Here is a 50,340-nt window from a genome sequence, read left to right as displayed (position 1 = left end):
GCCCTCAGCCACACGGCTTTCAATCAGACGATCCGAGCCGCCCTCAGCGACAACCGGGTGAGCAGAAGAAGCGGCAAAAGCGTTAACTGCAAAAACCGAGAAAGCGATGCTGAGGAAGAGTTGGCGTTTCATGAGTGTGTGCTCCGGGGTGTAGTTGTTTGGTATGGAGGCGATGTTACGCCGCGGAATTTTTAAGAGAACTTCATTGAATTAATGGTGACCATTGACGAAAGCAATACATGGATGAAGGTCCATGTTGTCCGAGTGATGGCATCTGGCTACGCGTTGCTTGATTGGATCCACGGTGGCACCCTCAGCGCCCGTTGCACCAAGGAGCAGGTGATCAAGGAATGAGTGGATACGTCCCCAACCCCCCGAAAAACGTCCGCTACGACGAAGCCAAACCCGTCGACATCCACGCCAAGCGCTGGGCCGAGTATGAGAAATACGGCAAGGCACCGGCGGCTGCGAAGGAGAAAGTCCGAGTCGCGTTGCGCATTGGCGTGTTCTTCGATGGGACGCTGAACAATGCGGGCAACTCTGCGTCAGGATTACTGTGTGGCGCCCATCACCCGATTCGCCCGGAAGACGTCGATGCGAGCTGCAAGCCGTATATGGCGGATCCGGAGGGGAGTTATGGGAATGATGTGAGTAATGTTTCCAAGCTGTTTGATCTCTATCCATCAGCTAAAGATGTCGAGGGCGAAGGCTCCGTAAGACTCTCTCTTCGCAGCCTCTACATTGATGGAATTGGTACGGCCGGAGGCGCAGAAGACAAATTGCTTAATGCCGCCACCGGCCGTGGTGATACCGGTGTCGCGGCCAAAGTTCAGCAGGCGTTTTCCGACCTGAACGATTCGATAAAAGAGCTGATTGATAGGAGTCCCGGTTGTGAAATCACTTCACTGACCTTCGATACGTTTGGCTTCAGTCGGGGTGCCGCAGCGGCCCGGCATTTTGCGAACGAGATAGTGCGTTGCAAGCAGGGTCCTCTAGGGGAAGTGCTCCGCCGCAACCCTAAGGGATTTAGTTCCAGCTTCGGCAACCAGTTCAACAGCGATGTCATCATGGGCTTTGTCGGCTTGTTCGATACCGTACCTTCCGTGGCCGGCGTGACAAATCTCGGAAATATCCAAAGTGCGGTCGCTCCTGGGATCAAACTCTATTTAGATCGTCGATTCGTTTCCGATGTTGTCCAGCTTGTCGCACGTGACGAGCGCCGTGCGAATTTCGCATTGAGTACAGTTGTGCCGGCTCACCGGGAAATATCATTGCCCGGTGTGCACTCCGATCTTGGAGGTGGCTACCGCGAAGTCGTCGAGGAGTGTGTGCTGGTTAACCCAATGCAGGCACTAACAGTTCCGCAGGGTACGAATATCCAGACCACTTCCATCTACTTGGATACCCAGAAGCAAAAAGCAAACATGGTGGCTGATGGATGGCCTGAATCAATGTTGGACATTGTGACGCCGACGCCAAGTATGGCGCCTGATTGGGAACAGGATAAAACAGGGCCGAAAAAACTTCGGGTGTATGCAGGTTTACAACTAAAACGATCAGTCAGTGGGAAATTGGCTGTGGTTTACCTGCGCTTGATGCATAAATTGGCCAAGGAGAAAGGCGTGCAGTTTGAGGTTATTGACGAGAGTGATCCGGCTTACAGTGTGCCCTCTGAACTTCAGCCATTTTGTGACAGAGTGCTCGCTGGTGAGTACAAACCAGAACCTGCCGAAGAACAGTTGTTGAGGTTGAAATACGTGCACATGTCCGCCAACTGGAACAACCCGATCGGTGCAAGTCGTGAACAGGGCATAACCCTCCGATATACCAATGCACCGACTGACGACGGTATGCGAGTGCGTCATCCTCACGTGGCAGATTCCGTGTGGAGAACATTTTGATGCGTGCATACTATTTTTTGCTGGTCGCGTTGGTGGTCTCAGGTTGCCAGGCAGCAGAACCACGATCAGGCAAAAATGACCCGAAAAATCCATGGTGGAGCCTCAGTTTTGTTGAACCCACCTACATGAAAGTCTGGGTGGAAGATACTGCCGTTGAGGACATAAACGGGAAGCTGTTTCGCCGTACCGGCGGCGGTACAGCAGCAAGTGATGAGCCCGCAGGTGACGCTGAGTTTGCTCGCGGCTGGAGTGAAAAAATTAGCAGTAGCTCCCGTGGCGTGGTCGGTGCGGATTTACCCAAGCGGATTTATGTTCGCTGGCAGTCAGTAGTCGAGCCGCAAACATATCGTGCGTGGGTCGAAATTCCTGAAGAAGCCCGGCAGATTTTGCACGCCTCAGTGAATGAGCGCTGCCCCAACCGACCTGCGGAAACTGCCAATTACAGAGCCAAGGTTTATCTCGGACTTGCGCCTGGCGGCATCGTGCAGGTGTGGGTATTGGACAACTGCATGAAATCGATCAAAGTTGCCCGGGCTCAAGCGGAGATCGAACCTTTGGGGCCGCACCTTGGAAAATCTAACGGTAACTACTATCCGCAACCCGAGAAGTCCAAAAGCTACGTCGCCAAGTACGGCATTCCTTACGGTAGTTGGTGATGGCCTGAACTGGTATCGGGATAGTTTCATGCGTATGTCAGTTATTTTGTTGATCGCATTTTTTATCTACGATTGTCAGGCAGCCGACCCACTTTCCGGCAAAAGCGACCCTAAAGACCAATGGTGGAGCCTCAGCTTCGTTGAGCCGGCTTACATGAAGGTATGGGTGGAAGACTCTGCTGTTGAAGATATTAACGACAAGCTATTTCGTCGTACCGGTGGAGGTACGGCGGGTAGTCACGACTCCGAAGACACCACCGAAGCTGCTCGTGGATGGAGTAAAAATATCAGCAGTGGCATTCGTGGCGTAGTCGGTGCAGATCTACCGAAACGTATCTTTGTTCGATGGCAGTCGGTTGTCGAGTCGAAGACCTATCGTGCGTGGATCGATATACCCGAAGAAGCACGGCAGATCATGCACTCCTCGGTAAATGAGCGCTGTCCGGCAACGCCCAACGAGCCTGCCAACTTCATAACCATGGTTTACCTCGGACTTGCCCCTGGCGGCATCGTACAGGTTTGGGTGACTGATAAATGCTTGAAGTCAGTCAAGGTTGCTCGTGCCCAGGCAGAGATAGAACCCTTGGGGCCGCACCTTGGAAAATCAGGCGGTCACTATTACCCGTTGTCCGAAGCGTCCAAACGCTACATCGAGAAATACGGCATCCCCTACGGTAGCTGGTAAACATCACCGCACAAAAAAAACGGGCGCCTATCAAGGCGCCCGTTTTCATTCCGGCATGATGCAATCAAGCCTCACTGATCTGACTGACACTCGTCACCTGCCCATTCCAGATCATCTCGTAATGCGCCGCCTGAATGACCGATAAAACCGGTTTCGGCGTCATCAGCGCCCAGCAATGACTGCCGTGCATTCGCACCGAGTTATAACGAAGCCCGGGACAACCTGCGTCTTTGACCAACTTTCCCAAACGCCGGGAATGGGAGTAATCGTGCGGATCATAAACAGGATCGGTCATCGCAATGGACGTCGCATCTTTCATGCCTGCATCCACAAAAGAGCAGGACAACCCCCGGAAAACAAACCGCTCATAGTTCAGGCTCGGCACGTTCGACCAATACAGACTCTGGTGATGTTTCACTTCGGCCAACGCCGTTTCCATGGTGTCCGCCAGATACAGCACGCCAAAACGGCCATCGCTGAACCGCGAACCCGCCGGGTTGACGTGGGTGAACGGCGCTGTCGCGTAAGAGCAGCCCGGAATACCGAACGGGATTTCACTGCGGCGAATCAGCTCAAGGCGACCCACTTCATTTTTCAACCTGGGGTTGGTGAGTTCCTGTATCTGATACAGCACCTCGAACTCGTCCGCGTCGGCGACGTCATCAAACAAAGCCACCGGTGGGAACTTGGAGTTGACCAGTCGATAGGCTTGCAATGGCTCACCGGCAAGTTCTGCCAGTTCGTCCAGCCTCACCATTGCGCACCACGCAGCACGTCGATGCGGCGGAAGGTTTCATACAACGAAATCATGTCGCCCTGAGCCATGATCTCGAGCGGCGAGCGGCCGTTGAAGAATTCGTTATCGTTGGCCATCGACGGGAAGCCGTAGACGTTCTCCGGATTATCGAACACCAGGCGCAAGGCGGCGTGGATGTTGAGCACAAAGCTGATGCGCTGCATCTGATCCGCATCCAGCGCCACGGCCCAGTCGGGATCGCGTTGGCGGGCGCGGGTGTAGGTGCTGCGGGAAATGCGCAGGATACGGCAGGCCTGATCGCTGGACGCCTTCCACTTCTCGAGGATGCCGACAGCAGCACGCAGGCCCATTACACACTGGCTCTTGCTAAAGGCTTGTTGCTGGAGGGCAACGGCCATGTTCATTACCTCTTTTTTAATCCATGGATTCAAAGTTAGGTAAAAAGCGTCTAGAGAGCAAGTTCGTGGCGACCAGTGGGGGCTGCTATCGTTATTAACCTTCCGACCGCATAAATGAAAGGAGGCGCAGCATGGACCGATTTACCGGTGGCTGCCTGTGCGGCAACGTCCGAATCGAAGCGTCGGGACGTCCTTATCGGGTCGGCCTGTGCCACTGTCTCGACTGCCGCAAGCATCATGGCGCGCTGTTTCACGCTTGCGCGATATTCCCCGAGGAGGCGGTAACGATTACTGGCGAAACGCGTGACTACGCCGGGCGGTTTTTCTGTCCGCGCTGCGGCTCTTCGGTTTTTGCCCGCACTGACGACGAAATCGAAGTGAGCCTGGGATCACTGGATGCTCCTGATCAACTGACGCCAACCTACGAAAGCTGGATCATCCGTCGCGAGTCCTGGTTGCCGCCGTTTCCGCTCACGAGGCGGTACGAGCGCGACCGTGAAGGTGCGGGGCGATTGGAGGAGTAGGGCGCACGAAAGGCGTGAGGGCATCACGCCAATGTCAGGATCGCTACGCCAGCAAATCGGCGTCCGATCGGCGTCACGATGTCAGCGATTGAAGTTTCTTCAGAATCTCGACGCTCGGATCTGCGTTCCTGGCTGCGCTGGATTGTTCGCTGTCGGAGCCGTCCGTCACGACACCCGCGAGGATTTCAGCCAGGTTGTGAAAGTGGCCGGTCTTTTTCTCGGCGGGGTCCGTGCCACCGCTCTGATTCAATGCCGCTTCCAGTGACAAGTGCTGGGACAGCCATTCAGGCGTGGCTTTTTCTTCAGGGCTCATGTTGTCCATAAAAGCCAGCGCCGCCGTGGCTCGACCGAAAGGGTCATTGATAAACGGGTCTTTCCAGTTTTTTTGCTGGTCAGCCGGGCCGCTGTAATAACCGGTGGCGAGCCGGGCTTGCTGGCGCATCAAGGCTTGCGCCGAGGCTTGTTCCTGAGTGGTGAACTTCCCGCCCTGATTGGTGGCGACGGCGTTCAGCGAACGTCGGTCCAGATCGCCCATCAACGCATTACGGTCTTCATCGCTGCCGGTGTACGGTTTGCCGCTGGCGGTCATCAGTGCGTATTTTTCGTCCATGCGCTTGCGGGCATCGGAGGCCACTTCGGCAAAGGTCTTGTCCTTGGAACTCGAGACCGCGCCAGGCTTGGAAGCGCCCAGAACGAGTGCGTCGGCGTTCATCCCCGAACGTACCGGGAAGAATGGCGCATTACCCGCGATCGAGTTGCTGTAATCGGTAGAGGTGCTGGACAGGCTCACCGAATCATCATTCTGCGGCTTGGCCTGATCATCTTGCGTGACGCGTTTTTGCGCATCGGCGGCAGCCTTTGCATCGACGGCAGACGTGTAGGCAGACATCGCCGCATTCGTTGAAGTTGAAGCAATGATCATTGTTCTTCCTTGACGAGGGCAGCCAGTTGGCCGCGTTGAAACGTTCAATGTCGGACAAGGTACGCCAAAATTGTGAACCTGGCATTTACATGTACATCGCACTGTCGATTTCGCAGTGTCTCGTTCGATTATGGGGCAGGGAGTGAGTCGGATGATCGCGGTGATCTTCGGCGTTCCCTGCACAAGAACGTTCTCGAAGACGAACCGGGAGAAGACCATGCGCACACTCACCGTTGCCGCTTTCATCAGCCTGGATGGCGTCATGCAAGCGCCCGGCGGGCCCGAAGAGGATCGCAGCGGCGAATTCCGCTTCGGTGGCTGGATCGTTCCCTACGCCGACGAAGCCACCGGCCAGGCTATAACGGATCTGTTCTCGCCGCCGTTCGAATTGCTGCTGGGGCGTCGCACCTACGACATCTTCGCGGCGTATTGGCCGCGCATCCATAACCACCCGATTGCAGACCCGTTCAACCAAGTGCCCAAGCACGTGGCCACGCATCGAGCCGATACGCTTGAGTGGCACAACAGTCATGCGCTGAAGGGAAACATTGTCGACGCGATACGCGCGCTCAAGCAGCAGGACGGCGCCCGGCTGCTGACGCAGGGCAGCGGTGATCTGGTCCGCCAACTGCTGGCAGCAGGGGTGGTGGACGAACTTCGGCTGATGATTTTCCCCGTCGTGCTGGGGCGCGGCAAGCGCCTGTTCGACGACATCGCACTGGCGTCCGCCTTCACGTTGGCGAACTCGACCACCACGCCGGGCGGTGTGCTGATCACCCGCTATGTGCGCAGCGGCGATGTGCGAACAGGAACGTTCGAAGACGCTGAGTAGCGAGCGTCAGTATTGCGCCACTGACCTGATTGACTGCTTGGCTAGAATGAAACGTCAGCCCATTGTTGGAGAACCGAAATGACCGGCAAAAACACGATTTGTCTCTGGTACGACGGCGACGCACTGGACGCCGCGACGTTCTACGCCAAGACGTTCCCGGACAGCGCGGTGGGCAATGTCCTCCGCGCGCCCGGCGACTATCCGGCGGGCAAACAGGGCGATGTCCTGACCGTCGAATTCACGGTGATGGGCATCCCGTGTCTGGGGCTGAACGGCGGGCCAGGGGTCAAGCACAACGAGGCTTTCTCGTTCCAGGTGGCGACCGACGACCAGGCCGAAACGGACCGTTTGTGGAATGCGATTGTCGGAAACGGTGGCCAGGAAAATGTCTGCGGCTGGTGCCAGGACAAATGGGGGCTGTCGTGGCAGATCACCCCTCGTGTGCTGACGGCGGCGATCAACAATCCAGATCGAGCGGCGGCCAAGCGCGCGTTCGACGCGATGATGACGATGGGGAAGATCGATGTTGCGGCGATTGAAGCGGCGGTTGGGCATTAGCCCGCTGGGGGGCTTGGACATGTTGGGTGCCTCGTGAGTCTTGTCGAGCGCACCCAACCAATATCGTCCTTATTGCCTGTCGACCGCCGTATAACTGTGGGAGCCGGCTTGCTGGCGATGGCGGACTGCCAGCCAATAAATCAATCGCCTGACCCACCGCCATCGCCAGCAAGCCGGCTCCTACAGGGGGCGTGTTATGACAGGCGCGATTCCCGTGCCGCGCTGCTCAAGCGTTCAGTCGTGGTGCTGATGCGCGAGAACACCAACCACGCAAACAGCAGCACACTGCAGCCAACGAGAACGGATGCGACTGCAATCAAGGGCTCGACTGAAGCGAAGCCCTTGAGGCGCAGCGTCAGTGCGCCGAGCATCACCGGGACGCCCACGTTGTACATCCAGAACTGGACTGCCGCAACGCGTCCTTCGGTGATTGACGGGTGCGCAGTGCCGATGATTCCGAACAGGGCCATCGACACCCATCCCAACAGATTGACATGGGCATGTACCGCGAACAGCGAGTGGTCGCCGGAAGCGCCCATCGTCACACCCAGCGCCACGCCAATGGCGAAGTAGAGGGCAGCGAGCCGAAACCAGGTCCGCGAACGGGGGTTGTGATTCATGGCATTCACCTCATGCGCCCAGAGGCGCGCTCAGTTGCTGAAACATAATGGGCGACCCTTGTAGATTGGTTGCCGTGTGTCTATTATGAGACTAAGTCTCATGAAAAGACAGAGTCTCATATATTCCATGTCGATCCCCAAGTCAAGCCCGTCGAACCCCGACGGCGATCCCCAAGGCCGCGCCAACCAGAAACTGCGAACGCGCCAGGCGTTGATCGATGCCGCCATCGCTTTGCGCGACGAGGGTCATCACCCAACGGTTGCGCAAGTGGCCGAGCGCGCAATGGTCTCGCGCGCCACGGCGTATCGCTACTTTCCCTCGACCGAGGCGTTGATCAGTGAGATGGCGGCCGATCGCGAAATGAAGCCGCTGGACAGCTTCTGGCAGCCGGGAGACGATCCGGTAAAGGGCATTGGCCTGGCCGCGAACGCGTTGAACACACTCTTGATCGACGACGAGATCGGCCTGCACGTGATGGAACGTTCGTTCATGTCGGTGTGGCTGGACAGTGAGACTCACGAGCCTCTGCGGCCAGGTCGGCGCATGAGCTACATCGAGCCGATCGTCGACTCGCTGAAGGGCGTGCTCACCCCCAGGGCGCGCAAACGCCTGAAGCAGGCGCTGTCGATCGTTATCGGCACCGAAGCGTTGATCGCCGTGCGCGACATCAGTGGCGCGAGCGTTGAAGAGTCACTCGACACCGCGGCCTGGGCGGCGAAGGCGCTGGTTCGTCAGGCCTTGGCGGAGGAGGAACAGGCGCGGCAGAAGCGAAAGTGAGGCCGGGCGCCATCGCTTACTCTCGGCGCACAGGTTCGGCGATCAAGAGCAACGACTGCGGCACAGGACTCTGTGGGTGCTGCGGCTCTTGCAGGCCGGCCAGCTGAAAACCGGCCATGTCCAAGGCGTTGAGCCAGCTGGACAAGGTGCGGAAATACCACGGCATGGGTTGCCACTGTCCCTTGAACCCGGCAAAGGTCTCTGTGCGCCAGCCATCCTGATAATCACCCGCCGCGGCGGTCCACGGGTGCAAAGTCTGGATCACCAGCGCACCGTCAGGGACGAGCAGGGTGTTCATGGCGGCGAGCAGAGGGATGATGTCTTGGTGCAGCAAGGCGAAGTTGGCGCAGATCAGGTTGTAGTCACGACCGATAGCGACTTTCGCCTCCACCAACGCTTCGTAACTTGCCAAATGCACCGCTGAAGTTCCCGCTGCCCGGGCCGCTTCGACCAGCGTCGCATCGCCATCCACGCCGACCGCCTCGATGGAGCGTTCCGTCAACGCCCGCAACAGCCAGCCCTCACCTCAGCCCAAGTCGAGCACGCGCTCGGGCTGACGGCCCAGCACTGCCAGCAGGATCGCCTGGTCTGTGACCGTGTGGCGGCTTTCTATGGTGCCGGCGCGGATGGCTTCGATCCAGGACCGGGCGTTAAGGTGCCAGCTTTGGAGGAGGGTGGATTCAGGGGCGGACATGGCGGCGACCGGCGTTGTGGGTTGGATGAAGGATAGGACAAATGTTGAGGGGCGAATGTCCGCCCGGACACCGCAGAATAAAGATGTCGGCTCCTTTTATAGTTGAAAAAACGGGCACCTTCAGCGCCCGGTTTCATTCATGCCTTCGTCTGCGCCCGCACACGCCGGCCGATCACCTCCATCAAGTCACAGCCGTCGCGCAAGGGAGTGGCTAACAACGGTGAAAAGCCCTTCAGCACTGCCGTGTCGCAACCGAGTTCAGCACGAAAGGCAATGTTTTTCAGCACCTGCGTAACCGTGCGAATTCGGTAGTCTGGTGGCCAAACCCGAATCGCCATTTTAGGCGACGGGGCGGACCATAAGCTGCATCGGAACGGCGGACAAGGCGAGGCGTTCCGAGGTTTGTGTAGGAAATTTTATGGTGGTCCTAGGACCGTTATGCCCCTTTCGCGAGCGACGGCTATCAAAAGCAGTCGGTGGACGGACTACGGGCAAATAGATTGTGTCCTGCTACCCTCTTTATCGTAGTCGGGCTTGCCGTCATCCCTATCGCGTTATCCCTCGATAGATCCCGTGCTTACCACGACATGGCATGTCAACTAATGAGAGAGTGTCAGGATAGCGCCATGAAAGTTCGATGCCCTAGCTGCGGTTATATTGCAGACAAGCTTCCGCCAAGCCTTAGGTGTCCTAAATGCGACGATTTTTCCCACGACTGGCTGATTTATGATTGGGAAAGCTTTGCTTCAATGAAGCGTCGACATATTAGATACAACTTATTCATTATTGGCATGACTCTAATTAGTTTACTTGTGGCGATCACCTTGAAATCAACAGATGCGTTTCAATGGTTGTTCACCTTGTTGTTTATCCCAGCCATTATCAGTTTGTTTTATTGTCGAAAACAGCTTGATACTGAATCGGAGTATCAGGGGCATAGAGGCAGGGTTTTACTTTTCTGGCTTTTCGGTTTCGGGGGTATCTAAAGCGGCTAACAAATCGCATATGGACTCTCCCTACACGTGGTGAGTAATGCCTTCCAACCCTGTCGTCAGTGCGATTGCATCCTTATATCTGGTCGCTGTTGGGCTTGCTCGCCCCGGCCACTCTGGAGTTCGTGCAACTGGAGCCAGTCGCTCATGGAACGTGGCAGGTAGCTGCCAGCAGTGAACGACCGTAAAGGGGCGATTGCTACTGGTCGTGACAGGCAGAAAACGGCCAAGCGCGGTCGTTGGTGATGGGTGCTATGAGCTCCGCTGTCGGTGCCGAGCATAGAGTATTGAACCGCCCACTCCCGACGTTCCTCTAGTTTGCAGTTCAAACGTATCCGGATACCCCTTGATCAACTCGCTGAGCTTTTTATAACCATGGGTGCGAGGGTCGAACTCAGGTCTCAATTTGCTGATGTTGGTGCCCAGCGCACCCAAGTGAGCCCAGCCGTCCTCGTCGGCAATGTCATCCAAGATCTTTGCGATGAAGCTAACTGGCGCCTTAGGTAGCTTTTTTACCTCGGGCGTACTAGCGACTTTGACGGCCTCAATTTCGGCGGGTGGCTCGGATTCGGGTCGATCATGTCCATTGCTTGCTGCAACAAGCACTTCGCCGCGCAGCAATTCGGTATAGATGAACTTGTCGCAGGCCGACACAAACGGTCTCGGGGTTTTTTCTTCACCAAACCCGTAGACCGTCAAACCTTCCTCTCGCAACCGCGAAGCGAGGCGGGTGAAGTCACTGTCGCTCGAAACCAGGCAGAAACCGTCGAAGCGTCGGGTGTACAGCAGGTCCATTGCGTCGATGATCAAGGCACTGTCTGTTGCGTTCTTACCTTTGGTGTAAGCGAACTGTTGGATAGGCTGAATTGAATGGTCGAGTAGCACCTTTTTCCATCCACCCAACTGAGGGCCGGTCCAGTCGCCATAGATCCGCTTGACGTTGGCGACACCGTACTTGGCGATTTCCTCGAATAAACCTTCGACAATTGCTGCGGGTGCATTGTCGGCGTCAATTAACACTGCCAAGTGTTTTTGCGTAGGGGTGGGTGGGTGGATAGCCATGGGGTCGTCCTTGAGTTGAGGACTTCAACATACCGTTAAATCATGGATGAACAAAGGGGGCTCCGCTTCGTGCCAGAGAGCGTGTTTTGCCAACGGCTCCGGGTTTGCGGTGATGTGCAAAGCGGAACCGATTAGCCAATTCAATCGACCGATAGCAGCCGATGGCCATAGGCAGCTTTGGGGGGAGCAGCCCTTGATGTCTGTTTGTTGTCGTCATATGTTACGGGCATTCATGGAGGATTCTGACTGATGGCACGCGTGGGTTTGATACTGACACCCGGTTTTGCGGACTGGGAATATGCTTTCATTGCTGGTACGGCGTCCCCGTTTTACGGGATCGACGTCAGGTTTTTCGCTCCTACTACGGGGCAGTTTCGTTCGCAGGGTGGATTGGCTGTAACGGTCGATAGCAGCTTGCAACAATGTCTGGACTGGAAACCGGACGTTGTCGTCGTCATTGGAGGAATGGTCTGGGAAAGTGCAGAAGCACCGGATATTCGAGACTTTCTTCATGCCAGTCGTTCAAGTGGGGCAACCATTGCCGGTATCTGTGGAGGAACGCTGGCACTTGCGAGGGCCGGTCTTCTAGACACGGTTCCTCATACCTCGAACAGCGCTGACTTCTTACAGAATGCCGTCAGTTATGAAGGCTGCACGCTTTACCGAAGCAGCTCAATAGCGGTGATGGCAGACCGCATCATTACTGCTCCAGGCACCGCCCCTGTCAGCTTCACCTGCGCAGTATTTGAAGGTGCCGGGCTATCTTCAGAGAGCATTTCTCAGTTCAGGTCAATGTTGGCAGCGGAACATGGGTGATCGCGTCGTCCCGGCATGTCGGGCAGATTATCAGGAGATAATTGATGAGCGCTGGCGATGTACCTGTGGGGCAAGTGGTACAAGGCTACGTAACCTTTGTAGGGAGTGAGGGGCCGTGGATCGGAGCGCAGCTCATGAGTTTCAGTTATAGCGCCAACGGGAAGCGGTTTCACAAGTCTCTCAACGAAACCATTGACGCTTGGTCAACTGCAACTCTGCGTAAAGCCTCATACGGGCTTAAGGTAGGTGACCCGGTGTCGGTTTGGTGCTCTCTCAGCGACCCGGACGAGTGTTGCATCGGCGAAAAACCAGCCGAAAAACCAACATTGTTGCGTTTGATTGAGGCTCTGGGAGCGATAGGGTATTTAAGTTGATCCACGCTGTCCAAGCCGACATGTTTTGAGGGGTTTGCTGTGTAGGCGTGCTGGATCATCCTATGCCTGAATCCTGGCGCGCAATGGCAGCTTCTGGCCGAAAACTGCCTCTGGTGATCATGCTCGATCGGAACCCGCACCTCGTAACTTCCCGTCAGCGACAAATATCATCCGCCACTCTCCTGGCCTGCTGAGTCGCAGCCTCACGCGCACCATGATCTACGTCCTCCCCCAGAATGGTCTTCTCCACAATCACCGAATGCACATCGGTCACGCCGATGAATTTCAGCCAGGCTTCCACGTAGGGCTTCTGGAAATCGAAGCGCTCCGCCGGTGTGATCGACTGTGCCGAAAAATCCAGGCCGCGGGCGTACGTCACGACGGCGGTTTTGTTGTGCAGCATGCCTTCCAGGCCGCGTTCCGGATCAAAGCTGAACAGGATGTCTTTCTGCGATACCAGGTCGATGAAGTGCTTGAGTTTGTAGGGGATGCTGAAATTCCAGAGCGGTACGGACATCACCAGTACATCCGCACGGTGCAGGTGCGCAGCCAGGTCTTTCAAGGTGCTCCAGACCTCCTGTTGCTCCGGGGTCAAGGCGGTGCCATTGAGTCCTGCGTATTTGGCCTCCATGGCCAGATCGTCGAACTCCGGCAACGCCATGTTCCAGAGGTCGAGCGTGATGATTTCGGTGTCCGGGGTGTTTTCCCGATAACGCGCAATGAAGCTGCGAGCGACTTCAAGGGAAGCCGAACGCTGCTTGCGTGGAGAGCATTCGATATGGAGAAGAGTGGTCATGGCGCGCCTCGAGTGGTGGGGGAGGGAGGCATTGCAACATAGTTGTATTTGAAATATAAATCGTAAATTAATACTTGATTGATCACGTATAAAACTATGTTCGATACGCTGCTACTCAAAACATTTGTCGCTGTGGTCGATGAAGAAGGCTTCAGCCGTGCAGCCCAAAAGCTGCACCTTACTCAGTCTGCGGTCAGTGGCCATGTGCGGCGACTGGAAGAACAGATTGGTAAACCCCTGTTGACGCGTACCACGCGTTCCCAGCAACTGACTCCCGATGGCGAGCGCTTACTCTCCTATGCGCGCACGATCCTTGTGCTGAACCGTGACGCCTGGGCAGAACTGACGCGTACGCCGTTTCACGGGCGGCTGCGGATCGGGGTGTCCGAGGATTTCGTCGAGTCTCGACTACTGCGCACTTTTCAGGATTTTGCAGCGCAGTACCCGGGGATGGAGATCGACGTGCAAGTGAGCATTCCGGGAACGTTGCTGGCGCTGATGAAGCAAGGGCATCTGGAGTTGGTCATTGGTTCTTTGTGCGAAACCAGCGAAGCCGGGCTGCTGCTATGGCAAGAACCGCTGGTGTGGGCCTGGTCGGCGCAACCCGTCACCCCGTTACCGACGCCGTTGCCGCTGGCCCTGTTCCCCGAGCCGTGCCCTTATCGCGAGGTAGCGTTGAAGAGACTGGCACAGGCAGGGATCGCCCAACGCACGGCGATGTTGTGCAGCAGCACGGCCGGATTGCAGGCGGCGGCGCTTGCAGGTTTCGCGGTAGCGCCCATGCCACTCAGTCAGTTGAGGCAAGGACTGGCCGTGCTTGGGGCGGAACAAGGGTTGCCGGAGTTGCCTGATGCGCAGTTTCGGTTGTTTACCTCACCTGAAGCGGATCAGGCGATTGTGGCAGCGGTTACTCAGCTCATTGTGGAGTATTGCTCCGCGCGCAGGGCCTGACAGTCATTTCAAAGGCCAGGGTTGAATGATCCTTGTCGATAGAACCAGCATGATCTTTTTGATCTTTCCGTTTGCTGAGGTTAACGACGGATGACGGGTTAACTTTGTGTTGTGTTCATTCCGACACTTTCGGTGGCACTGCAAAGCGCCGAGACGAACGAAGGTTCAAGAAGCTGAAGTACTCAGGGGCGGTGACCCGGTGACGAATGTTGCAGTTCCACTCGACGTCGCCCCGGATAGGGAGAATGAGCGTGGTTACCGGGATTTAATTGCCGAGGACTGCTGGAATGAATGGAAACATTACGGCTTTCAATAAAAAGATAATTCCCGTCGCCAGTTCCGTTACTTGCTTTCAGTCGCTGTAATGAGCTGCTGTAACGGGCCGATTGCTGCCCTTCGTGAAGGGCTGCTATCGCCTAAAGCAGCCGCTCATGCGACTGCTTCCTCCCAAGATTGCTCAGTGCGGGCTAGCAGTAGGACGAACCACTATTTCGCTGACATCAACATCGTCGGGCTGTTCGATCGCATAGGCGAGTGCTCTCGCAATGGCATCTGCGCCGAGCGCCACACGGCGGAACGCTTTCATTTCCTCTCGCGCCACCTCATCGGAAATCGTATCGGCCAGTTCGGACTCGACGACTCCCGGGCACACTACGGTGACCCGAATCTTGTCTGTTTCCTGCCGCAGACCATCCGAGATAGCCCTGACTGCGAATTTGGTCGCGCAGTACACCGCGGCTGTCGGAGATACTGCAAGGCCGCCGATCGACGAAATATTGATGACCTGGCCGGATCCTTGAGCCTCCATGCTCGGCAAGACTGCGGCAATACCATGCAGCACCCCGCGGACGTTGACATCGAGCATCTGGTTCCACTCGTTGACCTTCAATGAGGCCAAGGGCGAAAGTGGCATCACGCCTGCGTTGTTGATGATCACATCCACCTTGCCATATTGCGCCTTGGCGAAGTCCACGAAAGCATGCATGGAATTCAGATCCGTAACGTCGAGTGCGCAGGCACTTGCCGAGCCACCTTCGGCACGTATCTCGTTCACAAGCTTTTCCAGACGCTCGGTACGGCGGGCACCGAGCACCACTCGGGCACCTTTGGCTGCGATCAGCCTGGCCGCTGCTTCGCCAATACCACTGCTTGCACCAGTAATCAGTACGATTTTGTTTTGGATGTTCGACATATCCGGAGCTCCTGCTTTATGCATTGAAGTTCAGCTCCGACCGCTGAAGGCGCGGGCGTTGCTAATGGGTACGTCGGAAAGGTTAAGGGCACTTGTCGGGTCGACGCGTGCCAAAACCTGCGCAACTTTTGCCTATTCGTGTCTGTGTACTTAGCGACGGCAGAGTCGCGCCAGATTGTCGCTCGAAGTTACCAGAGCCTGATGACTGATCCAGAAGCGCTGCTCTATGCTGGCCAGGTCCGGTTTCGCGTCGCAGCGACCGGTTCAAGCCTGAAAATGTATGAAGGAACGACGCTCAAGCCCCACGAAACTCGCTGGGCGTTACGCCCACCTCACGACGAAACACCTGGGAGAAATGACTGGGGCTTGAGTAGCCGACCTCCAACCCAACATCGATGATGCTACGTCTGGTCTCAAGCAACAGAAGCCGCGCACGGATCATGCGCAAACGGATGAAATACTGAGAAGGCGACAGTCCTGTCGCACGCTTGAACATGCGGCTGAAGTGGTACTCACTCAGCTCGGCAAGCCTTGCAAGGTTTGCCAGGCTGAATTCAGCGCCCAGATGCGCAGTCATCGCATCAGTGACTTTACGCAGTTTGTGCGCTTGTAACGCGTTAACCCGACGCTCAGGCTGGATGTCGGCGATGTAACTGCGCATAAGATGTACTGCCAGCGCCTGTGCCAGAGAGCGGGCAAAAAGTGGGCTGGGTGAGCGCTCTTCGACCAACTCAGTGCGCAACTGCTCCATGACGAACGCGACTCGCGCGTCCCGTGCACCTGATACATCGCGCAAACGTACAAGCCCAGCATGTTCACCCAGCAGCTCCCTCGAAGCTTGCTCTATCAGCGGTAAACCCAGATACAGATGCATGACTTCGAAGGTATCGCCCCCGTGAGTCTGCCAGCGCATTTCATACGGCTCATCGGAACTGGTGAGGAAAAAATCACCGGCGCTGACATCTGCCGCTTCCCACTCGCCACCCCGTACGCGCTCCTCCACCTTCGCTGTCCCTTCCAGAATCAGGACCAGCAGCGGTTCCACCACCGCAGGTACCAGAATGGGTTCAATGATGCTGCGATGGGTAAACAGCTGAATCACAATGTCCTTGATTTCCGGATGCGCTGGTAAAGCCTGCGGCTCGCCTGGCAGGTATTCACGCATCGACTCCCCGGTGATGCGTAAGCCAGGGGAGGGTGTCGGATCCTGTTCCAGAGACGTTAGCTTGGTACTCGCCATGAACATGTCCTTTTCGTACTCGGTTATGCACAGCCAGACAGGCTTCAACCATTCTCCAAGCGCTTACCCGTACCCCGTGCGATGAAACTGTATTGATGATATCGGGCTTTTCCCGCTCATTGAATGGAGGGTCGAGCCTTTCCAACTTCACATTCAGCGCAAAACCCCGACAGCTTCGGCAAACCCACGAAAGCCGGCTTCCCCTTGTTGCGAGACAGTAGCTCCGTCGCCGATGACAGCGCCTTGCGCGCGCAGGATCGGTACATCCCTTACTGGATCACAACGCTGGAGAACATCATGACCGATATCAACCACAACACGCCAAACGAAGTAGCAGGCAAAGTCGCACTGGTCACTGGCGCGGCCAGTGGCATCGGGAAGGCGATCGCGCTCTTGCTGCACGCACGTGGCGCCAACGTCATTGCCGAAGATGTGAACCCTGCGGTGGAGGAACTGGCTCGCCCGGGTCTGGTGCCACTGGTAGCCGACATCACTCAGGATGGCGCCGCCGAGCGCGCGGTCGCATTGGCCGTCGAGCACTTCGGTCGGCTGGATATCCTGGTCAATAACGCTGGCATCATCATCAACAAGCTGGTCATTGATATGACCCGCGAAGATTGGGAGCGAATTCAAGCGGTCAACACCACAGCGGCATTCCTGCATAGCCGGGAGGCTGTCAAAGCGATGATCCCTAACAAGTCCGGCTCGATCGTCAACATCGCGTCCTACGCATCCTACTTCGCTTTTCCCACCATTTCCGCCTACACCGCCTCTAAAGGCGCGCTGGCCCAACTGACGCGCACGCTGGCGCTCGAGGTCATTGCCCACGGCATTCGTGTCAATGCCGTCGGCGTGGGGGATGTGGTGACCAACATCCTCAACGATGTGGTCGACGATGGCCCTGCATTTCTGGCCAAACATGGCGAAGCCGCGCCTATCGGCCGTGCAGCACAGCCGGAGGAAATTGCCGAAGTGGTGGCGTTCATCGCCTCGGATCGTGCCAGCTTCCTGGTCGGCTCGGTTGTCATGGCAGACGGCGGCATGACCGTCACTGCCGGATGAGCATCCGCAGGAATGAACCGCAAGGCATCCACATCGAGCCCAAGAGGATCAGGCAAATCTGCGGCAGTTTCGACCTAACGCCGTTGCGCTTCAGCTACGTAATCTGAAAACACGCAACGGATGCAGAGACAGGCCACGGCAGGCCATTCAACCGAGCAACGTAGATGAGGATCTGAACAATGAAAAACTCAAATCGACTTTCCGTTTCGCTGGTTATCAGCGCGCTCGTTGCATGCGCTGTCAACCTTTCCCCCACAAGCCTGTACCTGGCCGCAGTCGGTGCCGAGCGGACACCCGGCATGCGGTTGAGTGAAGGCGGCAGTGATCGCACGCCTGGTTTTCGCGTTGCCGACGACGGCTCGGACCGTACTGCCCTGGGTCGTATCGGCTAAGGATAAAGTTTGAGGAGAGCACCTTATGAAAAAGGCCAAAGAAGCCATTCACGATCATCGTTACATAGGCATGTGGGTCACCGCTGATGGGTTCATTCGTCACGAGCTTCTGGAGACTGGGCGTTACGACGAGGCCCGTGGTAAAAATAAGAGTGCCTACCAAGGCCGCTACGAAATGGAGGGCAACTACATCCAGTACTGGGACGATAGCGGCTTCACCGCCGATGGCCACTTTCATGACGATGTGCTGTATCACGCGGGCATGATTCTCTATCGGCAATGAGCGGTTCGATTATGTCAGGTGTATACCGTCTGCCTGGAAAGCTCCAGGCAGGCGCTCTTGAACATTTGTGAGAGCTTTGAAATGGAACAAAGCGATGCTTTCATCCTTCAAAACACAGCCATATACCGTGACGAACTGGTCCGGTTACTGACGCAACGGTTTACGACGCCCGGCCTCTATGAGACCGCCGTGGCACCCCTGCATGTCATTCGTTTTGACAGTCCCTCGGAGCTTATCCATACCGTCCACAAGCCGGCACTTTGCCTGATTGTGCAAGGGCAAAAAGAAATCGGCTTGGGTGACGAGCGTTACTTGTACGACCCGCTCAGTTACCTGGTGGTATCGGTGACTCTTCCAGTCTCCGGTCGCGTGCTGATGGCCAGCCCGGAAGCGCCCTATCTGTGTATCCGTTTTGATTTCGAGGCCACGGAAATCGCTCAGGTTATCGCCGATGCTCCTCCTGCGGGGGTTCCGGATGAGCCGGAACTTGGCCTTTTCCTTGAAAAAGTCGATGTCCCCTTGCTGGAAACAATGCTTCGGCTGGTGCGGCTGCTGGAGACGCCGCGGGACATCGGCATGCTGGCTCCGCTCGCTCTGCGGGAGCTGTATTATCGTCTTCTGCGCGGCGTGCACGGGCGCCGTCTGTATGAGCTTGCCCTCGGTGATTCGCAAACGCGACGGGTGACGCGGGCAATCGATTGGTTGAATAACCACTACACCCAACCTTTACGCATCGAAGAGCTTGCCCGGGTCGCCAATTTGGGTAGTTCTACATTGCATCACCGATTCAAGGCGGTGACCGCGATGAGTCCGCTGCAGTATCAGAAACAACTCCGTTTGCAGGAGGCCCGCCGACTGATGCTCGGTGAAGGGCTGGATGTGGCGAGTGCATGTTATCGAGTGGGCTACGAGAGCCCATCGCAATTCAGCCGAGAGTACAGTCGCCAGTTCGGGTGTCCGCCATCCAGAGATACCAGCCGAGCTCGCCGTCCTGCGTGAAGACCCTACTTGGTTGCCTACGGCTGATGCGGTTCAACTCGTATTCTGAGGGCAGGGTAGCTATTGCCCTGCAACCTAATTCACCGAATAGCCGACATTGGCGACAAGGGGGTTTTCTCTCATGATCCCTGCCGGGACTGAGCGGATCGATTGCCGGGATGGCGAAAGTCCCTCCCTCTATTCAAGACAGATCTCAGGCGTTGTGGGCAAGCTATCGATAAAGGCGTCAATCTGCCGGGCACCGCGCAAGTGCACCACAGGAATCTGCGGGCCGATGGCCAGGCGCACCGCTTCGATTCCCGAACGGTAGCCACGATCGAAATTCCATACGAAGTTCAAAAAGGTCAGGAACGCCCGGTCGAGCTTCTCTGTACAGCCTGCTGCAAGGTCAGGGCGAGGGCGGTTCATGACGCTGCGCATGATCACCCGGATCAAACAGGTGAGCCGCGATGTATCGAGCCAGATGATCAGGTCGGTTCGGGGCAGGCGAAGGTCGAAGGTTCGCCGCGCATAGTTGCCTTCACAAATCCAGGCATCCGGTGTGATCGCTTCGCGGACCCGCGCGCGAAACTGCTCAGCGTCGGGTTCGATCCAGCCGGGCTCCCAGAACAGCGTGTCCAGGTGAACCACGGGCAGGCTCAGGCGTTTGCCGAGGGCGCGGGCGAGGGTAGATTTGCCGCTACCGGCATTGCCCAGAATGACAATCCGTTGCATGGAGGGACTTCCTGTCGCGAAAAAAGCCGGCAATTGTGCAGGTTTTGCTGGGGCAGTGAAAGGCGACCTCCACGAGCGACAGTGACTGAGCGATATCAATGCGACCGCTTTAGCCTGTCCGGTTCAGCACCAGCAAACGTGCCGCCAGCGCCGTCATGACGATAGCGAAGCCATAAGCGCCCAAGCGCCTGGAGATCATGCCTCCACGCCCGCGCCCGTGCAGCCGCCCGGCACAGACGCTGAGCAGGGAATGAAAGATCAACGCGAGCAGCGCAAGCAACACACCTAATACCATCAGTTGCAGCGTGACACTGCTGGTTCCCAGGGTGACGAATTGCGGCAGGAATACCATGAAGAACAACAGCGCCTTGGGATTCAACAGGCTGTTGAGTGTGGCCCGGATGAAGATTTCGCGCTGCGATGCCAATGCAGGTTCAGCATCAGCATCCGCTGGCGGAGTGCTCAATGCCTGCCAGGCCAGCCACATCAGATAGCAAGCCCCGGCCCACCGCAGCAGATCAAATGCCGGCGCCCAACTCATCACCACCGCACCGAGCCCTGCACTGACCATGGCCGTCATCAGCACGTCGGCCAGGGTAATGCCCAATGCGGCGGCGAAACCGGCACGCCAGCCGTGGGCAACGGCATGACTGATGACGAAGGCCATGTTCGGACCAGGCACGATCAGCAACAGCAGGGCCGCAACAGTGAACAGGTAAAGGTTGGTGGCGTCTGGCATAGCGCAAGCTTCCCTGGATGAGAATCAAGGCTAACCGTTAGTCGTCGGGTGAAGCAGATACAGTGGGGATGGATTTGATAGCAACAGTCAGGTGTGCGGCGCCCGGTTGGCTTGAGCCGCAAGCGGCCTCGACCAGCGGACGCGTCGAGCGCGCTGTGCTACCTCAGGCTCGTCAGTCGTTTTTAGCGCTCGCTAGAAAGTACGCAACCAAAGCGTTGGCATGACCATGACCCATGCCGTGTTCAGTCTTGAGCAAGGCAACCATTTCCATGTGCTTTTTGCCGCTGACTGTTTTGAGCAGGTTCAGCCAGTGGATGATCGGGTGCCCATACTTTTTTTCAATAGAGGGGAAGTACGACGCTGGCCCTTTTACTTTTGGTTCGTCGGTCATGACGCAAGCTCCTTTTTGTCTGTGTGGTTTGTGCCGACCTCAAGACTTTAGCCTGTCATCGGTCGGCCGCTAAAGCCACGTATTCACCACCCGCCGATCCAGCTCCTCCCAATCCGCCATGCCCAACACTCGCGTGGTGTTCAGCCCGCGCAAATAACCGCGCAACTGATTGGCGGTCGCCTGCGCGAGCTGCGGATCGGGCGGGTTTTCGCCCAACAGTACGGTTTCGTACTGAACCAGGTACTCGGCCACCCGGTCACGAAAATCGGGCAGAACAGCGTCGCGGATCAAGTCAAAAGTTCTCAAGTAGAGATCCTCATCCATCTTTTCCAGTGGTGATTGAGTGTGTATCGGTCTGCGCGGCGCGCAACTATTGCTAGAGGTAATAGTGACCATCAAGAAACGCAAGTTCTACTTTGATGGCAATAACCGGAAAATCACCTCCAACGACACACCACTCACGAAAATTTGCGTGATTTGATGAACAAACCTTTCAGGATGAGACCAATGCGTCTTTTACATGTGCCTGCCATGGCGATTGGCGCTTTGATGCTCGCCGGTTGTGCCTCCGCGCCGAACGACCCGACGCTGACGTTGCAGACCAGCAAGACCCCGGCCCAATACGCTGAATGCGTCGTACCGAAATTGCAGGGCGATGCATTGAACCCGACCGTCTCGCAGACCCAGCGCAGCTACCGGATCGTGGTGCCGAGCAAAGTTTCGGCGGACAACGTGCTGGAAGCCTACAAGGCCGGCAACGGCGGCAAGGTGTTCATCTACGAGCGGCACTTGCTGGCCTCGAACCTGTTGCCTTCGAGTTTTGAACGCGCCGCACAGGATTGCATCTGACCCCGGCCCGTAAACGTTTTCTACAGAGCTCCTTTGGTTGGCCGCAACCAACCAATTTTCTGCCTCGCACCCCATTTGGTTGCGGGGCTTTTTTTTGTCTGGGAATAACAACAGCTGGCTTTCCACTCGTCTAAATCGACAGGCCAAACCGATACTTCTGGTCTGTTCCTTCTTGCCCGGATGTATGTTCGATCAAGAAGCCACAGCGCTTGAGGACCTTGGCTGAGCCGATATTGGCAGCGTAAACGTTGGCAACCAGTTGGTTAAGGTTCCAGCGCAACTTCGCCTCCTGGACCAGATGCTTCACCGCCTGTGTGGCCAGTCCTTGTCCGCAAGCACTTTGTGCAATCCGATAGCCGACTTCTGCCGAGCGCCGGGACGTGTCGATGTCTTTCAGGTTCGCTCGACCCACTATTGTTCCGCCAGAGTCGACGATGACACAGGGGTGCCAGATTCCGGCGGCGTAGTCGGATAAATAAGCCGTGATGTGCTCGGTGACGCCCTGCACCGAGTAAAAAGCCGCATCGCGCGCGTCAATGTGGCGCTCGAACCACTCGCGATTATTCCATTCAAATGTCAGCAACGCCTCAGCATCAGTGCTTTCCAGAGTCCGAATCCTGACGGATTTCATAAGTACGCTCCCTCCTTGGTAAACAACCTGGATCATTGTTCAGGGGGACACCGGTCCGCTCCTGGCCGCCAGCATCCTCTCACAAATAACAGCCACCGCTAACGCAAAGACTTGAACGCCGTGCGGAGTTCTTCAGTGAACAGTTGCGGCTGTTCCCAGGCTGCAAAGTGGCCGCCTTTATCGGCTTGATGAAAGTAGATCAGATGGCTGTAGGCCCGTCGTGCCCAGGATTGCGGTGGGTAATAAACGTCATCCGGAAACACCGTGACCGCTACTGGCAGGGAAATGTCGGTGGTCTTCTGTGCGGCTGAGGAAAGAGGGCTGCGTCCCATGTTTTCCCAATACAGCCGTCCTGCCGAAGCGGCACTGTTCGTTAGCCAGTACAGCGTGAAGTTATCCAGCACCTGATCCTTTGTCGGCAGCTGTTGAGCGTCGGCGCCGTACATCCATTTTGAAAATCCCGGGTGAACGAGCAGCAGCGCAGCGAGAAAGGCCGGTGAATCCGCCACGCCGTAACCCATCATCTGTGGTCGGGCGGCCATCATTGCGCTGTACGCCAGGTTTCCCTGTTTGATCAGTGTGGCAACGGCGTCGAAGGTTGCGCGTTCCTGCGCGGAGAAGTTCTCCGGTGCCGGCCCACCGGCCGCGAGTGCCGCCGTCGCTTCCGGCGGTAATGTGGCCGGCAGGTTGAGGTGGATACCGAGCAATCCGGCCGGTGCCTGGCGCGCCATCGCGCTGGTGATCGGACCACCCCAGTCGCCACCCTGAGCGACGTAGCGCGTGTACTCGAGGCGTTTCATCAACTGTGCCCAGACCCGTGCAATATGATCCGGGTCCCAACCAATACCCGTCGGCTTACCGGAGAAGCCATAGCCAGGGATCGACGGAATCACCACATCAAATGCATCCGCCGCGTTACCCCCGTGAGCGACGGGGTCGGAGAGCGGGCCGATGACATCGAAAAATTCGAGAATGGAGCCTGGCCAACCGTGGGTCATGATCATCGGCAATGCGTTCGGACGGGGAGAGCGCACCCAGATGAAATGGATGTCGACCCCATCGATATTCGTTACGTACTGCGGCAAGGCGTTGAGCCGGGCCTCCACTTTGCGCCAGTCGTAACCCGTGCCCCAGTAGTGAGCCAGCGCCTTCAGTTGTTCCAGTTGAGCGCCCTGGGACCGATCGGAAACGGTCTCTTTATCCGGCCAGCGGGTCGCCGCAATTCGGTTACGCAGGTCCACAAGATCGCGCTCAGGAACGTGGATTTCGAAGGGCCGGATGGCTTCTGCATCTTCGGTGGCAACCGCATGGGCGGGAAGCGATGAGGTGAGCATGACGGCGACTGCGGCAGCAACGAAGGCGAGTTTCATTTTCACTTCCTCGGATGAGGGCATGCTGGGCATCATTGCAATTGAAGGTTAGCAGTTCTGCCGCGTCCACTACGCTCACCCCTGAGGACCCCGCCATGCGCCATGTCACTGTGGAATACCTGTTCAACGGCGAGCCCCGTACTCACCTGTTCGAGTTCAAGCAGCCTCAGCTGCCCGTACACGAGGCGGCGATGCACTTGCTGCAACTGCATTTCGTGGATGGAGAAAACAGCCTGATCATGCCCAATGCGGATGCCACGCCCGCGCAGATTCTAGAGCAGGCCGAGCGGGTAGGGCTGACGCAGATACAGGTTGTCGACTAACGTGTAGACCAAAGCAAAAAACCTATTGAATAAAAACTCTATAAACGGGAAGCTCACTGGCACATTGCTAGCAACCACTCAGTGAGTATCGCCAGTGACTGGCTCAGGGAGCGCTGATGAGTGTTCGTCCATTAACCGACGCTGTGCGGCAACCGAACGATTGCGAAGTTATCGCCTCTCAGCTTAAAGGGAATTCGGACACTCTCGGCATGGCTGACGCTAGCAACACGGAAACAATCGAGCAATTGCTGGACTCGGCGCGTACCTGGGCACACACCACCGCATGGGTGGTTTACCGTGCCGGTGAGCAAATGCATCTGGTCGGACAAGGCGACCCACGGGCGCAGTGGCCGGCCAGTGTTGCAAACGAAGAGTTCGACACCTTTTGCCAGAACTGGCGCTTGCACCGCTGGCCGACGGGCAGCGGCGAAAGTGTGCTGGGCTGGTTGCTCGCGCCGGTCGACGCTGCTGCGGAACCGGCGCTCGCCGGGTTTGCCCGGCGCCTGGGTATTCAGGTGCAGACCAATACCCTTGCCCGTGCGCAGATTACTCAGCGTGTACTGTATGAAATCACCTACCTGGCCAGCTCGACCCGCGACCGCTCAGTGTTTCTGGTGGGGGTTCACCAGCTGCTGGCCAGCCTGATCGACGCCGAGAACTTCTATCTCGCGTTGTATGACCCGCACAGCGGCAAGATTGACTACCCGTATTACGTCGACATCATCGACGTTGATGCCGTGGAGTCCTCGCACTACGAATACCTTGACCCTTCGCACCTGTCGCTGACCGGCCAGGTATTGACCACTGGCCAGCCGTTGCTGATCGACGCCGCCGGCATTCTCGCGGCTCAGGCCGAGGAGCGTTTTTACTGCGTGGGTGATCGTCCCGAGTTCTGGATGGGCGCGCCGTTGAAAAATGCCTCGGATGACGTGTTTGGCATGCTCGCGATGCAGGTCTACGACGTTTCTCGTACCTACAGCGCGGAGGACCGCGCGCTGTTTCTGGTGGTGGCCCGCCACGTGGCGATGGCGCTGGACCGGATCCTGCACCGAGAGGATCTGGAAGCGACGGTGATGCGTCGCACCCTGGAACTTTCGGCACTCAACGACGCCTTGCGCCAGGAAGTGGCAGATCGAGAGCGCGCCGAACATCTGCAGAGCGCGCTGTTCCAGATCGCCGAACTGTCCAGCCAGCCGGGTGACATGGCCGAGTTGTTTCAAACCTTGCACGGTATCGTCGGTGATCTGCTGTTCGCGCGGAACTTCTACATTGCGCTGTTCGATGATGCGACCAGTGAAGTGACCTTTCCGTATTACGTTGATGAACGGCAGACGACCTGCCCGGTGGCACGGCGTGGGAGCCGCGGCCTGACCGAGTACGTGATCCGTCAGCGTCGAGCTTGCCTGATTGACGCCGACGAAGCTGAGCGATTGACTGCGCACGGTGAAATCGAAGTGGCCGATGCGTATTCCCAAGCCTATTCCTGGCTGGGCATCCCCTTGTTCGATGGCGATGTGGTGCGTGGCGTGCTGGCGGTGCAAAGCTATACCTCGCAGGTGCGCTATACCCTGCGTGACCAGGAACTGCTGACGTTCGTGTCGCGGCACATCGACACCGCGTTATCGCGACGCACGGCCGCCGAAGCGATCCATGTCGCCAACCTCAAGCTGGAAGCCCGGGTGCAGAGCCGCACCCGCGAGCTCGATCACGCCAATGCCAAGTTGCAACACGAGAACTCCCACGATGCGCTGACCGGGCTGCCGAACCGTACTTACCTGCAACAGCGCCTCAATCAGGCCTGGTCGCAGTTCGGTAGCGAAGGCGGGCACCTGGCGGTGATGTTCATTGACCTCGACCGTTTCAAACTGGTCAACGATAGCCTCGGCCACCATTTTGGCGACCTGCTGTTGATGCAGGCCGCCCATCGATTGCGCGGTTGTCTGCGCGACGCCGACATGCTGGCGCGCCTGGGGGGCGATGAGTTTTCCGTGCTCGCGCCCGAGGCGCCGCTGGACGTGGTGATCGACATCGCCGAACGGATTCTGGTGGCGTTTGACCTGCCGTTTTTGATCAATGGCTATGAAGTTTTTTCGTCCTGCAGTATCGGCATTGTCACCGCCGACAGTCAGTTCCATCAGGAGCCAGCCGACTTGCTGCGCGATGCCGATGCGGCGATGTACCGGGTCAAGAGTGCCGGGCGCGACAGCTACGCGGTGTTCAATCAGGAAGTGCGCCGTGAAGTTTCGGACCAGGTCGAGCGGGAAGGGGCCTTGCGCAACGCGCTCAAGCGTACCGACGAGTTGCTGCCGTATTTCCAGCCGATTGTCAGCGTCGAAAGCGGCGAACTGTTGGCCCTTGAAGCGCTGATCCGCTGGCAACAGCCGGGCGGCAGGGTGATCGCGCCGGGCGAGTTTTTGCCGGATGTCGAGGGCCTGCGCCTGATCGGTCGACTGGACCTCTACATGCTCAACAGCATTGCACTGATCCTCGCACAGCCCGAGCACGCCAATTGGCCTCCGGTGCACGTCAATTGCTCCAGCTACAGCATGACGCGTCCGGACTTCGCCAGTGATGTGCTTGCACTGTTGGCGCGGTACCGGGTCGAGCCGTCGCGGATCTGCCTGGAGTTGACCGAAGGTGCGCTGGTCGCCGAGCCGGCGATTGCCCGACTGACCATGCAGCAATTGGCCGACAACGGCATGTCTGTGGTGCTCGATGACTTCGGTGCAGGGTTTTCATCCCTGAGCTATGTGCATCAATACCGTTTCAGTGGCTTGAAGATCGACAAGTCGTTCATCCTCGAACTGACCGCCAGCCCTCGCAGTCGCGCGATCGTTCGGGCGATTGTGCGGATGGCCGAATCGTTGGACCTGAGTGTGGTGGCCGAAGGTGTCGAGGATAAAGCGACGCTGGACTTGCTGCGTGAAATGGGCGCAGGGCAGGCCCAGGGGTATTACTTTGCCAAGCCGATGGGGTTGGAGGCGTTGTTGGCGAGTTCGCTGATGGGGGGGTAGGGTGTGTATCGTGCCCTTGTCGCGGTCGCCTGACCTTCAAACGCGAGTACGGCTTGTACCTCATCTATGACTGACCGGCATTGGCCTTCGGCGCCGGTTTCAATTTACGCCTTCGCCTTCGCCCGCAAACGTCGGCCAAGCACGTCCATCAAGTCACAGCCGTCGCGCAACGGGATGGCCTGCAGCTGAGAAAAGTCCTTCAGCACCACCGTGTCGCAACCAAGCTCGGCGCGCAAGGCGATGTTTTCCAGTACATGTATGAGTGCCATACATGGCTGGATCAAGGTCAACGGCTTTCACCCAGCCTTTGACTGTACGAGCGTATTGCCGAGTGGATAGATGGTCTGAGGTATGCAGCCGGCTAGGGAAAGGCAGTCCTCGCTGTGTAGCTTGCCCTGATGTATCCAGACTGCGACAGCCGGCTGTGTTTGTTCAGTCATCTCGAACTGCACTGGCCTCTGCGTTTTCTGCTGCATCACCATGGCTCGTGATGAGACGTGCTCGCCGTGGGCGACGTCGCGCATAAGGTGGGCGAATCAATCCAGAGGCCGTCCTTGCCTTAATAGCCAAGGTTCGCCAACTGGGTCAACACGGCAACTAGCGAAATAGTGCCCTGAATTCGTTCGATATTGCCGCCCTCAAACGAGATCCACCCCTCATTGAAACCATCGAGCATGCGGATTCGAGCCAGCGGATGCTGCATCCCTTGTGAGCGAAAGAGGTTGTCCCAAGTCTCTCTCGGCACTGCCCGAGCTTGAACAGAACGGCCCAGTATTACGCTGAATGTAGCGGCAATGTCTTCAGGACTCACGTGTTGCCCCTCCAGTTCGACAATGCGTTGGCCCTGCCAGGATTGCTGGATGAGTGCAGCGGCCGTCCGGCCGACGTCCGCAGTTGCGATCATGGGCACTGTTTTATCGAGTGGTTGCAGGAAGCTGTGGATCGCCCCCTCATCCCGTGCCGAGGCCACGTCCCACAAGGCATTCTCCATGAACCAACCAGGGCGCAGGAACGTCACGGGAACATCAAGCTTGCTCAGGGCTTGTTCCATGAGCGTGCGTTGGGTAAGCAGGTTGGTGTTCACGGCTTGAGCACCGATAGTCGAAAGACAGACGACTCGCTGTGGCTGCGCCGTTACGATTGCCTCACTCACTGCAGCAATCACCGCTTTGGCCTTGGGGAAGTGCGGTTCGGGATCAAAATCCGACGGTGGCAAGATGAACACGCCTTGGGCGCCTTCAAATGCCCGCGTCAGTGCGGCGGCGTCGTCCATTTCTGCAAGGGCGATCTCGCAGCCGACCGCTTCCCAGGATTCAGCTTTGTTAACGTCGCGCACCACGGCGCGAACGAGTTGCTTGTCTTCCAGCAGAGCACGGGCAAGTGCGCCGCCGACCTTGCCGGTGATTCCAGTGATTGCGTACATGATTGATCTGCCATCAATGAGTCCGAAGGGGATGCGCCACTGCATCTACGTACATCTATGTGCAGTAGCGATCTGACGGGGGCAGATTATCGAAGCCTGCACGATGACAGAATAGCCATCGAGTCAACTGAGTGATGATCTAAAGTCATGAATTGGCGGGCTGGCCTCCGTATTCTCAACCGACGTCTGTAACCGCCTTGGCTCGGGCTTTAGAACGAGCTCGATAGCTGTGCGCCGCAGGTTCGGATAGATCCAGTACCTCTGTCACGAAATCGATGAATGCGCTGACCTTTGCAGGAGGCAGGTGGCGAGAGGGGTAGAGCGCGTACAGGTTAAAGCTCTCTCCCTGCCAATCTTGAAGTATCTCAACCAGGCGGTTGTCGGCAAGCAGGTCCTTGACCCCACTGGCCTTGACCCGCGCCACGCCCGCGCCGCCAACGCATGCCGCGATAAGTGTGCTGGACTCATTCACCAGCAAGCGGCCGCTTGTACGCAGGGTGATCTTCTCGCCCCCAGACCCATACTCCCACTCCAATGGCAGGCCCGTCATGGCGCTTTTCATCTGGATACATGAGTGTCCTGCCAGATCTCCTGGTGTATTTGGGCGGCCACGTCGCTTGAGGTAGTCAGGCGAGGCAACGGTGACCGTTCGCGTGTCGAGCAGCCTGCGGGCCACCAACGATGATGAAGGTGGCTGACCGAATCGCACCGCGATATCGAAACCTTCGGCGACCAGGTCGCCGAGCTGATCGCGGACGGTGAGTTCAAGTTCAAGGCCAGGATGGCGCTGCAAAAATTTGTCGATGTGAGGCGCGAGCATTCGTCCTGCAAAGAATGCATCAACATTGACCCGCAAACGTCCTTGCACAGCCGTGGATGCGCCGGTCGCGAGCGTGACGGCATCACCAATGCCGGCCAGCAGGGGGCTGATTTGCGCGTAGAGCTGCCGACCTTCATCCGTCAGGGTGACTGAGCGCGTCGTCCTGTCAAACAAGCGAATGCCAATACTCGATTCCAGGCGTGTCACCGCACGGCTGACCCCTGAGGGCGACATGCCCAAAGCCTCGGCAGCCCGCGCAAAGCTGCCGCTATGCACAATGGCAGCCAGAACACTGATGTTAGCGAGCATGCGACCGTCGAAGCTCATGATTTATTGGTGCTCAAAAGTCATCGAATATCTGACTGCGTGGGCATTCTGTCAACACAGAGCTTTCTCTACCCTCTTCAAACGTTTTGTACCTTCAGGAGAGTTGCTATTTCACTCGACCACACGCGTCGAAAAGTACTTTGGGGCGCATCGGGCCTTCTTGCCGTGTCCACCCTGAATGGGTTGCCAGGCCAAATTCCGGGCTTTAACCCATCTCATCGGAAAGTCGGGGGCAGACCAGCATTGTCTTAAATGTGGTCTGCCCCTTTTTTGTCCAGCTAGCAAGCTGGGCCAACCGGCGGAACGCTCTGACGAACATAATAATTGTCGTATTCACTGCTTCCGATGAATTGGAAGCCATGGCGAGTATAAAAGCGATTCGAAGCGCTTTCTTTGAGAGCACCCACTTTGATAGGGAGCGCAGCCGCATCCGCTTCTTTAAAAATATGTGTGAGAACAGCAGAGCCTATCCCTGATCCTTGTGCGCTCGGTCTCACATACAAGTGGTCGAGCAAGAGTTCATTGTGGTGACGCTTGACCACTACAAAACCAACCCTCTCTCCAGATACCTCAATGTAGTGTGTGTTGTGGGCTTCAAAACCGCTAAGAAACCGCTCGCGCGCGCGCACTGGATCAAATCGCCCTACACGCTCCAGACTTTCGCGCATGGCCTCAATTCGAATGGCTACAAGATTATCCAAGTCGCTTGGTTGAGCTGGGACCAACGAATGCATACCTCGGAGCATGAGCACTTTTCCTTTGCTCGATCTTAGCCATGACACCGCATGGCATAAGGAAGTGGCTGGTGAAGGCAGTTCGCTCACGCCCTAAACGAGGCGGAGCATGGGAGTTGCGTTACAGCGCCCGCACTGGAATGCAGATGTCGCAGTTAAACTGACCGGTGTGGGGGTCACGTACCGTGTGCGCAGAAAACATCTCGAAGCACGGCCGGTCGTCGCATTGCTGTCCGCTAGACGGCATCCATTCACGCGTCAGCCACATCCAGGCGTTACCTAAATCCTCAACGTTCCCTTTGAAACTCGCCACGGCATAACGGCCGCCCGGCAGAGTTTGAATATCTGCTTGGCCGCTAGCAACAAAATGCGCGGGTACTTCGACGCAAGCGTCATAGCGGCACTTGTTGGCTGGCGTGAGAGAGGGATCGTCATAACCTATCCCGTAACACGTTTGATGGCTGAGGCCATTTGAGTGCATCCAGGGCGCAAGGGTACCGCGCCAAAATTCGCCGATGGCTGGCCCATATGGACCTATCAAGCGTTGATACGCGACACGTGCTTTTGGTAAATCAATAATGCGTACATCCATGGCAATTTCTTCCGCTAGTCGATAGGAGCCGTCAGATTCACTGAACGCACTCCCGTCTTCCTGATGGATATTGCCGAAGACCTGATCAGGATTGCTCTCTTGGTTGCCTGATTGCTGTCCGATCGCGGCCGCCTGAGTTTTTAGCCGCTGAAGAGTCGTGGAGCGCCAGGCCGATGGCGTGCAGCCGAACTTGAGTTTGAAGGCTCGCGCAAACGCTTCGCCCGAATGGAAACCGGTGGCCAGCGCGGTTTCAAGCACTGTTTCATTGCTACCACAGGACAGTCGGAACGCCGCCTTCTCGAGCCGTCGACGCTGTGCATAGCTGCCAAGCGTTTCTCCCATCCATGCGGCGAAAATTCGATGAAAATGGAAGCGAGAGAAATTGGCGATGTCGGCCAAATGCGCGCCATCTAAAGGTTGATCAAGGTGAGCATCGATGTAGTTGAGCACACGGTTTATCCGTCGCGTGTACTCAGCGCGGGATGCTTGCGCAAAAGGTTTGGTGGTCATGTTAGGTATTCTAAAAATCACCGTTCATGTGGCTATTGAGCCGTTGAGTTCCTGCGACTACCGCAGCGCGTTCTATTCTACAAAGGTTTGAATATCCGCTTTTGGCAAATTGCTGCCCTCCGTGAACGGCTGCATTGGGTCGGTTGCTGTCTGTCGCGATGGACAGCAATCTGCCAAAAGCTGTCGATCGCAGGCATTCACTAAATGAAGGACGACTCGATCACTGATGCCCGAAGGTGGCACAGGCAAATCGAGAGTCACTTAGTCTGATTCGACGGATAAAGACCGGCAAGCCGCGCTATCACAACACCAACGTAAAAGACGCCTGAAAATTCTTCGACCATCACAAGTGAGCGGGCGTGGTTGGTCAACGGGAGCACATCGCCATAACCGGTGGTCGTCAGCGTCGTGAAGCTAAAATAGATCAGTTTGAAGAAAGTGCCGGGCTGTGCGAAATCGAGGTTGCCAGGACCGAATGAGCTAGCGCTGGATATCTCGACCAGCGCATAGACGAAGGACCAAACGAAGGCGAGCATGATGTAACCCGCAAGTGCGCCATGCAGCTTGTCGGCTGTAATTGGCCCACGCTTGAGAATATAGCGAAGCACTCCGATGAACGAGACTGTAAGAGACGCCGCATAACATATCCCGGCAAGGACAAGAATCGCGGTACTTTCAGCCCACAACGCCGCCCATTGAAGGCCAACTCCAAGCAACGCCAGGCCCAGTTTGAGGATGAACCCCAACCGAGTCTGCCTGGTGGCGAAAGCGCCCACGAGTAGCACGATTGAAAACAGAATGCCAAGAAACGTGCGAGCAAATATACCTTCCTCAAGAAAGGGAAACAGGAGGATCAATCCTAGTAAGAGCAGCAATAGATAGGTGCAGGGCCCTCGCCCTATTACCATCTGACCTAGATCCTCTTCGGACCCGGCTTTATCTTGCGGATTCGTCATACCTGTTTCCTATAGACCGAAACAACGCTCGAGACCTGACGCTGCCGGATTGAAATCTGACCTGGCTTTTGAAGAGTCGGCAGTGAAACTGTAGTCGCGAATGGGGCTTTTCAGGCCCTTCGCGACACGCAGTACCCGGCCAGCAGCGGAAGTTCAGACGGATTGATTCAAGTCGGGCCTTCAATGCGATTGCGATTTGCGCCGGTGTTCACCACGAAAATGCAAATGGAACTACCCTGAAGTTATTTACCTCAAGGTTGCGTGTTTCATCTGGCCAACCTTAACAGGCAGGTCGTCGATGTATCAGAACTTAGCGCTGCTTGCCGCCTTCCTCCTTACCTACAGCATATTTGCGGGGCGCTTCGAGTCACGCCTGCTTAATGGCCCGCTTATGTTCATGCTTGTCGGTCTGCTTCTCGGCCCGGCATTTCTGGGCGTTCTGCAACTCCGGATTGACAGGGAGGGCCTCAAGTTCTTGGCTGAGCTGACGCTGGCGATTGTTCTGTTCAGCGATGCTGCCAATGCTGATCTGAAAGTCCTTCGGGCCAATGAAGGGCTTCCACTGCGCTTGTTGATGATGGGGCTACCGCTGACCATAGCGGGTGGTTGGCTAATCGGCGTCTGGCTGTTCCCACAGGTCCCACCGTTGGAATTGGCAATACTGGCAACCCTCCTGGCTCCCACCGATGCTGCGCTCGGTAAGGCTGTTGTGAGCAACCCTCAGGTTCCCGCGTCCGTGCGTGAAGGGTTAAACGTTGAGAGCGGGTTGAATGATGGAATCTGCGTTCCAGTGTTGCTTGTGTTTTTGGCATTGCTGGTCGAACAACAGACACAGTCCCCTATCTCACTGGCATTAGAGTTAGTGATCGAGGAACTGGGCATCGGTGCACTCATCGGCCTTACCCTTACGCTCATCGCCTGGCGGTTGCAGCGCTACTCCGTAAAACACCAGTGGCAAACGCCAGTGTGGTCACAGTTGACCCTGCCCGGGCTTGCCATTCTGTGCTTTGCCACAGCGCAAACACTGGGCGGTAGCGGCTTTATCGCCGCGTTCGTCGGTGGGTTGCTTGCAAGTTTTCTGTTTACCGAGCAAAAGCACCAGATGCTCGAGGCCTGCGAAGAGTTCGGCAGTCTGTTATCGGTCATTACCTGGGTCGTATTTGGGGCACTGGTGATCCCTTGGGCCTGGAGCAGTCTCACCCTGAACATCTGGCTTTACTCGGTGCTCAGCCTGACCGTGATTCGCATGCTGCCTGTGCTGATCAGCCTGGTGGGAACCCGCTTCGATTTCGAAACGCGCCTCTTCATCGGTTGGTTCGGCCCGCGAGGTCTGGCCAGCATTGTCTTCGCCGTCATGATATTGGCCTACCCTCTACAAGCAAGCCGTACCTTGGTGGCTACTGCTGTCTGTACCGTTTTACTCAGTGTGCTATTACATGGTCTGAGTGCCAATCCATGGGTTGCACGGCTGGCCAGGCGTGATCATTGATATTTGTCAGAACCCCCACCGTTTTTTTCGCGTGGAACGTTGTGACGTGATGATGACTACAAATGAACAACTCATCAGCCGTCATCTCCACTGGGGACAGAAAGCCCGGCTCCGAGTCAGGGATCAGGCTCTCTTTAACTTGGCTATCGACTGTGGATTCAACCGGTCGATGATGCTCTGGAAATGGCAGAGCAGACAGCAGTCTGACCATCCACTGCGACGGTCTAGGACAGACCGTCGTTATCGACTCGATCAGTACCTCCAAAAGACGGGTGTGAGCAGCACCAGCACGGTCAGAATTTCCAGCCTTCCCAAGAGCATGCCGACCGTCAGCAGCCATTTTGCCGCATCCGGCAAGGTCGAGAAGTTGCCTGCTGGACCAATGATCGTCCCCAGTCCGGGGCCCACGTTGCAAACTGCGGTGGCAGCACCGCTTAAGGCAGTCGTCCAATCAAGACCGATCAGCGCCAACCCCAGGGCAATGCCACCGATGGTGATAGTGAAAAAGAATGAAAAGGTCAGCAGTGAACGCGCGATGTCTTCATCAATGGGATGGCCGTTGTATTTTTTCCGAATCACCGCACGAGGATGAATCAGTTGTTTCAGGCTGCCCATCAGCAAGGAGGAGGCGACCTGAAAGCGGAATATTTTAAGCCCACCCGCCGTAGACCCAGAGCAACCGCCGACGAAGGTCAAATAGAAAAACAGCAAAACAGAAAAGCTGCCCCATAAGGTGTAATCCCCAAGGGCTAAACCCGTGGTCGTGACCACCGAAGTTACATTGACAGCCACGATACGAAACGCTTCCCACCAGCTGTAGTCACTGTTAATGCACAACCATGTACCAAATAGCAGCCAGGTAATCACCAGAAACCCAATGAACCCTCGCACCTGATGGTCTTTCAATAACGCACTTTTGTTGCCCCGTAGTGTGGCGACATACAAGGTGAAAGGCAGGCTGCCGAGAATCATGACGACCACGGAGACCCAATGAATAGCCGGTTGAGGCCAGTGCGCCAGGGATGCATCCGAGGTTGAAAAGCCGCCCGTTGAAATAAATGACATCGCATGATTGATCGCTTCGAAAGGCGTCATTCCCGCGACCCATAGCGCCAGAGCGGACACCCCGGTCAGCCCGAGGTAGAGCACCAGAATATATTTCGCCGCGACGTGAGAGCGTGGTGTGACTTTCTCTGACCAGTCTGAAGATTCTGTCTGAAACAAGCGCATGCCGCCGACTCGCAACAAAGGCAAAATCGCCACGGCCATGCCGATAAAACCAATTCCGCCGAGCCAGTGCAGCATCGAGCGCCAAATCAGTAACCCGGGTGACGCGGTATCCAGCCCCGTCAAAATCGTCGAGCCGGTGGTGGTGATGCCGGACATCGTTTCAAAAAACGCATCGGTGTAGCTGATGTGATGGATGAGCACCATCGGCAAAGCCGCAAAGGCGCAGACGACAACCCAACTGGCCGTGGTCAACAGGTACATATCTCGTGGACGAAGTTGGGCAACCTCCGGACGTCCGCGAATAATCAGCGCCAGTCCACAGACGAAGGTGATCAGGCTCGACCAGAGAAACGCGGACAGATCATCGCTGCGCTCATAAGCCACCAGGGTAAGCATGGGAATAACCATGCTCACGGCCAACGTGATCAAAAAAATACCGAGGATAAATCCGATGAGCCGCAGTACTGCAATGGACATAAAAAACGCCTGGCTGATGAGCGCTGCAGAGTATCAATTGAGTCAACATGGCTAGCCGTAAAGTTTACGTAAAATTCCCCGGTGGAGCTGAGTTCATCTGATCGGTATTAGCCATTTGCGCGAACGCTTAGCCAAAGCGTGGACCTGCGGAGGCTATCCTGCCGGGTTATTCCCGACTGATTCGTAACTGTATCGCCCGTAACCCTCTGACATTGACGCGTTACTAATGCTTGAACCCAAATCCTGACGGGTCGTTTCAATCCTGAACTCTATAGCTGATGGGCAGGTTCCAGGAGTGGGAAATGACTGCTTTTGGCCGGACAGCGGCGGCTGCACGGTGAGGTCGGTACACCGCTTCAGATTCTGGCTAGGCGCTGGCATCGGCTTCATGCTCATCGGCGAAGGCCATGAGCACCTCAAGATCGAGCACATCCAGTTTGATCCGGGCGATAAAAGCGGAGAAGGCCAGGTTGGCCGCGAGCAGGCGCAGATCGGCGGCCCAGGCCGGGACGTGGACCGGCCCTTGGAGCCAGCCGGATTCAAAGAGCGGGGCCAGGCGTACGGTGTCACCCAGGCTGAGGCGCCCGGCGAAGAGATGGCCCACCAGTTCTGGTCGGTTGTCACGGATCGCGATGCGCAGCAGGGTATGAACGCCGAGCAAACCGGTCAGGTAGGCGGCATCCTTGGTGAACGCTGAGCCACCGCGCAGGTCGGCGCCGCGGAAAACCCGCTGGGTCGAGCGGAAGGACTCCTCTTGCGACTGACCGGCGGCGAGAAACCCTTCGAACACCTGGATGAAATCGGCGCCATCCAGCGCCTGCTGGACCGCGAGCACGCGCAGGGCGAGGCGGCGTAAACGGTTGATGTCCATGCTGCCGGTGAACAGCTCGGCCAGGGTGGCGATGCCTTCCTGAGTCTGGGTCGTGCGTGGCGCCCCCAGGCCCAGGCTTTTCAGGTTGGGTTGGAGCGCGCCGTTTTGTGCCGTGGCGACATGCACGAAGGCCTCGTGTTGCAACAGTTGATTCTTGTCCAGTTCCGAGAACAGGGCGCTGGCACGCAGGCGGATACGGCTCGCCCCGGCGATGGCCTTGGAGGCCAGGGTCGGGTCGAGCACGACCGTAATCCGGCCCGGCCCGAAGAAACGGTCCAGTTCCGGTTGCATCCAGGCGGCGAAAGCCTCGGCGGGGATCTCTGCCGGGCTCGGTGGAATCCGGGCTCCGCCAAGAAGGGCGTCGGTGGTCTTGAGGAAGAATTGTGCCGCGTCCAGCATGCTCAGCTTTTGGCTCGGGTAGTAGAAGTCCGGGCGCCGGTACAGCGCGGACGAATACTGAGTAAAGGCGGGGGTGCCAATGGCGCCGAGCATGCGTCCGGCCGTGGCATAGCTACGTGCTGTCATGGCGAGGTAGTTCCCGGCCGGATGCCCCTCATCGCATCGGTCGATAAAGGCTTCCAGCGCGGCGACGTCGGCGCTGTGGTCGCGTGGGCGCAGTTCGACTCTGGGCAACTCAGCTTTCCCGCCACGCCAATGCGCCAGGAAGATTTCCTCGACGCCATCAGGCCAGGACAGGGCATCCAGTACGCGAATCTTGCGAGCCAGACCGGGAAGGGCGGCATCGAGTTCGGACAGAGGCGCGGCGCTCATGGCGATCACCTTGAGAGACGAGGTTCATTCGAAAAAGCTTAGTCGTTGCTGATCTGTTGCGTTTTAACCGATCAAAGAGACCGGATTTCGGCAAATGAATGCTGACAGGGAAGGGGAGAACTCCTCTTCGAGCCATGCCATGCAGGCCGTTTAGGGCCGATAGCTGGCTGTCGTGAGCGGGCAACCGACCCATTGAATCGCCCCTGATTTTGTAGAGCATTGAATGGCTGCTTCAATCCAAAGCTGACATTCATTTTGAGTCGCTCAATCACTGGCTCAGAGGACAGTGTCGTCACGTAGAAATAAACAAGGCCGCAATCGCAGCCTTGTTTATTTCGGAGGGTTACTCGTGCGAATGGCCGTGCTTGGCACTCTCGGAGGTTGTGCCTTTTCGCCACCGCCGCATGAAAGCGACGAGTTTCCCATTTGTAGGGGGTTTATATCCCCCTGGGGGATGTGGGGCCATCCGAAACCAGAGCCAGTGGTAGCTCAAGAAGTAGGCGCTCGGCCGTTCATCTAATGTTGGGAAGACAGTTAGGAAGTCGCTTGTCCAATGAAGGCAATTAGCCATACGCTGCGAAGCGTGAGATATCTCACGGATAAAAAAACATGAGCATGGAGCAAGCCCTGATGAAACTGTCCGCCATTTTGATCGCCGCTTTACTTTCGATTACGTCCGTTGCTGTCTTCGCGCACAGTGGCGGTACTGATTCAAAAGGTTGCCATCGCAACCATAAAACGAACGACTACCACTGCCACTAAATAGCAAGAGCACACCTTGCGGCTGGACCGCAAGGTGGCATTCTCACATTTGTGGAGGCCAGTTAAAGAAAGGCTGATTCCATGCGCTTCAGACTTTAAAGTGAAGGGCCGCTTTTGGCCGATTGTTGCCTGTCGTGACCGACTGAAACCGACCCTAAGCGGCCGGTCGTAGTATCTAGAAAGCCGATTGCGATTGATCTTTCGAATAGCGCGAGAGCGAATCACACAGAGCACCAGTCGCCGATTTATCCGCGACCATAAGTGCCTTCAAATCAGTTGTACAATGATGATTAATCGACGATTAATAGTGAATCCGACCTGAATTTTTTCTCTATGAGTGAATTGTCACTATGACCAACGTCGACCCAGAGTGGCGCGTCCAGGAAACCAAAGGCGATTCTTCCAGATTCGCGCTCAAATTATCAGTAAGACATACCGTTTGGCTTGATTATTGCGCCAAATCACCGACAGCAAGAACATGGGGCGCATATTTTAGGTACCACGCACGTTGGTTGATGATAAGGTCGCGGGCGCTTTTAAGCTCTGGTTCGGACATGGAGGCATAACTCGCCTCCCTTTGGTTAACGCGTTGTACTTGGCTGTTAATAACTTTGTAGAGCGCCCAGCCTTTGCTTTCCATGCATAGACGATTGCCTTCATTGATGATTTTCGCTTCGGAGTAGCCCAGTGAGCGTAGGACTTGCACACCTTGGCCATTCTGCTGGTAACTGGCGACCTGAAATTGAACACAGGCGTTCAGACTTTCGCTGAACTGATCGGCTGAAGACTTGTTGTCCAGTGTTTTGAAATAGACGTTGCCATCTTTGAAGTCCATATCCGCACGGTCGGACACCACGCTTTGCCCGGTGCTCAAATAACTATTATGTGGTGTCGAGGGCGAGGCACAGCCATTGAGCAGGCTGGCGACGAGGGCAAACGTAAACAGGGAAGGGGCAATACGCATCGAGACGTCCTTGAACAGTTTCATGGGTGAATCCATATCGCAAATAGAGCCGGGCACTTGTCAGGTTCAAAAGGCCAGCGGCACAAAGATCTATGTTGACACAACGCCGCTAAATAGCGAAAAGCAGTGCCATTTTTGATCCTGGTTGCCGTATCAAGCAGATTTGGCACCGCGCTATATGAAGCGGCGTTGAACTCCACGGCCTTGCTACCGGCAGACAGAATGAGTCCTCCCTAACATTGCAGACACACACAAGAGGCCGCTTTTGGCCGGTTTCTGCCTATCGTGACCGGCAGAAGTCGACCCCTAGCCGTCATTCGGCTGCGGATTGACGAACATTACCCAGATGTCTTGGGATGTTTAGAGCTTTGAAGCCTGAATGGCTGCTTCGAGCAAAGGGCCCGTGATCCGGCGGCCATTGTAATCATCGACAAAGTAATTGATTCGGTTAGCCAGGTGCTGAATGGATAGCCAGCCCAAGCCTCGGTAGTCGCGCAATTCCTCGTCGTTGAGCTTAATCAGACATTCGTAACTCACAAAAGACGCCTCGCAGTTGACGAGGACAAAGATTGAGCCATCTCCTGCGCGAAGAAGATGCCAGTAGTCGTCCGTTGTGTGATATGTCGCAGGCGCAAGCTGAACCAGATCCATGATTGATTTTCGTACGTTACCTTTCAGTTTCTAACCATAACATGACTGCGAGCGCACGATTCTCGAATGCCCGCTATTGGCCGAGTGCTTCCTGTCACGAACGACAACAATCCCTCTTTATCAATAGTCTTCAACATAGGGTTGTTTATCGATTCAATTAAGTATTCGCTCTGTTTAGGCCGCCCAGCGTAATCCGGCGACACTCAAGAGAATCAAGCCAATCCAAACAAGTTTCCAGAACGATACCGCGTCACCTAACCAGTACATTCCAACGATGGCTGTGCCGGCAGCGCCGATGCCGGTCCACACCGCATAGGCGGTTCCTACGGGCAGCACCCGCAACGCTATCGTCAATAAGCACAAACTGCCCGCCAACGTTACGACCGTGCCCAGGAGCAGCCAGGGCCGTTCAAGACCGTTTGCAGATTTCAATCCGACTGCAAAGAAAATCTCCAGGAATCCAGCAACGATCAGCAGCAACCACGATGTGTTGTAAGTCATTCGATAAAACCTTATAGGCAAAAAAAAGCGAGCCGGTTAAGGCTCGCCAAAGGGAGGTAAAAGGTCAGTTGGCCAACAGTTTTCCGCTGAAAAGGCTGGTCAGGGTTTTCACCATCAGCACGGTCAGTGCCACAGTGAGGAACAGCAGGATCACAGCAGCGATGACCATCAACATGGTGTTCTCCTGGGCATGTGCATATTTCAACGCCGCGTTGCTCAGAGCTGCGATGGGGAAGCTGATTGCCCACCACGAAGGGGCGAACGGCACATCCCGACGGAACACTTTGAAGCTCAACACCACGAACAGGAACAGGCCGAAGTAGAACAACACACTGGCAAACCGGTCGATTTCGCCGAACACGTTGGTGTAGGCCAGAAAACCTACTTCAAAGGGTGCAATCAGGACCATCAGCGAAGGCACCATGCCTTTGGCCGGAGCTGCCTCATGCACCAGTCGCGAAAAGATCCGGGTGAAGAATACTAGCGCCAGCACTGCACCCACGGCGAGGGCAAACAGGTTGAACTCAGTAGCCCAGGCCATAGGCATATGCGCACCGGTTACCGCGATATCGAGGGTGGCAACACCTGGAATCAGCCAGGCAGGTACGGCATTCAACGAGTCTTGATTGCCCGACAACAGACGGGAAACCACGAGGCCTGCGAGCAACACCGTCAGTGCGCTGCCCAGTATCCAGAGAACCCGTCCGAGCAATTCGTTGTGGGGTGCCGCGACTGCCGAAAGCAACAACAGTGCAATGGTGACGGTGCCAAAAAAGTTGCTGGCGATCGGGTGGTTGAACTCGGCCCTGACCGCGGCTGGATGTTTCACCCATTTGGTCAGGTATCCCAGGGTCAACAGCACGAATACCAGGCCGGAAAGAGCGCCAATTGCCTCACCCAAGATGCCGCCGACGCCGTAATACTGGCCAGTAAAGCGCCAGGCCAGGCCCAGGCCGGCCAAACCCATCACTGAACCGAACAAATTGATAGGCAGATTTTTGATCGATGTTTTGCTGGCGGTTACCGTTTGAGCGGCATCGACGGTGGGGGTATATGCAGTGTTCATGGCAGTCTCCCGTTTGACTGAATTTGCTGTTGGGGCTATTTTCAGCCAAACAGTCGTTGGCTGAAATAGTCGTAAAGCGACGTATTCAGCCAATGAATCGACGAGGACAGACATCATGCGTATAACCCTCCTGGCATTCCCCCGTGTGCAACTGCTGGACGTCGTCGGGCCCGCCGACGTCTTCGCCGAAGCAGCGAAGCAACTGGGTAATCCGCGCGCCTATCGGGTCGAAGTCATCGGTACCAGCAAGGGCATGATCAAAGGCTCAAGTGGTTTGAAGCTTGGCATTGATGAAACCTTCGAAACTTATAAAGGCAAGATCGACACCTTGCTTGTGGCCGGCAGCCCACATATCGACGAAATCGCGCATGACCCCGCGTTGCAAGATTGGCTACGTCGGCAAGCGAAATCCGTACGTCGTATCGGCTCAGTCTGTAGCGGTGCTTTTCTACTGGCGGCCGCTGGCCTTCTCGACGGGCGCCGTGTCACCACCCATTGGAATTCCAGCGCAAAACTCGCTAAGGAGCACCCGCAAACACACGTCGATCCGGATAGCATCTTTATCAAGGATGGCAACATCTACACTTCGGCGGGTGTCACGGCGGGCATGGACCTGGCTTTGGCGCTGGTCGAAGAAGATTACGGCAGAGAATTGGCGCTCAGCGTGGCCCGTGAAATGGTGATGTTCTTCAAGCGGCCTGGCGGGCAATCGCAGTTCAGCGCGCAACTAGCAGCGCAAACCGCCGAACGCAGCGTGATCCGAGACGTGCAGGATTATGTGGTGGAGCACCTGAAGGCCGACTTAAGTGTCCCCATCCTGGCCGCCCGCGCCGGTATGAGCGAGCGAAACTTCGCACGTACCTTCAAGGCTGAAGCCGGTTCGACCCCGGCCGAATTTGTTGAACTGGCCCGGATCGATGCGGCCAGACGGTTGATCGAAGATTCTGACGTTTCACTCAAGCGCTTGGCCGATACAGTCGGTTACGCCAATACGGACGGGTTCCGAAGGGCATTTATGCGGCGTCTCGGAGTTGGGCCAAGTGATTATCGAAAGCGGTTTTCATTGATGTGATGCAAGAATGGCCCAATCGCTACGCAACACGATATTGATAGTGCGTCTACGGAGATATTTGATAGCGACCGGCATTTTTATGCGCTTGTATCACCTTGGTGATTCATTTGCATAGGTCCAGTACTTCAATGTCCGCTCTTGGCCGATAGCAGCCACCTCCGTCGAAGCAGCAGCCACCAAGTCAAGATATTCAACCCATCGAAATCAACTCAAATACTTGGCAAGAATCCCTTCTCTGCCAGCCACTTCAACGCATCAACCATGATCTCTTCGTTGTTCACCACTTCCGTGAAGCCCGCACGACGGATCTTGTTCATGTCCGAAATCATGTCGAATCCGGTGTTGAAGATAAAGTCACCGAACGGCCAGCCAACCAGCTTGTCATAGGGCAATGTGCTGAGCTCATGCTCAGTTGCCAGTCGCTCCCAGTCCTTGGCTTTACCGGGCATGTGCTTGGCGAGAGAAAACGGCTGAGGCGTGGCGACCTCCATGTTTAGCGCTTCGGCGATCTTGATCCAGATGCGTTCCCAGCGAAACGGCTCTCCTACCAGGTTGAAGGCTTCGTTACGGGCCGTGGGTGCGAGTGCGGCCCATAGGCTCGCGCGTGCCAGCCAATGCGCGTCGGTGAGTTGAGCAACGACCTCTCGATACGTGCGCATGGAGCCAGGGAAACGCAGTGGCACACCTGCCTGTTTGCTCAGCGCTGCGAAGACACCAATCACCATTGCGATGTTCATCGGGTTGCCGGCAATGTCGCCTACCACCACATCTGGCCTGAGGATGCTCCAATCCAGGCCGTCGCTGACCTGTCTTTCTCTGAGCAAATCCTCTTGGGCATAGTAGAAATTGGCAGCCACGTGGCGTGGGTCATCTTCATAGAATGGTGCGACGCTTGCGCCCAGGTGAACGCCATACACTTTTGCCCCCTGATAATGCACAACCCGCTGTAGCGGAGCACCGTTGGCCTTTAACCCGTCCAGAACGTTTCTAAGCATCACGGTGTTGATTTCAGACTCGCGCGCCAATTCAGGATCGGTCTGCAACGCCGCATAGAACACATGAGTGGTATCTGATGCGGCTTCGAGCGCTAACCGGGTTGCCTTAGCATCGCTTAGATCACAATCGATGGCCTCGACGCCCGGCAGGTTCGTTTTACGCAAAGCCCGCACGGACCATTCAGGCGCACTGAACAGCGTGTCGACCAAAGCGCTGCCGATGATCCCGCTGGAACCAACGACAAGTGCTACGTGTTTATCGCTCATTTCAAAATCCTCATGGTGAAGTGGAAAGGCTTAGCGTCAGGCAATGCGACCACCACCATCGACGTGGAGCACGGTGCCTTTGATGAAGCCATTTCCCATCATTGACAGCGCAGCGTCTGCAAGATCATCAGCTTGGCCGACCCGACCTACCGGAAGGCTACCCGCGACGCTTTCGAGAAGACCTTGATGATCCTCGCGGCTCAGGAAGTCCCGAGTCGGGGTGTCGACGACACCTGGCGAGACGACGTTGACCCGTATCGGCTTGATCTCCGATGCTTCACTGGGTGCGTCGGACGCGCACCCTATAGAGCACCGGCTCACTAAAAAAGGCTCAGATCAAATATAAAAAACAGTATCAGATTGGCGCCGTTGGCTGACTTTGCCTTCTCGACTCGAGGCAATTTCTCGGCCAATTTCATCCACCACCACCACCACCACCACCACCACCACTGCATCGCGTTCGCCATACTGGAAATTGGCACGTCCTGCACTGAACCCTTCCTCGCGACTCCAAATTAGTTTCACCGGACGCCCCACTGCCTTGGACAAATTGATGGCCTGCGGGTACGGGCTGGCGGAATCGTACAGAAAATGCCGCCCGAAGAATCCACCCACCAGCGGCGAATGCAATGTGATGCGGGAAAGCTCCAGACCAGTGCGTTTGACTATGTCCGCACGGAACATGTCCGGCGCTTGATTCGGCAGCCAGACCTCCTGCGAACCGTCCGGATTGAATTTGGCCAGCGCAGAAGGCGGTTCCAACTGCCCGTGGTTCAGGTATTGGTTGTGGTAAGTGGCGTTGATCCGGGTCTTGGCATTGACAAGAATCGTAGCAACGTCCCTTGGTTTTCGTCAGGAAGGTATTCGCTGGTTTCTGCTAAACAAATTATCTTTTACGTGCGGGGTACCCTTTACCGTCCACCATGATCAGCACCAGCGCGGCTTTTTGGACTCGGTAACGACTAATTGCTCTGAATATCAATTATCTCGATGAAGTTTTTTATTAAGGGCGACTGCTGACTTTTTCGCCAGACGAAATAGATATCGCTCGAGTCCAGGCCAGGCACATGATCGGCCTGAAATGTATCCGCTTGGCTAGCGTAAAGGTCGACATAACTTTCCGGAACACAGGCGAAGCCTAACCCTTCTGCTATACATGCAAAAATACTCGGATACGACTCGATTTCCAAAATCGCCCGAGGCTGGATGCCGTTGCTTTCAAGCCAGTTGTCAACCTGGTATCTGTAGTGACAGGTGCGACCAAATACATACAGTTCAAGTCCAGCCAAGCTTCCGGGGGTGGGCGAGGAGAAAGCCTTCGGTACCACTCTCAGTAAGCGCTCACGAAAGGCTAAGCGGCTTTCAAGCAACGGATGCTCGATTGGGCCATCAGTGAGGATCAGATCAAGCTCGCCATCGATCAATAGTCGCTCCAAGTGTAGCGAGTGCTCCGGACGGATGTGGAGATCTACCCCCGGCGCCTCCAGACGGTACCGTACGAGACGCTGGGGCAGATGATTAGCCAGCGCTACATCCAGCGCCCCGACTCGAAGCACACCATTAATGGAATCGGTCGAAAAAAGCGAGCGTGTTTCAGCCGCCAGATCGACGAGCAACTTTGCGTTGCGGTAGACCAGCCTACCTTCGGGTGTAACCAGCAACCGGTTTTTTTCTCGGTTGAACAGGACGACACCCAGCTGGTCTTCAAGCTCTCGTAGCCTTGCTGTGATGTTCGAAGGTACGCAATGCAGCTGTACGGCGGCGGCGGCTATTGTGCCGTGCTCTACGACGGCGCAAAAAAAACCGAGCTGTGAAAGCTTCAAGACATTTTCCTTTTGTGATGGCACTGCTCACTTTTTGTCACTTTTAGTGATTCCAGTGTGAGCTTAACATCGGCCTCGCAAAGGCATCCAATGACCGTAATCTTCGGGCCTCAAGGGCTCGCGATAGATAGGGCGTGGACGCACGGCTTTCGTCTCTGTTCGAGAAAGCCTTCTAAGAGATGTCGGCCTTGCGGGCCGATGCTGCAGCGGAGAAACTGATGCGCATCCTACATACCATGCTACGCGTAGTAGATCTGGATAAAACCATTCACTTCTACACCAAAGTGCTCGGCATGAGCCTTTTGAGACGGAAAGACTATCCCGAGGGCAAATTCACTCTTGCTTTCCTCGGGTATGGCCCGGAGACAGAATCTGCCGTCTTGGAACTGACGCGAAATTGGGGGCAAGATAGCTATGAACTTGGTGATGCATACGGGCATGTCGCTATCGAGGTTGAGGATGCAGAAGCGGTGTGCAACCGCGCAGCAATCCTGGGATATCGCGTTCCTCGGCCAGCAGGTGTCATGAAACATGGACGCACGATAATCGCTTTCATTGAAGATCCCAACGGGTACAAAGTCGAACTGATACAAAAAGGCACACAATTCGACTAACCAGGTTTTGGCATGCCGGTTCGGTTCTAAATCGCTCCTTTTGGATCAAGATTTCACAACGAATCGAAGACGAGGGTGCAGCGTAACCGTCCGGCGAAGTCACCTACCCGACTTCAGCGCTAAGGGCGATGTTCTCCACTTAATGATCGGCTGTATTCGGCCGATTCTTTTGAAAAAGTAGCTCCCCTGGCTGGCCTCCAGCAAAATTTCGGCATTGGCCAGCAGGGATGCACGCAGCATGATGGGACAGTTATCGAGTGGGCAGGAGTGACTGTTTTACTCGTTCAACCTTGAAGATCACATTCCAGTCACTCACCTTCTGCGCAGCAGTGATCGATGTCTTGATCTGAGCGACCTGCGCCAGAACCTCGCCGATTTCTATAGTGCGTAATTGCATGGACTTGACCACCCATTTGCATTCGACTTGACCAGTCGTTTGCAATCGGATTTGACCAGCACACTGGGTGGCCTTGACCGGCAAAAAACGGCCAAAAGCGGTCAGTGACAATATTCGCAAAGGCTACCGCTCAGCTTCCCGAAGACCGATCTCGACTATTCGTTAAGTACAGCACCATCGCTGCACGAGCCGCATCTTTGATTGCTGCTCCGCGCAGTGCTGCAATGGGGTCACGTTATCCGTATAGGATGTTGATCCATGCGAGTGAACCCCAATCACTCCCGACGCGATACCTTCAGCCTCAACCAAGGTGATATTCGCGCCTTTATCAGCCAGGTGATACGCCAGCGAAGCGCCCACGATGCCGGCACTAATGACAACGACTCGTTTGTCCAGAGCATTTCCCATATCAACCTTCATTCTGTCGACCTGAAGGCGGTTTCAGTGTCTGCCTCTGGTCGACTTCTGCTTGTCGTAACGGGCAGCAGTTGTCGTCCAGAAAGCAGATGTAGATTTGTCTGAAGTGGCGAAATAGCTACCAAAATCATCGTGTTAAAACGCCGCCTGAAATGGCAGCAAGATAAGCGCGTGAGTGTTGTTGGCACTGGAGGGTACCGAAAATTCGCTCAGCTACTACGGTAAGCGTCATCAACGACTATAGTCATTGGTGAGCCAGAGCGAATCCGACCATTCCCCTGCCAACCTGGCCTCAATCCAATGCCGCGAACGCACGGCAGATTTCCTCGTGCTTATTGATGCGGAATGTGAACGTCTTGCTGCCGAAAACACTCAGGCTCAGGCTCAGGCTGAGATCGAGGCATCGTCGCGTTTTAAGAATTCCTTGATGGTGGATGGAGTTATCCGCCGGGCAAGTCGTATCCCGCTGAGCCCCCCCCAACCATCCATCTATCAAGGCTCAAGCAATGAACATTTCAGAATTCGATGATGCAAAAGAAACGACTGACGACCTGATTCAGGGTCCGCTGCCGGCCGGCACTGTCGCGCCCGACTTCACTCTTCACGCAACCCCTGACCAGCAGCTGTCGCTACACGAGCTAAGGGGAAATCCCGTGATACTGGCGTTTTATCCCGCTGACTGGAGTTCGGTTTGTGGCGACCAACTGACCTTGTACAACCAGTTGCTACCCACATTCAAAGAATACGGTGCGACGCTACTGGGTATCTCGGTTGACAGCGCCTGGTGTCATCAGGCCTTTGCCAAAGATCGGAATTTTCACTTCAGCCTGCTGGCCGATTTCGAGCCCAAAGGCGCCGTGGCGCGACAGTATGGAGCGTACGACTCTCACCTGGGGGTTTGTAAGCGGGCGCTGTTCGTGATTGACAAGGAGGGGGTGGTCGCCTGGAGCTACGTCTCACCGATGGCAATCAATCCTGGGGCGGACGGCATTCTGGATGCGCTGGATGCTCTGGCGAATTCGCCACAAAGCACGCCAGCCAAAAATTAACAGGTGATCACATGGCCACTCTCAAAGTCCCGGTAAGTGAAAACGACCATCGCCAGGGAAGTGCGCATGCCAAGGTCACACTGGTGGAATTTGGCGACTATGAATGTCCCTATTGCGGTGAAGCGTATTGGATGGTCAAAGAGCTACAAAAGCATTTTCGCGATGATCTGCAGTTCGTGTTCCGTAACTTTCCACTGACCACCGCTCACCCGCATGCGATGGGTGCAGCTGTCACCGCTGAGTATGCCGGGAGTCGAGGATTCTTCTGGGAGGCTCACGACGAATTGTATGAAAATCAGGAACGATTGGGCCTGCCGCTGTTTCGGGCCATCGCTCTAAAACACGGCCTCTCCGACGAAGAACTCTATCTTGCTATGCAAGACGGTACTTACATACCCAAAATAAAATCCGACTTCAATGGCGGTGTACGCAGCGGCGTGAACGGTACTCCGGCGTTTTACTTTGACGGGCTTCGCTATGACGGGCTCCCAGAGTTCAACGAGATGAGTCAGCTGATTGAGCTTCTGTTAGTGCGCGGACGAAATCTCTAGATAGCCACATCGGCCTGGCATTACCCACACCAGAGCCGAGGGCAAACCAGCGTTAGCTTCCTTTTACATTAAAGAGGTGCACACGGAGCCGGCAGCTAATGAAATCTTTGAAGTATTATGAAAAAAATCGACACGCCACATGGTTGGAGTTGTTTTTCGACCTGACTTTCGTTGTTACGATAGGCCAGGTTACGCATACTCTCGGACATGTTCATGAAGGCCACTTTGAACATAAGCAATTATGGACATTCTTACTGCTTTTTGTACCGTTGTGGTGGATCTGGTCCAGTCACACGATTTACTCCAACAGGTTTGATACAGACAGCAATCTTCACCGTTTGGCAACATTATTCATAATGCTCCTGCTCATTGTGCTATCGGCACGGATCGGGGAAGACCTGGAAGTGAACTACCCGCTTATTATTGCCTGCTATTTTGGCATACGTGCCATCATCAGCATCATGTACATTTCGTCCATAAGTAAATTCGATTCCCGCGGCGAGCTCTCCTCCAGGCTCGGCTTCGCCCTGTTAATCAGCGCAGTCATTAGTCTCTCATCGGTTATTTTTGACCCGCCCGTGCGTTACCTTGTCGCTTATGTTGGAATTATTCTCGATATTCTGTTTCCTGTATTTTTCTGGACTAAACACAAGCCACTGCCAGCCCATACAGAACACTTGGTTGAACGCATAGGCTTGCTCACCCTCATCTTATTGGGCGAGTCAGTAATCAGCCTTTCTGGAGGTTTATCTAACATTCAATGGGATCGTTATAATGTGACGGCGGCAATCACCGGATTCATCATGATTTGCAGTATCTGGTGGATCTATTTTGATAGCTTTTACCTGCTGAGCAAAAATCACAGCAGTATGAGTGGGCACGCCTTGATCTACTCGCACCTTTTTCTTTTTATGGGGCTGGCACTCCTGGCAAATTTGATCAGACATGCGATCCTGAATGACATTGCGATGCGCGATTTCCAGATCATGTCGATCATCGGCATGGCATTGTTTTTCCTGGGGAAGCAATATGGCTATTTCATAGCCGTGAGTCGAATAAGGAAATACATACTGCAAAACACCTTGATCGTGTTTTCTTTAGGTGGGTTAGTTATATTTCTACCGCGTGTCGAGTACATATTGGTCGGCCTGACAGTAACCATGATCTGTTATGTTCTCCTGAATTTCAGATATCGTTGAGTCTTTATTATCAGGCCACAGCTCGGGAAAAGTGATCAAGCGGCTGGTCTGCGGCTTGCGCGCTGCCCACTACGTCATTTTCAGTGTCCGAGCGACATGCGACGCTACCCTTGGTCTCTTTGGGTTTGTAATCCTGGTGTCGTCGACCATAGTTAATAGCCGGATGCCCCTTTTAGCTATTGCGACCAGATAGCACCAGCCGCATCGTAACAACAGGAGCCACGTCATGGTCAAAGTAGCGTTGTTCGTTCGTCTGGAAGCAAAACCTGGGAAAGAGAAAGAGGTGGAGCGCTTTCT

At 55.9% G+C, this 50,340-nt stretch carries 55 protein-coding genes and 6 pseudogenes (1 of these 61 cut by a window edge); 26 read left to right on the top strand and 35 right to left on the bottom strand.

Translation table 11 applies throughout. The features are described 5' to 3' along the window. Positions 1-132, bottom strand: a pseudogene (locus PMI01S_RS32040) (phage infection protein); the annotation flags it as partial. Between the two features lie 218 nt (positions 133-350). On the opposite strand from PMI01S_RS32040, the gene PMI01S_RS17620 reads away from it, so the two are divergent. From PMI01S_RS17620 to PMI01S_RS17610, 3 genes are read left to right on the top strand one after another with little or no spacing between them, the layout of a single operon-like run. Then, positions 351-1,901, top strand: a complete 1,551-nt coding sequence (locus PMI01S_RS17620; protein ID WP_084321246.1) for a phospholipase effector Tle1 domain-containing protein — start codon at positions 351-353, stop codon at positions 1,899-1,901. Next, positions 1,901-2,557 carry a DUF2931 family protein gene (locus PMI01S_RS17615; protein ID WP_084321245.1) on the top strand — a complete coding sequence of 219 codons (657 nt, stop codon included), beginning with the start codon at positions 1,901-1,903 and terminating at the stop codon, positions 2,555-2,557. Before PMI01S_RS17620 ends, PMI01S_RS17615 begins: the two co-directional genes overlap by 1 nt. A gap of 28 nt (positions 2,558-2,585) precedes the next feature. After that, complete coding sequence (locus PMI01S_RS17610; RefSeq protein ID WP_084321244.1) at positions 2,586-3,242, top strand: DUF2931 family protein; 657 nt, start codon at positions 2,586-2,588, stop codon at positions 3,240-3,242. Between the two features lie 64 nt (positions 3,243-3,306). Here the strand turns inward: PMI01S_RS17610 and PMI01S_RS17605 are convergent, their stop codons facing one another. Both PMI01S_RS17605 and PMI01S_RS17600 read right to left on the bottom strand, forming a co-directional pair. After that, positions 3,307-3,999, bottom strand: a complete 693-nt coding sequence (locus tag PMI01S_RS17605) for an RES family NAD+ phosphorylase (RefSeq protein ID WP_084321243.1) — start codon at positions 3,997-3,999, stop codon at positions 3,307-3,309. Further along, entirely contained in the window at positions 3,993-4,397 is a 405-nt protein-coding gene (locus tag PMI01S_RS17600; protein WP_084321256.1) for an antitoxin Xre-like helix-turn-helix domain-containing protein, read from the bottom strand. The genes PMI01S_RS17605 and PMI01S_RS17600 overlap by 7 nt, the downstream gene beginning before the upstream one ends. 131 nt (positions 4,398-4,528) lie before the next feature. Here PMI01S_RS17600 and PMI01S_RS17595 point away from each other — a divergent pair, with 131 nt between their 5' ends. Next, positions 4,529-4,921, top strand: a complete 393-nt coding sequence (locus PMI01S_RS17595) for a GFA family protein (protein ID WP_084321242.1) — start codon at positions 4,529-4,531, stop codon at positions 4,919-4,921. Positions 4,922-4,994: 73 nt separating this feature from the next. Here PMI01S_RS17595 and PMI01S_RS17590 read toward each other — a convergent pair whose 3' ends face one another. Further along, positions 4,995-5,843, bottom strand: coding sequence for a hypothetical protein (locus PMI01S_RS17590; RefSeq protein ID WP_084321241.1), 849 nt, complete (start codon positions 5,841-5,843; stop codon positions 4,995-4,997). A gap of 217 nt (positions 5,844-6,060) precedes the next feature. Here PMI01S_RS17590 and PMI01S_RS17585 point away from each other — a divergent pair, with 217 nt between their 5' ends. Together PMI01S_RS17585 and PMI01S_RS17580 are read left to right on the top strand one after the other, a co-directional pair. Beyond that, positions 6,061-6,675 (top strand): dihydrofolate reductase family protein, encoded by a 615-nt coding sequence (locus tag PMI01S_RS17585; protein WP_084321240.1) that lies wholly within the window; start codon positions 6,061-6,063, stop codon positions 6,673-6,675. A 78-nt stretch (positions 6,676-6,753) separates the two neighbouring features. Beyond that, positions 6,754-7,233, top strand: a complete 480-nt coding sequence (locus PMI01S_RS17580; protein ID WP_084321239.1) for a VOC family protein — start codon at positions 6,754-6,756, stop codon at positions 7,231-7,233. 194 nt (positions 7,234-7,427) lie between these two features. On the opposite strand, the gene PMI01S_RS17575 is transcribed toward PMI01S_RS17580, so the two are convergent. Further along, positions 7,428-7,853, bottom strand: coding sequence for a hypothetical protein (locus PMI01S_RS17575; RefSeq protein WP_084321238.1), 426 nt, complete (start codon positions 7,851-7,853; stop codon positions 7,428-7,430). Between the two features lie 127 nt (positions 7,854-7,980). Between PMI01S_RS17575 and PMI01S_RS17570 the strand changes: the two genes are divergently transcribed. Further along, positions 7,981-8,631 carry a TetR/AcrR family transcriptional regulator gene (locus PMI01S_RS17570; protein WP_084321237.1) on the top strand — a complete coding sequence of 217 codons (651 nt, stop codon included), beginning with the start codon at positions 7,981-7,983 and terminating at the stop codon, positions 8,629-8,631. Between the two features lie 16 nt (positions 8,632-8,647). On the opposite strand, the pseudogene PMI01S_RS17565 reads toward PMI01S_RS17570, so the two are convergent. Together PMI01S_RS17565 and PMI01S_RS17550 are read right to left on the bottom strand one after the other, a co-directional pair. Continuing rightward, a pseudogene (locus tag PMI01S_RS17565) lies at positions 8,648-9,325 on the bottom strand (class I SAM-dependent methyltransferase). A 1,244-nt stretch (positions 9,326-10,569) separates the two neighbouring features. After that, on the bottom strand, positions 10,570-11,379 hold the full coding sequence (locus tag PMI01S_RS17550) for an NYN domain-containing protein (RefSeq protein ID WP_084321235.1): 810 nt from the start codon (positions 11,377-11,379) through the stop codon (positions 10,570-10,572). 249 nt (positions 11,380-11,628) lie between these two features. Here PMI01S_RS17550 and PMI01S_RS17545 point away from each other — a divergent pair, with 249 nt between their 5' ends. Together PMI01S_RS17545 and PMI01S_RS17540 are read left to right on the top strand one after the other, a co-directional pair. Then, positions 11,629-12,195 carry a DJ-1/PfpI family protein gene (locus tag PMI01S_RS17545; protein WP_084321234.1) on the top strand — a complete coding sequence of 189 codons (567 nt, stop codon included), beginning with the start codon at positions 11,629-11,631 and terminating at the stop codon, positions 12,193-12,195. A gap of 44 nt (positions 12,196-12,239) precedes the next feature. Next, on the top strand, positions 12,240-12,569 hold the full coding sequence (locus tag PMI01S_RS17540) for a hypothetical protein (RefSeq protein WP_084321233.1): 330 nt from the start codon (positions 12,240-12,242) through the stop codon (positions 12,567-12,569). A 154-nt stretch (positions 12,570-12,723) separates the two neighbouring features. On the opposite strand, the gene PMI01S_RS17535 is transcribed toward PMI01S_RS17540, so the two are convergent. Then, complete coding sequence (locus tag PMI01S_RS17535; RefSeq protein WP_084321232.1) at positions 12,724-13,365, bottom strand: FMN-dependent NADH-azoreductase; 642 nt, start codon at positions 13,363-13,365, stop codon at positions 12,724-12,726. Between the two features lie 96 nt (positions 13,366-13,461). On the opposite strand from PMI01S_RS17535, the gene PMI01S_RS17530 reads away from it, so the two are divergent. Then, positions 13,462-14,316: a LysR family transcriptional regulator gene (locus PMI01S_RS17530; protein ID WP_084321231.1), complete on the top strand. Its 855-nt coding sequence runs from the start codon at positions 13,462-13,464 to the stop codon at positions 14,314-14,316. Positions 14,317-14,773: 457 nt separating this feature from the next. Here the strand turns inward: PMI01S_RS17530 and PMI01S_RS17520 are convergent, their stop codons facing one another. Then, on the bottom strand, positions 14,774-15,508 hold the full coding sequence (locus PMI01S_RS17520) for an SDR family oxidoreductase (protein WP_084321230.1): 735 nt from the start codon (positions 15,506-15,508) through the stop codon (positions 14,774-14,776). A gap of 295 nt (positions 15,509-15,803) precedes the next feature. Beyond that, complete coding sequence (locus PMI01S_RS17515; RefSeq protein ID WP_084321254.1) at positions 15,804-16,748, bottom strand: helix-turn-helix domain-containing protein; 945 nt, start codon at positions 16,746-16,748, stop codon at positions 15,804-15,806. Positions 16,749-17,045: 297 nt separating this feature from the next. Between PMI01S_RS17515 and PMI01S_RS17510 the strand changes: the two genes are divergently transcribed. From PMI01S_RS17510 to PMI01S_RS17495, 4 genes are all read left to right on the top strand, one after another. Then, a complete protein-coding gene (locus tag PMI01S_RS17510) occupies positions 17,046-17,810 on the top strand; it encodes an SDR family NAD(P)-dependent oxidoreductase (RefSeq protein WP_084321229.1) in 765 nt (254 codons plus the stop codon). Positions 17,811-17,989: 179 nt separating this feature from the next. Next, positions 17,990-18,202: a hypothetical protein gene (locus PMI01S_RS17505; protein WP_084321228.1), complete on the top strand. Its 213-nt coding sequence runs from the start codon at positions 17,990-17,992 to the stop codon at positions 18,200-18,202. Positions 18,203-18,227: 25 nt separating this feature from the next. Continuing rightward, positions 18,228-18,485, top strand: coding sequence for an Atu4866 domain-containing protein (locus tag PMI01S_RS17500; protein WP_084321227.1), 258 nt, complete (start codon positions 18,228-18,230; stop codon positions 18,483-18,485). Positions 18,486-18,566: 81 nt separating this feature from the next. Continuing rightward, entirely contained in the window at positions 18,567-19,484 is a 918-nt protein-coding gene (locus PMI01S_RS17495) for an AraC family transcriptional regulator (RefSeq protein WP_084321226.1), read from the top strand. A gap of 177 nt (positions 19,485-19,661) precedes the next feature. Here the strand turns inward: PMI01S_RS17495 and PMI01S_RS17490 are convergent, their stop codons facing one another. The 4 genes from PMI01S_RS17490 to PMI01S_RS17475 all read right to left on the bottom strand — a co-directional run bounded on the left by PMI01S_RS17490 (position 19,662) and on the right by PMI01S_RS17475 (position 21,634). Further along, positions 19,662-20,198, bottom strand: a complete 537-nt coding sequence (locus tag PMI01S_RS17490) for a P-loop NTPase family protein (RefSeq protein ID WP_084321225.1) — start codon at positions 20,196-20,198, stop codon at positions 19,662-19,664. A 109-nt stretch (positions 20,199-20,307) separates the two neighbouring features. After that, the gene (locus tag PMI01S_RS17485; protein WP_084321224.1) at positions 20,308-20,937 is read right to left on the bottom strand and encodes a LysE family translocator; all 630 of its coding nucleotides are present in this window, start codon (positions 20,935-20,937) and stop codon (positions 20,308-20,310) included. Between the two features lie 172 nt (positions 20,938-21,109). Continuing rightward, positions 21,110-21,328: a DUF4287 domain-containing protein gene (locus PMI01S_RS17480; protein WP_084321223.1), complete on the bottom strand. Its 219-nt coding sequence runs from the start codon at positions 21,326-21,328 to the stop codon at positions 21,110-21,112. A 69-nt stretch (positions 21,329-21,397) separates the two neighbouring features. Then, entirely contained in the window at positions 21,398-21,634 is a 237-nt protein-coding gene (locus tag PMI01S_RS17475) for a hypothetical protein (RefSeq protein WP_084321253.1), read from the bottom strand. 201 nt (positions 21,635-21,835) lie between these two features. On the opposite strand from PMI01S_RS17475, the gene PMI01S_RS17470 reads away from it, so the two are divergent. Beyond that, positions 21,836-22,177, top strand: a complete 342-nt coding sequence (locus PMI01S_RS17470) for a hypothetical protein (protein ID WP_084321222.1) — start codon at positions 21,836-21,838, stop codon at positions 22,175-22,177. Between the two features lie 130 nt (positions 22,178-22,307). Here the strand turns inward: PMI01S_RS17470 and PMI01S_RS17465 are convergent, their stop codons facing one another. Both PMI01S_RS17465 and PMI01S_RS17460 read right to left on the bottom strand, forming a co-directional pair. Continuing rightward, complete coding sequence (locus tag PMI01S_RS17465; RefSeq protein WP_084321252.1) at positions 22,308-22,808, bottom strand: GNAT family N-acetyltransferase; 501 nt, start codon at positions 22,806-22,808, stop codon at positions 22,308-22,310. 98 nt (positions 22,809-22,906) lie between these two features. Beyond that, complete coding sequence (locus PMI01S_RS17460; RefSeq protein WP_084321221.1) at positions 22,907-24,178, bottom strand: epoxide hydrolase family protein; 1,272 nt, start codon at positions 24,176-24,178, stop codon at positions 22,907-22,909. Positions 24,179-24,273: 95 nt separating this feature from the next. On the opposite strand from PMI01S_RS17460, the gene PMI01S_RS17455 reads away from it, so the two are divergent. Both PMI01S_RS17455 and PMI01S_RS17450 read left to right on the top strand, forming a co-directional pair. Then, a complete protein-coding gene (locus tag PMI01S_RS17455; RefSeq protein ID WP_084321220.1) occupies positions 24,274-24,501 on the top strand; it encodes a hypothetical protein in 228 nt (75 codons plus the stop codon). A gap of 116 nt (positions 24,502-24,617) precedes the next feature. Next, positions 24,618-27,515: an EAL domain-containing protein gene (locus tag PMI01S_RS17450; protein ID WP_084321219.1), complete on the top strand. Its 2,898-nt coding sequence runs from the start codon at positions 24,618-24,620 to the stop codon at positions 27,513-27,515. A gap of 104 nt (positions 27,516-27,619) precedes the next feature. Here PMI01S_RS17450 and PMI01S_RS31710 read toward each other — a convergent pair whose 3' ends face one another. The 7 genes and pseudogenes from PMI01S_RS31710 to PMI01S_RS17420 form a co-directional block, all read right to left on the bottom strand. Continuing rightward, a complete protein-coding gene (locus PMI01S_RS31710; protein WP_159439538.1) occupies positions 27,620-27,784 on the bottom strand; it encodes a hypothetical protein in 165 nt (54 codons plus the stop codon). Further along, positions 27,771-28,039 (bottom strand): annotated as a pseudogene (locus tag PMI01S_RS17445) (integrase); the annotation flags it as partial. The pseudogene PMI01S_RS17445 and the gene PMI01S_RS31710, both read right to left, overlap by 14 nt. Positions 28,040-28,074: 35 nt before the next feature. Then, complete coding sequence (locus PMI01S_RS17440; RefSeq protein WP_084321251.1) at positions 28,075-28,938, bottom strand: NmrA family NAD(P)-binding protein; 864 nt, start codon at positions 28,936-28,938, stop codon at positions 28,075-28,077. A gap of 175 nt (positions 28,939-29,113) precedes the next feature. Next, on the bottom strand, positions 29,114-30,085 hold the full coding sequence (locus PMI01S_RS17435; protein ID WP_084321218.1) for a LysR family transcriptional regulator: 972 nt from the start codon (positions 30,083-30,085) through the stop codon (positions 29,114-29,116). A 278-nt stretch (positions 30,086-30,363) separates the two neighbouring features. Next, complete coding sequence (locus tag PMI01S_RS17430; protein ID WP_084321217.1) at positions 30,364-30,831, bottom strand: GNAT family N-acetyltransferase; 468 nt, start codon at positions 30,829-30,831, stop codon at positions 30,364-30,366. A 109-nt stretch (positions 30,832-30,940) separates the two neighbouring features. After that, positions 30,941-31,921, bottom strand: coding sequence for an AraC family transcriptional regulator (locus tag PMI01S_RS17425; protein ID WP_084321216.1), 981 nt, complete (start codon positions 31,919-31,921; stop codon positions 30,941-30,943). A gap of 257 nt (positions 31,922-32,178) precedes the next feature. Beyond that, positions 32,179-32,877, bottom strand: a complete 699-nt coding sequence (locus tag PMI01S_RS17420; protein ID WP_084321215.1) for a potassium channel family protein — start codon at positions 32,875-32,877, stop codon at positions 32,179-32,181. Between the two features lie 298 nt (positions 32,878-33,175). Here PMI01S_RS17420 and PMI01S_RS17415 point away from each other — a divergent pair, with 298 nt between their 5' ends. Beyond that, entirely contained in the window at positions 33,176-34,366 is a 1,191-nt protein-coding gene (locus tag PMI01S_RS17415) for a cation:proton antiporter (RefSeq protein WP_084321214.1), read from the top strand. Positions 34,367-34,618: 252 nt separating this feature from the next. Here PMI01S_RS17415 and PMI01S_RS17410 read toward each other — a convergent pair whose 3' ends face one another. After that, positions 34,619-36,073 carry a TrkH family potassium uptake protein gene (locus tag PMI01S_RS17410; protein WP_084321213.1) on the bottom strand — a complete coding sequence of 485 codons (1,455 nt, stop codon included), beginning with the start codon at positions 36,071-36,073 and terminating at the stop codon, positions 34,619-34,621. A gap of 367 nt (positions 36,074-36,440) precedes the next feature. Then, on the bottom strand, positions 36,441-37,715 hold the full coding sequence (locus PMI01S_RS17405) for a peptidase MATCAP family protein (protein ID WP_084321212.1): 1,275 nt from the start codon (positions 37,713-37,715) through the stop codon (positions 36,441-36,443). 609 nt (positions 37,716-38,324) lie between these two features. Here PMI01S_RS17405 and PMI01S_RS32455 point away from each other — a divergent pair. After that, positions 38,325-38,477, top strand: coding sequence for a YHYH domain-containing protein (locus tag PMI01S_RS32455; protein ID WP_231669741.1), 153 nt, complete (start codon positions 38,325-38,327; stop codon positions 38,475-38,477). 448 nt (positions 38,478-38,925) lie between these two features. On the opposite strand, the gene PMI01S_RS17400 is transcribed toward PMI01S_RS32455, so the two are convergent. From PMI01S_RS17400 to PMI01S_RS17385, 4 genes are all read right to left on the bottom strand, one after another. Next, entirely contained in the window at positions 38,926-39,465 is a 540-nt protein-coding gene (locus tag PMI01S_RS17400; RefSeq protein ID WP_084321211.1) for a hypothetical protein, read from the bottom strand. Between the two features lie 336 nt (positions 39,466-39,801). Beyond that, a complete protein-coding gene (locus PMI01S_RS17395; RefSeq protein WP_084321210.1) occupies positions 39,802-40,092 on the bottom strand; it encodes a hypothetical protein in 291 nt (96 codons plus the stop codon). Positions 40,093-40,266: 174 nt separating this feature from the next. Further along, on the bottom strand, positions 40,267-40,593 hold the full coding sequence (locus PMI01S_RS17390) for a DMT family transporter (protein ID WP_084321209.1): 327 nt from the start codon (positions 40,591-40,593) through the stop codon (positions 40,267-40,269). 64 nt (positions 40,594-40,657) lie between these two features. Beyond that, on the bottom strand, positions 40,658-41,659 hold the full coding sequence (locus PMI01S_RS17385; RefSeq protein ID WP_084321208.1) for an SLAC1 anion channel family protein: 1,002 nt from the start codon (positions 41,657-41,659) through the stop codon (positions 40,658-40,660). A gap of 115 nt (positions 41,660-41,774) precedes the next feature. Between PMI01S_RS17385 and PMI01S_RS17380 the strand changes: the two genes are divergently transcribed. Then, entirely contained in the window at positions 41,775-42,731 is a 957-nt protein-coding gene (locus PMI01S_RS17380) for a GlxA family transcriptional regulator (protein ID WP_084321207.1), read from the top strand. 209 nt (positions 42,732-42,940) lie between these two features. Here PMI01S_RS17380 and PMI01S_RS17375 read toward each other — a convergent pair whose 3' ends face one another. From PMI01S_RS17375 to PMI01S_RS17360, 4 genes and pseudogenes are all read right to left on the bottom strand, one after another. Further along, positions 42,941-43,993 (bottom strand): SDR family oxidoreductase, encoded by a 1,053-nt coding sequence (locus PMI01S_RS17375; protein WP_084321206.1) that lies wholly within the window; start codon positions 43,991-43,993, stop codon positions 42,941-42,943. 36 nt (positions 43,994-44,029) lie between these two features. Then, on the bottom strand, positions 44,030-44,314 hold the full coding sequence (locus PMI01S_RS32450) for an SDR family oxidoreductase (RefSeq protein WP_084321205.1): 285 nt from the start codon (positions 44,312-44,314) through the stop codon (positions 44,030-44,032). 171 nt (positions 44,315-44,485) lie between these two features. After that, a pseudogene (locus PMI01S_RS17365) lies at positions 44,486-44,833 on the bottom strand (molybdopterin cofactor-binding domain-containing protein); the annotation flags it as partial. Positions 44,834-44,955: 122 nt separating this feature from the next. Continuing rightward, entirely contained in the window at positions 44,956-45,816 is an 861-nt protein-coding gene (locus tag PMI01S_RS17360) for a LysR family transcriptional regulator (protein WP_084321204.1), read from the bottom strand. Between the two features lie 218 nt (positions 45,817-46,034). Between PMI01S_RS17360 and gloA the strand changes: the two genes are divergently transcribed. Then, positions 46,035-46,430, top strand: coding sequence for a lactoylglutathione lyase (gene gloA / locus PMI01S_RS17355; RefSeq protein WP_084321250.1), 396 nt, complete (start codon positions 46,035-46,037; stop codon positions 46,428-46,430). A gap of 250 nt (positions 46,431-46,680) precedes the next feature. Here gloA and PMI01S_RS32445 read toward each other — a convergent pair whose 3' ends face one another. Further along, positions 46,681-46,827, bottom strand: coding sequence for a hypothetical protein (locus tag PMI01S_RS32445; protein ID WP_371850926.1), 147 nt, complete (start codon positions 46,825-46,827; stop codon positions 46,681-46,683). 238 nt (positions 46,828-47,065) lie between these two features. Next, positions 47,066-47,235, bottom strand: a pseudogene (locus PMI01S_RS31195) (FAD-dependent oxidoreductase); the annotation flags it as partial. Positions 47,236-47,419: 184 nt separating this feature from the next. On the opposite strand from PMI01S_RS31195, the pseudogene PMI01S_RS32035 reads away from it, so the two are divergent. From PMI01S_RS32035 to PMI01S_RS17335, 5 genes and pseudogenes are all read left to right on the top strand, one after another. Then, a pseudogene (locus PMI01S_RS32035) lies at positions 47,420-47,773 on the top strand (hypothetical protein); the annotation flags it as partial. Continuing rightward, positions 47,751-48,293, top strand: coding sequence for a redoxin domain-containing protein (locus PMI01S_RS17350; protein ID WP_084321203.1), 543 nt, complete (start codon positions 47,751-47,753; stop codon positions 48,291-48,293). The pseudogene PMI01S_RS32035 and the gene PMI01S_RS17350, both read left to right, overlap by 23 nt. Positions 48,294-48,304: 11 nt before the next feature. Next, on the top strand, positions 48,305-48,844 hold the full coding sequence (locus PMI01S_RS17345) for a DsbA family protein (protein ID WP_084321202.1): 540 nt from the start codon (positions 48,305-48,307) through the stop codon (positions 48,842-48,844). Between the two features lie 98 nt (positions 48,845-48,942). Next, entirely contained in the window at positions 48,943-50,043 is a 1,101-nt protein-coding gene (locus PMI01S_RS17340) for a low temperature requirement protein A (RefSeq protein WP_084321201.1), read from the top strand. Positions 50,044-50,269: 226 nt separating this feature from the next. Further along, positions 50,270-50,340 carry the 5' end (the start) of a putative quinol monooxygenase gene (locus PMI01S_RS17335; RefSeq protein ID WP_025569629.1) on the top strand. It continues 232 nt past the right edge of the window, so the window shows 71 of its 303 coding nt (coding positions 1-71); the start codon lies at positions 50,270-50,272; its stop codon lies off the right edge, out of view.

Origin of the sequence: Pseudomonas migulae NBRC 103157, assembly GCF_002091715.1 — a bacterium.
Lineage (GTDB): Bacteria > Pseudomonadota > Gammaproteobacteria > Pseudomonadales > Pseudomonadaceae > Aquipseudomonas > Aquipseudomonas migulae_A.
This window is presented reverse-complemented; position numbering and strand designations above follow the sequence as displayed.

Bases quoted from the DNA above. Each gene is read 5' to 3' on its own strand.
- PMI01S_RS17620 (WP_084321246.1), top strand. From the start codon at position 351: ATGAGTGGATACGTCCCCAACCCCCCGAAAAACGTCCGCTACGACGAA.
- PMI01S_RS17615 (WP_084321245.1), top strand. From the start codon at position 1,901: ATGCGTGCATACTATTTTTTGCTGGTCGCGTTGGTGGTCTCAGGTTGC.
- PMI01S_RS17610 (WP_084321244.1), top strand. From the start codon at position 2,586: ATGCGTATGTCAGTTATTTTGTTGATCGCATTTTTTATCTACGATTGT.
- PMI01S_RS17605 (WP_084321243.1), bottom strand. From the start codon at position 3,999: ATGGTGAGGCTGGACGAACTGGCAGAACTTGCCGGTGAGCCATTGCAA.
- PMI01S_RS17600 (WP_084321256.1), bottom strand. From the start codon at position 4,397: ATGGCCGTTGCCCTCCAGCAACAAGCCTTTAGCAAGAGCCAGTGTGTA.
- PMI01S_RS17595 (WP_084321242.1), top strand. From the start codon at position 4,529: ATGGACCGATTTACCGGTGGCTGCCTGTGCGGCAACGTCCGAATCGAA.
- PMI01S_RS17590 (WP_084321241.1), bottom strand. From the start codon at position 5,843: ATGATCATTGCTTCAACTTCAACGAATGCGGCGATGTCTGCCTACACG.
- PMI01S_RS17585 (WP_084321240.1), top strand. From the start codon at position 6,061: ATGCGCACACTCACCGTTGCCGCTTTCATCAGCCTGGATGGCGTCATG.
- PMI01S_RS17580 (WP_084321239.1), top strand. From the start codon at position 6,754: ATGACCGGCAAAAACACGATTTGTCTCTGGTACGACGGCGACGCACTG.
- PMI01S_RS17575 (WP_084321238.1), bottom strand. From the start codon at position 7,853: ATGAATCACAACCCCCGTTCGCGGACCTGGTTTCGGCTCGCTGCCCTC.
- PMI01S_RS17570 (WP_084321237.1), top strand. From the start codon at position 7,981: ATGTCGATCCCCAAGTCAAGCCCGTCGAACCCCGACGGCGATCCCCAA.
- PMI01S_RS17550 (WP_084321235.1), bottom strand. From the start codon at position 11,379: ATGGCTATCCACCCACCCACCCCTACGCAAAAACACTTGGCAGTGTTA.
- PMI01S_RS17545 (WP_084321234.1), top strand. From the start codon at position 11,629: ATGGCACGCGTGGGTTTGATACTGACACCCGGTTTTGCGGACTGGGAA.
- PMI01S_RS17540 (WP_084321233.1), top strand. From the start codon at position 12,240: ATGAGCGCTGGCGATGTACCTGTGGGGCAAGTGGTACAAGGCTACGTA.
- PMI01S_RS17535 (WP_084321232.1), bottom strand. From the start codon at position 13,365: ATGACCACTCTTCTCCATATCGAATGCTCTCCACGCAAGCAGCGTTCG.
- PMI01S_RS17530 (WP_084321231.1), top strand. From the start codon at position 13,462: ATGTTCGATACGCTGCTACTCAAAACATTTGTCGCTGTGGTCGATGAA.
- PMI01S_RS17520 (WP_084321230.1), bottom strand. From the start codon at position 15,508: ATGTCGAACATCCAAAACAAAATCGTACTGATTACTGGTGCAAGCAGT.
- PMI01S_RS17515 (WP_084321254.1), bottom strand. From the start codon at position 16,748: ATGGCGAGTACCAAGCTAACGTCTCTGGAACAGGATCCGACACCCTCC.
- PMI01S_RS17510 (WP_084321229.1), top strand. From the start codon at position 17,046: ATGACCGATATCAACCACAACACGCCAAACGAAGTAGCAGGCAAAGTC.
- PMI01S_RS17505 (WP_084321228.1), top strand. From the start codon at position 17,990: ATGAAAAACTCAAATCGACTTTCCGTTTCGCTGGTTATCAGCGCGCTC.
- PMI01S_RS17500 (WP_084321227.1), top strand. From the start codon at position 18,228: ATGAAAAAGGCCAAAGAAGCCATTCACGATCATCGTTACATAGGCATG.
- PMI01S_RS17495 (WP_084321226.1), top strand. From the start codon at position 18,567: ATGGAACAAAGCGATGCTTTCATCCTTCAAAACACAGCCATATACCGT.
- PMI01S_RS17490 (WP_084321225.1), bottom strand. From the start codon at position 20,198: ATGCAACGGATTGTCATTCTGGGCAATGCCGGTAGCGGCAAATCTACC.
- PMI01S_RS17485 (WP_084321224.1), bottom strand. From the start codon at position 20,937: ATGCCAGACGCCACCAACCTTTACCTGTTCACTGTTGCGGCCCTGCTG.
- PMI01S_RS17480 (WP_084321223.1), bottom strand. From the start codon at position 21,328: ATGACCGACGAACCAAAAGTAAAAGGGCCAGCGTCGTACTTCCCCTCT.
- PMI01S_RS17470 (WP_084321222.1), top strand. From the start codon at position 21,836: ATGCGTCTTTTACATGTGCCTGCCATGGCGATTGGCGCTTTGATGCTC.
- PMI01S_RS17465 (WP_084321252.1), bottom strand. From the start codon at position 22,808: ATGAAATCCGTCAGGATTCGGACTCTGGAAAGCACTGATGCTGAGGCG.
- PMI01S_RS17460 (WP_084321221.1), bottom strand. From the start codon at position 24,178: ATGAAACTCGCCTTCGTTGCTGCCGCAGTCGCCGTCATGCTCACCTCA.
- PMI01S_RS17455 (WP_084321220.1), top strand. From the start codon at position 24,274: ATGCGCCATGTCACTGTGGAATACCTGTTCAACGGCGAGCCCCGTACT.
- PMI01S_RS17450 (WP_084321219.1), top strand. From the start codon at position 24,618: ATGAGTGTTCGTCCATTAACCGACGCTGTGCGGCAACCGAACGATTGC.
- PMI01S_RS31710 (WP_159439538.1), bottom strand. From the start codon at position 27,784: ATGGCACTCATACATGTACTGGAAAACATCGCCTTGCGCGCCGAGCTT.
- PMI01S_RS17440 (WP_084321251.1), bottom strand. From the start codon at position 28,938: ATGTACGCAATCACTGGAATCACCGGCAAGGTCGGCGGCGCACTTGCC.
- PMI01S_RS17435 (WP_084321218.1), bottom strand. From the start codon at position 30,085: ATGAGCTTCGACGGTCGCATGCTCGCTAACATCAGTGTTCTGGCTGCC.
- PMI01S_RS17430 (WP_084321217.1), bottom strand. From the start codon at position 30,831: ATGCTCCGAGGTATGCATTCGTTGGTCCCAGCTCAACCAAGCGACTTG.
- PMI01S_RS17425 (WP_084321216.1), bottom strand. From the start codon at position 31,921: ATGACCACCAAACCTTTTGCGCAAGCATCCCGCGCTGAGTACACGCGA.
- PMI01S_RS17420 (WP_084321215.1), bottom strand. From the start codon at position 32,877: ATGACGAATCCGCAAGATAAAGCCGGGTCCGAAGAGGATCTAGGTCAG.
- PMI01S_RS17415 (WP_084321214.1), top strand. From the start codon at position 33,176: ATGTATCAGAACTTAGCGCTGCTTGCCGCCTTCCTCCTTACCTACAGC.
- PMI01S_RS17410 (WP_084321213.1), bottom strand. From the start codon at position 36,073: ATGTCCATTGCAGTACTGCGGCTCATCGGATTTATCCTCGGTATTTTT.
- PMI01S_RS17405 (WP_084321212.1), bottom strand. From the start codon at position 37,715: ATGAGCGCCGCGCCTCTGTCCGAACTCGATGCCGCCCTTCCCGGTCTG.
- PMI01S_RS32455 (WP_231669741.1), top strand. From the start codon at position 38,325: ATGAGCATGGAGCAAGCCCTGATGAAACTGTCCGCCATTTTGATCGCC.
- PMI01S_RS17400 (WP_084321211.1), bottom strand. From the start codon at position 39,465: ATGAAACTGTTCAAGGACGTCTCGATGCGTATTGCCCCTTCCCTGTTT.
- PMI01S_RS17395 (WP_084321210.1), bottom strand. From the start codon at position 40,092: ATGGATCTGGTTCAGCTTGCGCCTGCGACATATCACACAACGGACGAC.
- PMI01S_RS17390 (WP_084321209.1), bottom strand. From the start codon at position 40,593: ATGACTTACAACACATCGTGGTTGCTGCTGATCGTTGCTGGATTCCTG.
- PMI01S_RS17385 (WP_084321208.1), bottom strand. From the start codon at position 41,659: ATGAACACTGCATATACCCCCACCGTCGATGCCGCTCAAACGGTAACC.
- PMI01S_RS17380 (WP_084321207.1), top strand. From the start codon at position 41,775: ATGCGTATAACCCTCCTGGCATTCCCCCGTGTGCAACTGCTGGACGTC.
- PMI01S_RS17375 (WP_084321206.1), bottom strand. From the start codon at position 43,993: ATGAGCGATAAACACGTAGCACTTGTCGTTGGTTCCAGCGGGATCATC.
- gloA (WP_084321250.1), top strand. From the start codon at position 46,035: ATGCGCATCCTACATACCATGCTACGCGTAGTAGATCTGGATAAAACC.
- PMI01S_RS32445 (WP_371850926.1), bottom strand. From the start codon at position 46,827: ATGCAATTACGCACTATAGAAATCGGCGAGGTTCTGGCGCAGGTCGCT.
- PMI01S_RS17350 (WP_084321203.1), top strand. From the start codon at position 47,751: ATGAACATTTCAGAATTCGATGATGCAAAAGAAACGACTGACGACCTG.
- PMI01S_RS17345 (WP_084321202.1), top strand. From the start codon at position 48,305: ATGGCCACTCTCAAAGTCCCGGTAAGTGAAAACGACCATCGCCAGGGA.
- PMI01S_RS17340 (WP_084321201.1), top strand. From the start codon at position 48,943: ATGAAATCTTTGAAGTATTATGAAAAAAATCGACACGCCACATGGTTG.